The sequence below is a fragment of the Cupriavidus necator genome, assembly GCF_013141915.1.
Classification (GTDB): Bacteria; Pseudomonadota; Gammaproteobacteria; order Burkholderiales; family Burkholderiaceae; genus Cupriavidus; species Cupriavidus necator_B.
Window position 1 is genome coordinate 1 of the sequence record NZ_SROX01000014.1, and the last position, 56,130, is coordinate 56,130.

The window sequence follows — 56,130 nt, forward strand, 5'->3', positions numbered from 1 at the left end:
TGAGTCCCGTGCAATACAGGACTCAGCCCTTGCAAGCCTAGTCTTCTCGAACCGTCCAACTTCTGGGGTTCAGTTCAGCAAGCGCGGGCCTTTTGCTTTGCCGGACGACGTCTCCCTAGCGATCGCATACAGTACTCCTATCCCGGCCACGGCGTCGCCGTGCCACCATTTGCTCCCTTCATAACGGAGAACTACCGTGGGCAAACTGCAAGAGCGTCGCCGTTTTCTGGGAGCCGCGGTGGGCGGCCTGCTTGTCCCTGCGTTGCCGGCATGCGGCGGCGGCGACGACAAACCGCCCACGCCCACGCCGCCCGAGCCGGTTCCCCCGGCACAGATCACCCAGGCCATCGCCCAGCTCGACAAGCTGGCGGCGGACCTGATGGCAAGCTCCCGCGTGCCCGGCATGGCGGTCGCGGTGGTGCGCGGCAATCAGACGGTTTACGCCAAAGGCTTCGGGCGCCGGCTGGTGACCGACCCGGCGCCGGTCGATGCCGATACTGTGTTTCAACTGGCCTCGGTGTCGAAGTCCCTCGGCGCCACCGTGGTGGCCCGACAGGTCGGCCGCGGCGGCATCGGCTGGGATACGCCGGTGCGCACGCACCTGCCGTGGTTCGCTCTTGCCGATGCCGAGGCCTCAGCGGCGGTCACCATTGGCGATCTTTACTCCCACCGTTCCGGTCTGCCGGACCACGCCGGCGATCGCCTCGAGGACATGGGCTATGACCGCCAGCAAGTGCTGACGCGCTTGCGCTTTTTGCCGCTGCATCCGTTGCGTGCGGTTTACGCGTACACCAACTTCGGCATGACTGCCGCCGCCGAAGCCGTTGCCGCCGCGGCGGGCATCGACTGGGCCACGCTGTCGGAACAGGCGCTCTACCAGCCGCTGGGCATGACGCGCACCAGTTCGCGTTACGCCGACTTTGCCGCGCGCGACAACCGCGCGGTGGGCCATGTCCGGGTCAACGGCGACTGGGTGCAGGGAGCGAGCCGGATGCCGGATGCGCAATCGCCCGCGGGCGGCGTCAGTGCGTCGGTGAACGACATGGCGAAATGGCTGGCGATGGTGCTCGGCAAAGGCGAGTTCGCCGGACAAAGGGTGGTCGACGCCGCCGCGCTGGCGCCGGCGCTAAGCCCGCAGATGCAGAGCAATCCGCCCGCCGGGGGCCGCCCTGCCGGCTACTATGGCTATGGCTTCAACGTCGGCACGACCGAACTGGGCCTGACCTCGCTAAGCCACTCAGGCGCCTTCGCCGTGGGCACCGCCACCAGCTTCACGGCGGTGCCGGAAGTCAACCTGGCCATCGTGACGCTGACCAACGGCCAGCCGATCGGCGTGCCGGAAGCCCTGAACGCACAGTTCTTCGACCTGGTGCAGTACGGCGCCATCCGCCGCGACTGGGGCAAGCTTTACGGCGATGCGCTGGCGTCGCTGCTGGCGCCGGAAGGCCGGCTGGTGGGGCAACCGCGCCCGGCCAATCCCCTGCCGGCGCGCGCGCTGTCGGCCTACACCGGCATCTACCGCAACGATTACTACGGTCCGCTGCAGGTCGTCGACCAGGGCGGCACGCTGGTGATGACGCTGGGCGGCGCGCCGCTGGTGCTGCCGCTGAGCCACTGGGACGGCGATGTGTTCACCTTCACGCTCGACAATGAAAACGCCATGCCGGGCACGATCTCGCAGGCCGTGTTTGCCAGCGACCGCGTGTGGCTGGAGTTTTACGACCACGAAGGACTGGGCATCTTTGTCCGCTAGCGGTGCGGGCTGTGTTGCGTAGCGGGACACTCGCCGGAGCTGGCGCCGAAGAACCCGGCCACCGGAAGCTGGCGCGTGCATGCAAATTCCGCCGCCATAGAACGCCCCGTTCGGGGCAAAGTACACCGGGCCCCGCTGGCCGCGTGGCTAAGGCTTCCATCCCGGCAGCGCCGCGGCCTGCCTGATCCAGTGCGCCACCAGGGCCTCGTCGAAGGCCTCACCCTCGTGGATATGGGAATAGCGTGTGCCCTTGTCCCTGGACTCGACCGGCGGCACCGGGTCCAGCGACATGCCGCGGAAAAAACGCCACCTTGATGTTTCTTGTCATGCAATGGAAGCTGAGGAACCAGTCCTGCCCTGCCCGACCATAGAAGCGGCGGCGAGACCTCGCTCCGCGGCTATGCTAAGTTGGCCAGCCAGAACTTGAGGAACAAGCATCGATGAATCCGTCTGAACAGATCGACCAGCTGATCGCGGGATTGACCGACTGGCGCGGCCAGACCCTGGCCAGCGTGCGCAAGGCCATCCTCGCGGCCGACCGCGGCATCGTCGAGGAATGGAAATGGATGGGCAGCCCGGTATGGTCGCGCGATGGCATGATTGCCGTCGCCAACGCGCACAAGGCCAAGGTGAAGATCACCTTTACCAACGGGGCCAGCCTGCCCGATCCGGACCGCCTCTTCAACGCCGGCCTGGGCGGCAACAAATGGCGGGCGATCGACCTGGCCGAGGGCGACAAGATCGACGCAGGCGCGCTGAAGGCCCTGGTTCGCGCCGCCATCGCCTTCAACCAGGACAAGTCAAAGAAAAAAGCGCCGGCGCCGAAGCTGGCGAAAGCCGGCCAGCAAGACAACGCATGACGCGCAGGGGTTCACCCCTCGAGCTTGAACCCGATGTCCTTGATGAACTGCCCCCAGCGCGCGTGGTCGGCACGGATCTGCGTGGCGAACGCGTCGGGCGTGACCGCCTGCGGCGGCAGCACGCCCACGCTCGCCAGCCGCTTCTGGTAAGCAGGGTCGGCCAGCACCTTGCGCACCGCGGCGGAGACCGCCTCCACCGTCTCCCGGGGCATCGCCTTGGGACCAAACAGCGCGAAATAGCCGCTGAGCTGCTCCATCTCGGGGTAGCCCAGCTCGCGGAACGTGGGCGCACCGGGCGCGAGTTCGGAGCGCTCCGGAATGGTGGTGGCCAGCACCTTGGTCTTGCCGGCCTGGTATAGCGGCACGCCCGTGGTCAGGCCGTCGATCATCAGCGGCACCACGCCGCCCACCAGGTCCTGCGTGGCAGGTGCCGAACCCTTGTACAGGACCGGCTCCAGATGCGTGCCGGCGAGCCGGTTGAACAACAGCGGGCCGAAATGCGACGACGTGCCCGGACCATACGAGGCCGAGTGGATCGGCTTGCCCGGATTCGCCTTGGCGTAGGCGACCAGTTCCTTCAGCGAGTTGTACGGTGCGTCCTTGTTGGCCGCCAGCAGCACCGGCGCCCGGCCGAGTTCGGCCAGCGCGGTCAGGTCGGTCAACGGATCGTACGGCACGCGGTTGATATGCGCGCCCGAGGTGGCCGATGAGCCCAGCGTCACCAGCAGGGTCTGCCCGTCGTTCTTCGCGCGGATCACGTCCTGCGTGGCCGGAATGGTCGCGCCGCCGGGCTTGTTCTCCACCACCACGGGCTGCCCGGTCACGCGCGCGAGAGCGTCAGCGAACAGGCGCGCCACCACGTCGGTGCCGCCACCGGGCGGATAGGCCACCACCAGGCGGATGGCGCGTGCCGGCCACTGCTGCGCCATGGCCTGCGGCGTGACGCCGGCCGCCACCGCAAGTGCCGCGGTGCCCAGGAACTGTCGACGGTCCATAGATGAAGTCTCCGCGTTGTCGTTGTGCGCCGCACGGCGGCGGGTCTTTCATCTTAGTGAGTGTTCAGGCCGGGGACACGCCCGGGTTTCCACCATGCGCGGCACCGGGGCACACCCCCGGGGGGCTCAGGCGGCGGACCGCGGCGGCCCGAACCGTTCCGCATAGATCCCCGCCACCCAGTCGACAAACACCCGCACGCGCGGCGCCAGCTGCCGGTGGAACGGGTACAGCGCCGATACCGGCAGATCCGGGCAGGGCCAGGCATCCAGCACCGGCACCAGCCGCCCGGCGCGCAAATGGGCCTCGACGCGGAAGCGCGGCACCTGGATCAGGCCGCAGCCGGCCAGCGCCGCACTGGTATAGCACTCGGCATCGCTCACCGACATCCAGCCGCTGGCCTTGAACGCCCGCACCTCGCCATCGACGGTCAGCGTGAACGGATAGCGGTTGTCATGGTTGCGAGAAAAGAAGCCCACGCCGACATGATCGGCCAGCTCGGAGGGATGCCGCGGCGTGCCGTGCGCCGCCAGGTAGGCGGGGCTGGCGCACAGCACCTCAGGCATATCCGCCAGGCGCCTGGCCACCAGCGACGAATCGCGCGGCCGGCCGGCGCGCACCACGCAATCGATGCCCTCCCCGATCAGATCGACCAGGCGGTCGCCGCTGCTCACCACCAGGTCGATATGCGGGTAGCGCGCGCGGAACTCGCCGATGCGCGGCAGGATAATCAGTGTGGCATGCGTGCCGTGCAGGTCCAGCCGCAGCGTGCCGCGCGGGTCGGCCACCTGGGTGCTGAGCGAGGTTTCGGCGTCTTCCAGCGCTTGCAGCACGCGCTTGCCGCGCTCATAGAAGGCCTGCCCGTCCAGCGTCGGACGCACCTGCCGCGTGGTGCGCTCCAGCAGCCGGGCACCGACGCGCGCCTCGAGTTCCTTGATTGCATGGGTGGCCGTGGCGCGCGGCATATCCAGCGCGCTGGCGGCACGGGTGAAAGAGCCCAGTTCCACGATCCGGGTGAAGAGTTGCAGCGCGTCGAAGCGGTCCATGCGGGGGCGGCCTGTGATAGGAAAACGGTCACCCGGGATTGGAATCAGCTTCGTCCCCTGCGTCAAGCCACGGCGGCCTTGGGCGCGAGCAACATCGCCAGGCATTGATTTTGCTGGCCTATATTTCAATAGTCATTTTCCGCCGCGCCGTGTTCGCGATCGGGCCGGCGCGGCAATGTGACGATAATGAAATCTGCTCAGCACCCCGGAGGTGGATCATGAGCGCCGTGCCCGAGCAGGTGGCCGACAGCACTCCGCCCCCCGGCAAAGGGCCCGCCACGTCGACCCGGCACGTCTGGACCCGCTATTGGGTGATCGCCAAACCCTACTGGGTCTCGCAGGACCGGTGGAAGGCCGCCGGCCTGCTGCTGGTGCTGGTGCTGCTGCTGCTGGGCCAGACCCAGGCGGAGGTGCTGATCAACGAGCAGACCGGCGAATTCACCTCGGCGCTGGCGGCGCGCGACGCCGACCGTTTCTGGGCCTCGATCCGCAGTTGCCTGTATATCCTGATCGTCGCCATCCCCGTCTACGCGGTCTACTACTACATCCGCAACAAGCTGGGCCTGCTGTGGCGGCGCTGGATGACCCATCATTACCTGGATGGATATTTCAAGAACCGCATTTTCTACAAGCTCAATGCGGATCCTGCCATCGACAATCCGGACCAGCGCATCTCCGAGGATATCAACACGTTTACGCGGCAGTCGCTGTTCTTCCTGTCGATCGGCATCGGCGCGCTGCTGCAGCTGATTGCGTTCAGCGCGGTGCTGTGGCTGATCTCGAGGGAGCTGGTCTATTTCCTGGTGGTCTACGCCATCGCCGGCACCTTTGTCTCGATCGTGTTCTTCGGGCGCGTGCTGATCGGCCTGAACTTCTACCAGCTCAAGCGCGAGGCCGATTTCCGCTTCAGCCTGATCCGGGTGCGCGAGAACGCCGAATCGATTGCGTTCTATCGCGGCGAGCCGCAAGAGTCTTCCCATGTCCGTGGCCGCTTCAGCAAGGCATTCCAGAACTTCGACCGGCTCATCAAGTGGCAGCTGGGGCTGAACATGTTCCAGTATGGCTATGGCTTCCTGACCATCCTGCTGCCCAGCGCCATCGTGGCCGCGCGCGTGCTGGACGGCGAGCTCGAAGTCGGCAGCGCGATCCGCGCCGCGGGCGCCTTCGCCGCCGTGCTGAATGCGCTGACCGTGATCGTCGACAACTTTGAAGACCTGAGCCGGTTCGTGGCCGGGCTGGACCGGCTGGATACGTTCTCCAGCACGCTGACTGGAAAAAAGGCTGGCGCGCCGCGCGCGACAGACACCATAGAGTCCCGCCAGGAGGCGCGGCTAGCGCTGGAGCATGTCACGCTGCAGACCCCCAACCAGGAGCGCACGCTGGTCACGGACCTCAGCGTGTCGATCGACCCGGGCCAAGGCCTGCTGATCGTCGGCGCCAGCGGCGGCGGCAAGAGTTCGCTGATGCGCGCCATCGCGGGGCTATGGAACAGCGGCACGGGCCGCATCCTGCGGCCGGTTCCCCAGGACATGCTGTTTTTGCCGCAGCATCCGTACATGGTGGTCGGCAGCCTGCGCAGCCAGTTGCTCTACCCCAACCACATTGGCCGGCAGATCCCGGACGACGAGCTGCTGCGGTTGCTCGATACCGTCAACCTGCGCGACATCGCCGGCCGCTTCGGCGGGCTGGACACGGAAGTGGACTGGAGCAAGGTGCTGTCCCTGGGCGAGCAGCAGCGGCTGACCATCGCGCGCGTGCTGCTGGCCAGGCCGCGCTATGTGATGCTGGACGAGGCCACCAGCGCCCTCGACATCAGCAACGAAGAAGCTTTGTACCAGCTGCTGGCCGATTTGCAGGCCACGCTGGTCAGCGTCAGCCACCGGCCCACGCTGCTGAAGTATCACCACCAGGTGCTGGAACTGCCCGGCGACGGCACGTGGCGGCTGCATCCGGCAAGGGATTATCGGTTTGGCTGGTGATGGCCGGGATGCACGCGCCAGCACGCGCCAGCACGCGCCCGCAGGCGTTGCGCTATGCTGAACGGATTCCCATGCGACGCGCTTACCGGAGATCGACCATGCGCCATCACCTGTCCGTCTGGCTGGCCGCCACCGCGGCAGCCCTGCTGTGCGCCTGCGCCACGCTGCAGCCGGTGCAAACCGCGCAGAAGATGCTCGGCAGCCCGCAGAGCGCGGTGCGCGATACCTTCGGCGCGCCGTCCGAAACCTACCCGCTGGCAAATGGCGCCAGCCGCTGGATCTATTCCAAGCAGCCGCTGGGCTTCGAGGTCTACGCCGCGGACTTCGACGCCGGCGGCAAGCTGGCCAGCTTCCGCCAGATGCTCACCGAGAAGGAAATCTACGCCGCCCGTCCGGGCGTGTGGACCAAGCAGGACGTGGCCGAGCACTTCGGCAAGCCGCGCGAGCCGGTCGAGTACTACCCGTTGATGAAACGCGAGGCCTGGTCATACCGGCTCTACGCCGGCGCGTATCAGCCGGCGCACTTCAGCGCGTACTTTGACGAACGTGGCGTGCTCGACCGCACCATGATCATTGTCGATGCCATCGGCGGGGACGCGCGCGACGGCAGCAAATAGGCACTTGATGCCTGCCGTGGCGGGATAAAAGCCTTGCCTGCGCCGGCGCTGGTCAGCCCTTCCCTGCCTGCCCCGCTACCACCACACCGGGCTTGCGCAGCATTTTCTCGACCTCGCCCGCATGCAGCTCCTCCAGCTGGATACATTGCCGCGCATACTCTTCCAGCGCCACGGAGCGGCCCTCGACCAGGGTCAGCAGTTCGCGGTACAGCTCGAGCGCCTGCTGTTCCGTTGCCAGCGATTCACGCAGGATCGCGCCGATATCGGTGGTGTGGGCGTCCAGCAGTTCGCCGATGCCCAGCGAAGGATAGGCGCCGAGGGTGGTAATCCATTCCCCCGCCTGGTGCGCGTGCAGCAGCGACTCGCTGGCCTGCTCGCGCAGCCATGACACGATGGGAATGCGGCCGAAGCCGAAGATCAGGAACGAATAGTGCGTGTAGCGCACCACGCCGGCGAGCTCGGCCTCGAGTATCTGGTTGAGCACGCCGACGACCTTATCCTGTTCGATGTCCGTCATGGCAGTACCTCCGTGGGATGCAGTTCGACGCCGAGCCCGCACCGGGGCGGCAAGGGCTGCCCACCCGCGCCTTCAGCGGTAGACCAGTACGGGCACCCGGCAATGGGTGAGCACCTTCTGCGTTTCACTGCCGACCAGCAAGGCGTCCAGGCCCCTGCGGCCGTGCGATGCCATGAAGATCACATCACACCCGTGCCGCGCCGCGGCATCGATGATGCCCTTGTAGGGAACGGTTGCCGTCATGTCCGTGGCGCAGGACACGCCTGCTGCCTGGGCCGCGGCGACCACCTCCTCTAGCCGGGCCCTCGCCCGCTCGGCTTCTTGTTCCTCGAAAGCCTTGCGCCTGGGATGGCCGGCATCGCCCGACGCCACGTAGGGATACTCCTCCATGCACGTATAGGCGGTCAGCCTGGTGCCATCGGCTTTGACAAAGCCGATGGCCGCCTCCATCGCCATTCTTGAAAGTTCTGAGCCGTCGGTGGCCAGCAAGATGTGCTTGAACACGATTTCCCTCCGTCCGCGGTGGTCCTTGGCGGGGTAAGGCGGTCCGCCGGTCAAGCTTCAGTATGGACAAGAATCCGGCTTGCGGAAGCAACGCAACCATGAACAGCGGCTGGCACTTGCGCGGTACCGCCCCGGGAAACGGCTTTCCGGGAGCAGACAACCGCCGGTGCCGACCCGCTTACTGCATGTGCTGCCCGCCGTTGATGGCGATATTCGACCCGGTCACATAGGCAGCGTCCTCCGAGCACAGGTAGGCAATCAGCGCGGCCACCTCCTCCGGCTTGCCGACGCGGCCCACCGGGATCTGCGGCAGGATTTTGCTCTCCATGATGTCTTTGGGCACGGCATTGACCATCTTGGTAGCCAGGTAGCCAGGCGAAACCGTATTGACCGTCACGCCCTTGCGCGCCACTTCCAGCGCCAGCGATTTGGTGAAGCCGTGCATGCCGGCCTTGGCCGCGGCGTAGTTGGTCTGGCCGAACGCACCCTTGGAGCCGTTGACCGACGAAATATTGATGATGCGGCCCCAGCCGCGCTCGACCATGCCTTCGCAAAGCGGCTTGGTGAGGTTGAACACCGAATCGAGGTTGGTGCGCATCACTGCATCCCAGTTCGGCTTGTCCATCTTCTTGAAAGCCATGTCGCGCGTAATGCCGGCATTGTTCACCAGGATGTCGACGTGGCCGACGTCGGCCAGGATCTGCGCCGCGCAGGCCTGGCAGGCGTCATAGTCGGATACGTCGACCGCATAGGCGCGCATCTCGCGGCCGCCGGCGGCCATCGCGGCGAGCCAGGCTTGCGCGTTGGCATTGCCCGGCGTGTGGGTCACCACCACGGCATGGCCGGCGTCGTGCAGCCGGATGCTGATGGCTTCGCCCAGTCCACCCATGCCACCTGTTACCAGTGCGATTCTCTTTGTCATGCTGATTGCGTCGTTGTCGTAAGTTGAAAGACCCCTGCCATGCAGGAAAAAAGCATTCCCCCGGTAGTTCCGGGCAAGCTCCCGCCGCCGTGGCGCAGGCAAAGCGCGGCCATGCCGGGCCGGACCATGCCGGTCCCGGTGCGCAGTTTGGGCGGGAAGGTGGGTGTCGCGGTGCCGCAGGCCGGGAAACGCGGGGGTCCCGGCCTGCACGCCTGCGATCTGTGTTTAGCGCTGGCGGCGCTTGCGGAGCCAGCGTCGCGCCGTTACGCCTTGGCGGCGCGCGGCGAAGCGTTCGCAGCCGTGCCTGACGCGGCTGCGGCGCTCCTGGCAAAGTTGGCCTTGGCGACTTCAGCGGTCTGCTTGGCTGCGTCCTGGAGCGATTGATAGGTGGTGCTGGCCGCGGCGACGCCGGATTGCAGCAGCGCGGTCAGCGCTTCCGAACCGGCCGGCGCGTTCTGCACGAAGCTATCGACCAACACCTGCATATTGCGGTTGTGCTGTGCGTACTGGGCCTCGACGGCCTTGCTCAGCTCCGCCTGCGTATTCGAGGCGATTTCATAGACGTGGCGGGCATACGCTACCGCCTTCTCGGCGGCCGGCTGGGCCAGGGTGCCCTGGGCCGCGAACACTTCGCGCAAGTCCTTGCCGGCCAGCACTGCCTCGACGTTTTCCTGGCCTTCGGTCAGCGTGGTCCTGAAAGCCTGCAGGTTCAGCTCGGTCAGCTTCTGGAAACCTTCGAACGCGGTGTTCGTCAGCGCGAACAAATGGCTGAGGTTGGACTTCTGCGCCGCAGCAAACTGTTCAGGCGTAAAAGGTGACATGCAGATCTCCTGTGGATGGATCGGTCGGAATGGCGCGACACTGCTGGGAACGGACACCGAGCGAAGCAACTGGCCGGGCCGCGCGGGCCATCTTGCAGCGCACCATCGAGAGCGCATCCTAGAGGTTTTCTTCTAACCTGTGCGCTAGGGATAAACCCAAAAAGTATTAAAGAAAGGACAATGTAAGTGATTAAAACGGCTCAAAAGTTACAAGTACTTACCCTGTATTGCTGCACCGCATAACTGATGTAAGGCCGGCCTAACTTGGTCCTGTCGCCGCGAGAGCGAAAAAAAAAAACCGCAGCCGAAGCTGCGGTTTTTTTGCTCGCATCCGGCATGCCGGAGCCGCGATCAGACCTCTTCGTATAGCGGCAGCGTCAGGAATTCAGCAAAGTCCTCCGAGGTGGACATCTGCTCGAAAATCTCGGCGGCACGGTCATACGTGCTGGTATCGCCACCGACCAGTTGCTTGACCTTGGCAAGCTCTTCCGGAATCAGCTTGCGCACCAGTTCGGCGGTGACCTTGGTGCCGTCTTCCAGCTTGCCCTTGGGCGAGCGGATCCACTGCCACACCTGCGAGCGCGAGATCTCGGCGGTGGCGGCGTCTTCCATCAGGTTGTGGATCGGCACGCAGCCATTGCCGGCCAGCCAGGCGCCCAGGTAGTGGATGCCGACGTTGATGTTCATGCGCAGGCCGTGCTCGGTGATCGGCGTTTCCGGCTGGAAGTTCAGCAGGTCGGCGCCCTTCACTTGCACGTCCGGACGTTGCTTGCCGAACTGGTTCGGCTGGTCGCCCAGCACCGCCACAAATTCCTTCATGGCCGGCTCGACCAGGCCCGGGTGGGCCACCCAGCCGCCGTCATAGCCGTCGGTGGCGTCGCGGCGCTTGTCGCTGATGATGCCTTCCATGGCGATGGCGTTCTTCTCCGGATCGTTCTTGATCGGGATCAGTGCGCTCATGCCGCCGATGGCGGGCGCGCCGCGGTGGTGGCAGGTCTTGAGCAGCAGCAGCGCATACGAGCGCATGAACGGCGCGGTCATGGTGACCTTGGCGCGGTCGGCCAGGCAGAAGTCCTTGTCGTTCTTGAACTTCTTGATGCACGAGAAGATGTAGTCCCAGCGGCCGGCATTCAGGCCGGCGCTGTGCTCGCGCAGCTCATACAGGATTTCATCCATCTCGAACGCCGCCAGGATCGTTTCGATCAGCACGGTGGCCTTGATGGTGCCTTGCGGCAGGCCGATTTCGTTCTGCGCCATCACGAAGATGTCGTTCCACAGGCGCGCTTCCAGATGGCTTTCCATCTTCGGCAGGTAGAAGAACGGGCCGGCGCCGCGGGCGATCTGTTCCTTGGCGTTGTGGAACAGGAACAGCGCGAAATCAAAGATGCCGCCCGAGACGCGCTTGCCGTCGATGGTGACGTGCTTCTCGTCCAGGTGCCAGCCGCGCGGACGCACCTGCAGCGTGGCGATCTTGTCGTTCAGCTTGTATTGCTTGCCCTTGGATTCCAGGGTCAGCGTGCGGCGCACGGCGGCCTTCAGGTTGACCTGGCCCTGCAGCTGGTTGTGCCAGTTGGGGGTGTTGGAATCCTCGAAGTCGGTCATGTAGCTGTCAGCGCCCGAGTTGAAGGCGTTGATCACCATCTTGGCTTCGACCGGGCCGGTGATTTCCACGCGGCGGCATTCCAGGGCCTTGGGCACCGGGGCAACTTTCCAGTCGCCTTCGCGGATGCTCTTGGTTTCCGGCAGGAAGTCGGGCACCTCGCCGGCGTCCAGGCGCTTGGCGCGCTCGACGCGCGCGGCCAGCAGTTCCTGACGGCGCGGCTCGAAGGCGCGGTGCAGCTTGTCTACCAGGGCCAGGGCTTCCGGCGTGAGGATATCTTCGTAGGCCGGCAGGACTTCGCCGGTAATCTTCATGCCCGCGGGCAGCGTGATAGCCATCAGTGTTCTCCTGTTAAACGATAGCGATAGCGTTGGTTGTGGGGCGCCCTGCTATGCCGCCACGCCATGGGCGCGGACGAATTCGAGCAGGTCGTTCATGTCGTGCCCGGTGCCGGCGGGGGCGACATCGAGCCGCTCCGCCGGGTGGCCGGCACGGTTGATCCAGAAGGTGGTGTAGCCATACCAGGTGGCGCCGCAGGCGTCCCAGCCGTTGGATGAGACGAACAGCATTTCCTGCGCCTCCAGGCCAAAGGCCAGCGGCCCCAGCGCATAGGCGGCGGGCGCGGTCTTGTACTGGCGCACCGCGTCGACCGACAGCACGTGGTCGAACAGCCCCTGCATGCCGGCGCTCTTGACCGAGATGTCGAGCATCTCCGCGTTGCCGTTGGAGAGGATGCCAAGCGGCAACCCTGCCTTGCGCAAGCGCTTGAGCGCACCCAGGTTTTCCGGGAAGGCCGACAGGCAGGCGTATTCCTTCAGCAGCTGCGCTTCGCCGGACTCGTCCAGCGCTAGGCCAAGCCGCTCGGCGGCGTAGCGCAACGCGTCCACCGTAATGGCCCAGAACGGCTTATAGCGCGCGCCGTCGGGCGCGGCCATGGTGCGGATACGGGTGTAGTCGATCTGCCGGTCGCGCCACAGCAGCGCCAGCGCCTCGCCACGGCCCGGGAACAGCTGCTCCGCGCGCGCGGTCACGGAATACACGTCGAACAGCGTGCCATAGGCATCGAAGACGACGGCGCGGATCTTGTTCATAAGGGCCTGGGCAAGCTGCGACGGTACGGGCGACTGGATGGACAAGGGCCAGACCACAGCTGCGTGGCTCTGTACACCATTGAATGCATCAAATTGTAGGGAGACGCTGCAATGCGGCAAAGTGGCCGTCGGTCACTTGATCTTTTACTTTTACACAACTAATCTTGGCTCACTAAAACGAAACTCCGCACCAAATCCTCTTCTTTGGCGCGCGAAGGCCCGCCACGGCACCCGTTGCATGGCCGACGCGGCACATCGCGCCCTCCCGCGCATATCAGGCGAAACCTTTGTGGACCATTTCAAACAACTGGAGACCTTTGTATCCGTCGCCTCGCGTGGCAGCCTGTCCGCCGCCGCCGCGGCAGAGGGCGTGGCGCCCGCGATCATCGGCCGGCGCATCGATGCGCTCGAAGAGCGCCTGGGCGTCAAGCTGCTGGTACGGACCACGCGCAAGATCAGCCTGACTTTCGAAGGCTCGGCGTTCCTGGAAGATTGCCAGCGCATCCTCAACGACCTGCACAACGCCGAGGCCAGCGTCTCCGCCGGCGGCGTCAAGGCCAGCGGCCACCTGCGCGTGACCGCCCCAGCAGGCTATGGCCGCAAGCACGTGGCGCCGCTGGTGCCGCTGTTCATCGAGTCGCACCCTGACGTGTCGATCACGCTCGACCTGTCCGACCGCGTGGTCGACCTCGTCAACGAAGGCTTCGACTGCGCCATCCGTCTGGGCGACCTGCCCGATTCCAGCCTGGTGTCGATCCGGCTGGCCGAAACCCGCCGCGTGGTGGTGGCCGCGCCGGAATACCTGGCGCGCGCCGGGCGCCCGAAGACGCCGGAGGACCTGCAGCGCCATAACTGCCTCGCCTTCGGCGCCAGCGCCAATATGCAGCGCGGCTGGGTGTTCCAGGAAGAAGGCCGGGCCGTGACCGTGAAGGTGGGCGGCACCATGGAATGCAGCGACGGCGCGGTGCTGCACGAGTGGTGCCTGCAAGGTAACGGGCTGGCCTGGCGCTCCTGGTGGGAAGTCGGCAGCGAAATCGCCAGCGGACGGCTGGTCACTGTGCTGGACGAGTTCCAGGCGCCGCCGATCGGCATCCATGCGGTGTTTCCGCAGCGCAAGCACCTGCCGCTGCGGGTGCGGCTCTTTATCGACCACCTGAAGAACACGTACGGCAACCCGTCCTACTGGCGGCGCGCCGAGCAGGCCGCTGCGCTGCCCGTGGCCGAGGTGCTGGCGGACTGAACCGCGGGGCGCACACGGTGTCCGGGACACCTTGATCGCCATTGACATTACGCAATGACCTTCTCGGCACACTGACTACAATGGATTCGAGACAGGCGTTTCCCGGCGCCCCGGCGCTGCCGCCGATCAACGGGTCGCCGCCCTGCCCCCATCCCTAGTCAGCAAAGGAGCCCCGCATGTTCCAACATATCCTGCTTCCCACCGACGGCTCGGAACTCTCCAAGAAAGCCATCAACGGCGGACTGGAGCTGGCCAAGGCCATCGGCGCGCGCGTCACGGCCTATGTCTGCCTGGAGGAATACCCGTACACGCCGTTCAGCGAGATCGTGGTCGAGGCCCCGCAGGCGTTCAAGGACCGCATCGAGAACCAGGCCAAGCTGTATCTGAAGGAAGTCGAGAACCTCGCCATGGCGGCCGGCGTGACCTTCGACACCGACATGTCGACCTTTGCCGTTCCTTACCTGGGCATCATCGATGCCGCCGAGCGCCATGGCTGCGACGTGATCTTCATGGCCTCGCACGGCCGGCGCGGGCTGTCCGGCCTGCTGCTCGGCAGCGAGACGCAGAAGGTGCTCACGCATACCGACATTCCGGTGATCGTCTATCGCTGAACGCCGGCGCGCCGCGCGCCAAAAGCAAAACCGCCCGCACCGGCATGGCCGTGCGGGCGGTTTTTTTCTTGCGCAGGCCGCTTATGAAGCCTTGCTGATGCGCTGCTCGATATGCTTGGCGCGATCTTCCGAGCCCGGGTGCGACGAGAACATGCTGGACTTGCCGCCGTCGAGCTTGGCCAGCTTCTGGAAGGCCGTGACCAGGCCCTTGGTGTTGGCCTTGTTCTTGGTCAGCAGGTCGAACGAATAGTCATCGGCCGCGCTTTCCTGCGACTGCGAGAATTGCGCATTGATCAGCTTCTCGCCGAGCTCGCCCAGTTGCGACTGCGACAACGCCGCCACCGCGCCATTGCCGGCCGCCGCCGCCGCGCCGCGTGCCGCGGTGGCGGTGTAGGCCACCTGCATGGCCTTCTTGGTATGGCCCAGCGCCACGTGGCCCAGCTCGTGGCCCAGCACGCCGCGCACTTCGTCGTCGGTCATCATGTCCATCAGGCCGCTGTAGACGCGCACGCAGCCGTTGGCCATGGCCCAGGCGTTGACGTCCTTGGTCATGTAGACCTTGGCATTGACATTGGGCACATCGCTGTTCTTCAGCCCGCTCATGATCTTGACCAGGCGCTTGCTGTAGGTGGTATTGGTAGCGGCGATCTTGTTGGTCTTGTCCGATTCCGCGCAAGCCTGGTCCGACAGGCTCTTGACGTCGGCGTCAGACAACGTGGCAGCCTTGGCCAGCGAGGTGCCGGCACTGAGCATGCCGTCGACGTTGGTGGGCATGCCGCCGGAACAGCCGGCCAGCAGTGCCGCAGCGACGGCGCAGGAAGCGAGCGAGAGAGTTGCTTTCATGATGTTGTTCTGGGTGAAGTGGCTCGGAGTGCCGATAAAGGCCCCGGCACTTTAAGCCATCTCTCCGCGCGAGGGAATCACCCAAACGCCGCAAGCCGCCAAAAATGACAATTTGTTGCATTTGGACAATCTTCCAGATCTCAGCGCAAAAAAAATCGCGCCGTCCCTGAGAGAGAACGGCGCGTCGCCTAAAAGAGAGAGCGTGATGGTCACACGCACTCCCGATCCCGCCGGACCCACGAGCCGGCGGGAGTGACCAGGAGAGTCAGGCCACTTTCTTGTTTTCGAAGAACTGTTCGTCTTCGGTCGAACCCTTCAGCGCGGTCGTCGACGACTGGCCGCCTTCGATGGCCTGGGTCACGGCGTCGAAGTAGCCGGTGCCGACCTCGCGCTGGTGCTTGACCGCGGTGAAGCCCTTCTCGGCCGCCTTGAACTCGGCTTCCTGCAGTTCTACGAATGCGCTCATCTGATTACGGGCGTAGCCGTAGGCCAGGTTGAACATCGAGTAGTTCAGCGAGTGGAAGCCGGCCAGCGTGATGAACTGGAACTTGTAGCCCATCGCGCCCAGTTCCCGCTGGAACCGGGCGATGGTGGCGTCGTCCAGGTTCTTCTTCCAGTTGAACGACGGCGAGCAGTTGTAGGCCAGCATCTTGCCCGGGAACCTGGCGTGAACGGCTTCGGCAAACCGCTTGGCGAACTCCAGGTCCGGCTTGCCGGTTTCGCACCACACCAGGTCAGCCACTTCAGCGTAGGCCAGCGCGCGCGAGATCGACTGCTCCAGGCCGTTGCGGACGCGGTAGAAGCCTTCCACGGTGCGCTCGCCGGTGCAGAACGGCTTGTCGTTGTCGTCGATGTCCGAGGTCAGCAGGTCGGCGGCCTCGGCGTCGGTACGGGCAATCACCAGTGTCGGCACGCCCGACACGTCGGCGGCCAGGCGCGCCGCGGTCAGCTTGGCGACGGCTTCGCGGGTCGGCACCAGCACCTTGCCGCCCATGTGGCCGCACTTCTTGACTGAAGCGAGCTGGTCTTCGAAGTGAACGCCGGCGGCGCCTGCTTCGATCATGGACTTCATCAGTTCGAAGGCGTTCAGCACGCCGCCGAAGCCGGCTTCCGCGTCCGCTACGATCGGGGCGAAGAAGTCGGTGTCACCCGTGCCTTCGCTCCACTGGATCTGGTCCGCGCGCTGGAAGGTGTTGTTGATGCGCTTGACCACCTGCGGCACCGAGTTGGCCGGGTACAGCGACTGGTCCGGGTACATTTCGCCGGCCAGGTTGGCGTCGCCGGCGACTTGCCAGCCCGACAGGTAGATCGCCTTCAGGCCGGCTTTCACTTGCTGCAGGGCCTGGTTGCCGGTCAGCGCACCGAGCGAATTGACGAACGGCTCGGTATGCAGCAGCTTCCACAGCTTTTCTGCACCTCGGCGTGCCAGGGTGTGCTCGACCTGAACCGAACCACGCAGGCGCACCACGTCTTCGGCGGTGAAATTGCGCGTGATCCCCTTCCAGCGGGGATTGGTATCCCAGTCTTTTTGCAGCGCCTGGATTTGTTCTTGGCGGTTCATGGTCATGCTCCTGAAAGTGATTGGGATGGCTGAACAGTTTCCTCATCACTTGCTCCTGAACAGCGCTGCGGTGCCGTGGGGCCCAGTTTTGCGCGCTCAGGTCACGTGTCTTATATAAGAGTTTAGAGAGCCATACCGCGTTGCAACAACCCAGTTGGTGGCCTGGCGCATAGAATTTTTAATCTTGAAATTCAATAGGTTATGGATGCAATTTCACGATGCGGGACATAATATTCCATCATGAGAAATTGCGTTGTGCTCCGCAAAGCATGGATTTTTGGGGGCCAGAATGTCTTTCCACATCGTGAAAGAGCAAGGACGCGGCGAAGCTCCGGCATGCGGGCCAACATCGACGACATCCGGCGCCCGCCTCTCGGCCTATTTCCGCTGAAGCGACCGCGCCCGCGGCGGGCGCCGCATGGGCGGCTTGAACGCGCCCTGGTTTGGCATTAAGTTGGACGCACGTGTGCGGCACATCCGCGCGTCCGACCTGGGAGCTGACATGGCAAGTTCACTTGCCGTCGACAAGGCCGGGGTGTCCGGATCGTCTTCGCGAACCGCCGACTGCCCTGCCGTCCTGTTTGGCGCCTTTGACCGCCACAACTTCGGCGATCTGCTGCTTCCCCATGTCATCGCGCGCCTGCTCGCCGCGCCCGGCCTACCGGACCTCTATTACGGCGGCCTGGCCGAACGCAATCTGGTCCCGCTGGGCGGCCACCGTGTGCACGCGATGGCGCGGCTGGCTGCCAGCGTGGGCAACACCGCCGTCGACATCATCCATGTCGGCGGCGAGATCCTGGCCTGCACTGCCTGGGAAGCGGCCGTGATGCTGCAACCCGCCGAGCGCGCCCCCGCCATTGTGGCAAAACTCGATGCCCTGCCGCGGGAGCGGACCGCGTGGGCGCGCGAAGTGCTGGGGCTGCGGGACAACGCGCCGTATCTGCTGCCTGCCGGCCTGTTTGCCAACGTCAGGCGGGTGATTTACCACGGCGTCGGCGGCATCACGCTGGGACAGATCGCCCCGGACACGCGCCACGAAGTGATGACCAAGCTCGCAGCGGCCACCTGCGTGGGGGTCAGGGACCGGCAGACCCTGGCGATGCTGGACACCCACGGCATAGGCTGCCACCTGGAGCCCGACCCCGCCGTGATGGTGGCCGCATTGTTCAGCGATCGCATCCGGCACCGCGCCGGTCACGCCGAGCTTGCCAGGCTGGTCTCCCGCTTTGCGCGCGGGTACCTCGCGGTGCAGTGCAGCGCCGACTTCGGCGACGACGACACCCTGTCGCAGCTTGCCACGCAGCTTGAACAGGTGGCCCGGCCCCGAAAGCTCGGCCTGGCACTGTTCCGCGCCGGCGCGGCGCCGTGGCACGACGACCTGGCCTGCTACCGGCGCCTCGCGGCACGACTCGTGGGCACACCCGCGGTGCTGTTTGGCTCGCTGAACCTGTGGGATATCTGCGCCCTGATCGCACACAGCCGCGGCTTCGTCGGCAGCAGCCTGCATGGCAGCATTGTCGCGGGCGCCTTCGCACTGCCCCGCCTGGGCGTGCTACGGCCCGGGCAGGCGCTTGCGGCAAGCAAGCAGGCTGCCTTCGCCGCGACCTGGGGCGCGGCCGACGTGCCCGCGGTGGTGGCGGTGGACGAGCTGGCCGCCGGCATGGACCAGGCCATGGCAACCGCGTCAGCGCGGCGCGAAGACCTGGCTCGAGCCCTGGTGAACGCCTTCCGGGCCAGCTTCAAGGCGGTCCACCACGCATAGAGGGCACCCCGGTGAAGTGTCCTGGTGACAGCGCGGCAGCTGTCCTCAGCGTAAACCCCGAGGCGATATCCGTCACATTGACAGTCTGCTGACAGCCTTGCCTCCTAGAATCGGCCCCCCGGCTGGCTGTAACAGCCTCGCATGCCGGAACTCGGCGTCGGCCCTGCGCCAACGTGAGCAAACAGGGGCCCGCCGGCCCGTAACCGTGGTCGGATCGAAGCCCGCCACATGACAGGAAAGCAAATGGAAAACGGTGCACGCGAACAGATCCCGGCCACGCTGATTCCCGGCGATGGCATCGGCCCCGAAGTGGTGGACGCCACCGTCAGGGTGCTCGACGCGCTGGGCGCCCCGTTTGCCTGGGAGATCCGGCATGCGGGCATGGCCGGCGTCGACTACAGCGGCGACCCCATGCCAGAGGAGACGCTGGACAGCATCCGCCGCACCGGGCTGGCGCTGAAGGGCCCGCTCACCACGCCGGTCGGCGGCGGCTTCCGCTCGGTCAATGTGCGCCTGCGCGAGACCTTCAACCTTTACGCCAATGTGCGCCCGGTCCGCACGCTGGTGCCGGGCCGCTTCGACAACATCGACCTCGTGCTGGTGCGCGAGAACGTGGGCGGCTTCTACGTGGCGCACGACTATTACATCCCGGTCGGGGACGACCCGCACGCGGTGGCGGTGTCCACCGGCACCAACACGCGCGAGGCGTGCCGGCGCATTGCCCGTTTCGCGTTCGAGTACGCGCTCCGGAACGGCCGCAAGAAAATCACCGTGGTGCACAAGGCCAACATCCTGAAAGCGCTCACCGGCATCTTTCTTGACGCCGCGCGGGAAGTGGCCGGGGACTACGCCGGGCGCGTCGAGATGGACGACATCATTGTCGATGCCTGCGCCATGCAGCTGGTGCTCAATCCATGGCGCTTCGACATGCTGCTCTGTACCAACCTGTTCGGCGACATCCTGTCGGACCAGATCGCGGGCCTGGTGGGCGGGCTCGGCATGGCCCCGGGCGCCAACATCGGCGACCAGGCCGCCATCTTCGAGGCGGTGCACGGCTCGGCGCCCGATATCGCCGGCAAGGGCATTGCCAACCCGATCTCGCTGATGCTGGCCGCGGGCCTGATGCTGGACCACGTCGGCCGCCAGGACCTCGCCACGCGGCTGCGCGCCGCGATCGCGCTGACGCTCAACCAGGACCAGGTGAAGACCGGCGACCTCCACGGCACCGCCTCCACGCTGCAATTCGCCGACGCGGTAACGAAACGCATCGTTTCGGCCGCCTGATCCCCTCTGCAACCGCCGGTCATCGCCCTCGCGCGGCCTGGGCGGCAATCGTGATTTTAAAGAAGATGTTGACTTTGCTTGCTTACGCCATGGTGGTCGTGTTCATGGCACTGATCATGACCAAGCGGCTCTCCGCCATGGTGGCGCTGATCCTGGTTCCGATTGCCTTCGGCCTGATCGGCGGCTTTGGCCCGGAACTCGGGCCGATGATGCTGGACGGCGTCAAGAAGCTGGCGCCGACCGGCGTGATGCTGATGTTCGCGATCCTGTATTTCGGCCTGATGATCGATGCCGGCCTGTTCGACCCGGTGGTACGCGTCATCCTGAAGCTGGTCGGCGGCGATCCGGTCAAGATCATCGTCGGCACCTTCGTGCTGGCCGCGCTGGTGTCGCTCGACGGCGACGGCTCGACCACCTATATGATCACCTGCGCCGCCATGCTGCCGCTGTACAAGCGGCTGGGCCTCAGCCGGCTGGTGCTCGCCTGCGTGATCATGATGGCGGGCGGGCTGATGAACATCCTGCCATGGGGCGGCCCGACCGCGCGTGCCGCCAGCGCCCTCGGCGTCGAGGCGGGCTCGCTGTTCGTGCCGATGATCCTGCCGATGCTCGTCACCGGCATGTGGGGCATGTTCGTGGCCTTCCTGCTCGGCCGGCGCGAACGCAAGCGGCTGGGCCATCTCGCGCTGATGACTGCCGGGGCTGGAGCAACCGGTGCGGCCGCAACCTCCGGCCATGGCGCGGCGGCACTGGCCACGGGCGATGCGCAGATCGCCCGGCCCCGGCTGCTGTGGTTCAACCTGCTGCTGACCCTCGGGCTGATGGCCATGCTGATCCTCGGCATATTCCCGCTGCCCGCGCTGTTCATCGTGGCGAGCGCGATCGCGCTGATGGTCAACTACCCGAGCCTGGGCGAGCAGAAGGAACGGATCGGCGCCCATGCGGCCAACGTCGTGCCGGTGGTATCGCTGATCTTCGCGGCGGGCATCTTCGTCGGCATCCTGTCGGGCACCAGGATGGTCGACGCCATCGCCAACAGCGTCATCAGCGCCGTGCCGGCCTGGATGGGCCCCTACCTGGCACTTGTCACCGGTGTGCTGAGCGTCCCGTTCACATTCTTCATCTCGAATGACGCGTTCTACTTCGGCGTCCTGCCGATCCTGGCCAAGGCCGCAGCGATGTATGGGATCAGCGCCGCCGAGATCGGGCGCGCCTCGCTGATCGGCCAGCAGGTACATCTGCTGAGCCCGCTGGTGGCGTCGACATACCTGCTGGTCGGACTGGCCGAAGTGGAATTCGGCGATCACCAGCGCTATACGATGCTGTGGGCGCTGTCGGCAGCGCTGGTCATGATGCTGGCCACGGTGTGCTTCGGCGTGATTCCCATCGTTGGCCGGATCGCGTGACCGCAACCGCGCCCGCCCCTGCGCGGATGCAGGGGCAGGCGTAGTCAGGCGGCGGCGCGGTCGCGCGCGCGGCGATAGGTGACCCAGTCGCCGCTGTCGATGCGCGGCAGCGTTGCTACCGCGGCTTCGGCCACCGGGTACAGCAGGCAGGCGAGGGGCTGGCCGTGGTGCAGCACATCCCGCTGCTCGCGCACGAACAGCGTGGCCTGGCCCGGATAGACCTCCTCGATTTCGTCCAGCACCGGCAACAGCGCATCGGCAATCTCGTAGATATCGCCAAGCACCGGTCCGCCGCCGGCGTCCAGAACCAGGCCGGGATAGGTGCCGAAGTCATACAGCCTGCCGCTCACCGTACCCGTGCCCAGCAGCGTCGGCGCGGCAATGCCGTGGCGCCGGGCCGCGGCATTCAGGTCGTTGACCTCGCCGGCGCGCAGCGTGCCGTAGACAAAGACGTGCGGCATGCTCAGCGCTCCAGCGGTTCGTCCGAGACCAGGATCCCGTCGACATCGACATAGATCCAGTTGCCCGGCCGCACCACGGCGCCCGGCATCTGCACCGTGACCTCGCTCTCGCCCACGTTGCGCTTCTGGCTCTTCTGCGGATGCGCGGCCAGCGCGCGGATGCCGATGTCGCACACGTCCAGCTCAGCGGTATCGCGGATGCAGCCGTTGACGACGATGCCGACCCAGCCGTTCTTCTCGGCCAGCAGGCCCAGGTTGCCGCCCACCAGCGCGCAGCGCAGCGAGCCGCCGCCGTCGACCACCAGCACGCGCCCCCGCCCCGGCGATTCCAGCGTGCTGCGTACCAGCGAGTTGTCTTCAAACACCTTGAGTGTCGCAGCAGGACCGGCAAACGCCGGCTGCCTGCCGAAGGCGCGGAACACCGGCGCCATCACGCGCAAGGTCCCTTCGGCAAGCCGGTCTTCATGCGCGTCGCACAGGTCGGTGGTGACGGGCTTCATCTATGGTCTCCTGGTAAAGAATGCGGTCGGCGGTTTGATCTCACGGCTTCTGGCTGGACAGCGCCTGCGCCCGGATCGCGCTCAGCGTGGTGCGTGGCGTGATCACGTCGGGGTCCACCTGGATCTCGATCAGCGTCGACACCGGCGCGGCCAGCGCTTCGCGCAGTGCCGGCGCAAAGCCCTCGGTCGTGGTCACGGTAGCGCCGCGTGCACCATAGGCGCGCGCCAGCGCGGCAAAGTCAGGGTTGTGCAGCTCGGTGCCGGACACATGCGTCGGGTATTCGCGTTCCTGGTGCATGCGGATGGTGCCGTACATGCCGTTATTGACGACGATGAAAATCACCGGCGCCTGGTATTGCATCGATGTAGCAAGTTCCTGGCCATTCATCAGGAAACAGCCGTCGCCCGCCAGCGCCACCACGGTCCGCTGCGGGAAAGCGATCTTCGCCCCCACTGCCGCGGGCACGCCGTAGCCCATTGCGCCGCTGGTCGGCGCGAGCTGGCCACGCCCGCCGCCGGTGAACGGGCGATAGTGGAAATAGCGGTGCAGCCAGCCGGCATAGTTCCCCGCGCCGTTGGTCACGACCGCGTCGGCCGGCAGCATCTGGTCCAGCGTGCGGATGACTTCGGCCATGTCGACGCCATGCCCCGTGAACGGCGGCGGCTGCAGGTAGCGCTCGTAGTCGGCGTGCGCGGCTTCGGTCCAGGCTTGCCAGCGTGGCGCGGCCGGCGGCTGCAGCACGGCCAGCCGCGCGGCGATGGCCGGCATCGAGGCCTGGATCATCAGGTCGGCCTGGTACACGCTGCCCAGCTCTTCCGCGCCGGCGTGCACATGGACCAGCGTCTGCGCGGGCCGCGGCGCCGCGATCAGCGCATAGCCGCCGGTGGTCATCTCGCCCAGCCGCGGGCCGATCGCGAGCACCAGGTCAGCGTTGCGGATGCGTTCGGCCAGCGCGGGGTTGATGCCGATGCCGACATCGCCGGCGTAGTTGGGGTGGCGGTTGTCGAACAGGTCCTGGCCGCGGAAGGCACAGCCCACCGGCAGCGCGAAGCGCTCGGCAAAGGCCTGCAGGTCGGCGCAGGCCCGCGGCGTCCAGCCGCTGCCACCGGCCAGCACGAAGGGGCGCTCGGCGGCGTTCAGCATGTCGGCCAGCCGCGCCAGTTCACCCTCGCCGGGCCACGCCATGACGCGCTGGTAGGCCTGCAACTGCGGCACCGCGGCGCTTTGCGCGAGCATGTCTTCGGGCAGCGCCAGCACCACCGGGCCGGGACGGCCCGCGGTGGCGGTCTGGTAGGCGCGCGCGATGTATTCGGGGATGCGCTCGACCCGGTCGATCTGCGCCACCCACTTGGCCATCTGGCCGAACATGCGGCGGTAGTCGATTTCCTGGAAGGCCTCGCGGTCCATGAAATCGGTGCCGACCTGGCCGATGAACAGGATCATCGGGGTCGAGTCCTGGAACGCCGTATGCACGCCGATGCTGGCATTGGTGGCGCCCGGCCCGCGTGTGCAGAAGGCCAGACCGGGGCGGCCGGTCAGCTTGCCGTAGGCTTCCGCCATCACGGCGGCGCCGCCCTCCTGGCGGCAGACGATGAAGCGCAGCTGGTCGCGCCGGCGGTGGAAGCCGTCAAGCACCGCCAGGTAGCTTTCGCCCGGCACGCCGAAGGCCAGCTCGGCCCCGTGCGCCAGCAGCGCGTCGACCAGGATATGCCCGCCCGGCAGCGGCGTGCCGCGATCGGTATCTTCAGGCTGGGTGGCGTTGGCCGGCGTCGTTGGCATGGAAACGTTCCTCAGGCAATCGGATTGGGATAGCGGTTGGCTGGGACTGGCTGGCCGCGCTAGGCGGCCCCCGCCCGGGCGGCGGCGTGGCTGCGCGAGCGGTTGCCATTGCCCACGGTCACCGCGGTGAAGATCGACAGCAGCTGGAAGCCGCCGATCATGAAGAAGACCCAGGCCGGCAGGCTGGCGTCCATCAGCGCGCCAAAGAACAGCGGGCCGCAGGCCAGGCCGATATCCAGCCCCGAATAGACCACGCCATAGACACGACCGGTGGCGCCGGCGGGGGCGGCCGCACGCACCAGCAGGTCGCGCGAGGGTCCGGCGGTGCCGGCGCCAAAGCCGATCACGCCCATCAGCACCGGCACCAGCAGCGCCGGCACCAGGTTCAGCCCGACCAGCACCGCCATCAGCCCCGACACGGTGAAGCTCACCGCGATCAGCCGGTCATGGTTGCTGGTGCGGCTGGCGGCAAAGCCGCCGACGATCATGCCGCCGGCGCTGCACAGCATGTAAACGGTGTACGACGCGGTGGCCAGCGTGAACGGCATGCCGTACAGGTAGGTCAACGCGGTCGGGGCAAAGCTCTGGATGCCGGCGGCGGAAAACGTGGTCAGCAGGAAAAAGCCCCAGCACACCCACACCTGCGGCAGGCGCAGGAAACCCAGCACGCTGGCGCCCGCCGCGGCCTTGGCCGTGGGCCGGCCCACCGCGCCCTGCACTTCGCGCGGGTCCAGCACATGGCGCAGCACAGCCAGCACGGCCAGCACGATGAAGGCCACCGCCGACGCCGACGCCAGCGCCACGCGCCAGCTGGCCAGGTTGGCGATCGCGACCAGGAACAGCGGCGCCGCCGCCCAGCCCAGGTTGCCGGAAATGCCGTGCACCGAGAACGCGTGGCCCAGCCGCGGCTGCGACACATGCTTGTTCAGCAGCGTGAAGTCGGCCGGATGGAATACGCCGTTGCCCAGCCCCGCCACCGCGGCACCGAACAGCAGCCCGGCATAGCCGCCGCTGGCAGACAGCAGCAAGGCCGCGGCGCCCAGGCAGGCCAGCCCGCCGAACAGCACCGGCCGCGCGCCGAAGCGGTCGACCACAAAGCCGGACGCTGTCTGCACCACCGCCGAGACCGCGAAGAACACCGTCATCAGCAGGCCCAGCTCGGCGTAGCTCAGCCCGAACTCGGCCTTGATCCACGGGAACAGCGGCGCGAGCAACAGGTGATAGAAATGCGAGACCCCGTGCGCCAGCCCCACCAGCCCGATCACCTGGGCGTCGTGGCGAAGGGAGTTGCGCGTGGGTTCGAGGGCGGCGGTGGACATGGCGCTGGCGGTCAGAGGGACGATGCGGTGGGCTGGGCGGCAGGCAAAAAAAATACGGGCCGAAGCCCGCATCATAGAGGAAAACCCCTGCCCGCTGCCGCCAGGTGGCGGTCACGCCGCCCCAGTCCTGTCCCGTCCCTGGCCCGTCGACGCGCTCACATCTGCTTGAACAGGTGCGCGTACTGGCGCGCCACCGGCAGCAATTCCGGGCGGTCGCGCAGCCGCAGCGACAGCCGGCCCAGCGACTGGTTGACCGCGCTGGCCACGCAGGCGATGTTGACCACGGTGCCGCGATGCACCTGCCAGAAGCGCTCCGGATCCAGCTGCTGCGTCAGCTCGCGCAGGCTGGTGCGGATCAGCGCTTCGCCAGCGCCCGAGACCACGTTGACGTATTTGTCGGTGGCCTCCAGGTAGATCACTTCATCGACGGGAATGATGCGCACCTCCTGCCCCACCAGCGCCTTGATAAAGCGCAGGTACTGGCGTTGCGGCGCGCCGACGGCGCCCGGGGTAGCATGCTCCAGGGATTCCAGCCGTGCCAGCAACTGGCCAAGCCGGTCGGTCTCGGCCGTTGCGGCGTCATCGTCGCCGTCGTCCGCTTCAGCGGGACCGGACAGCCGCGCCTTAAGGCGCTGGACAGTCGCCTCCAGTCGTTCGCGCTGCACCGGCTTGAGCACGTAGTCCACCGCGGCGCGCTCGAAGGCCTCCAGCGCAAACTGGTCGTAGGCGGTGACGAAGACCACCAGCGGCGGCACGTCGAATTCGATCAGTTCGCGCGCCACGTCCATGCCGCTCATCCCCGGCATGCGGATATCCAGGAAGGCCACGCGCGGCTGGTGCTCGCGCGCGGCCGCCAGCGCGGCCACGCCATCGTGGACCACTGACACCACCCGGGCTTCCGGCCACAAGGACGTCAGTTCGGATTCCAGCACGCGGGCAAGCAGCACTTCGTCGTCGGCAATCAACAGGGTCGGGGTCATGGGGGCGTGGGGGGCGGTCGCGGGGGTAGTAGGCGGCACCCATACAGGCCGTGCCGCCGGTGGTGCTTGTTCTTGTCAGACGCACTGGCAGGCCGGTGGGTTCAGAGCCGTGGCATGGCGGCGGCGGATACCGGCATGCCCTCGGGCACGGCCGTGACGGTCTGGGTCACGGCGGGCGCCTCGGCCGGGCGCTCCAGCGGCAGCGTCAGCCGCACCACCACGCCGCGCGGCGTGTTCTCTTCCATCTGCATGGTCGCCGCCGCGCCGAAGATGCGCGCCAGCCGCTCGCGCACATGGGTGATGCCCAGCCCGGAGCCCTTGCCCGAGGCATGGCCGAAACCCACGCCGGTATCGGCGATCACCACCTGCACCGCCTTGTCGCTGGCGGCGCGCGCCGACAGCCGGATATGGCCGCCGATCATGCAGGGCTCGATGCCGTGCGTGACCGCGTTTTCCACCAGCGGCTGGATCAGCATGGGCGGAATCTCCACCTTGGCCAGTTCGCGCGGCAGGTCGATCTCGTACGAAAGCCGTTGGCCGAAGCGCATGGCCTGGATCTCGAGGTAGCTGCGCAGCAGCTCGAACTCTTGCCGCAGCGTGCATTGCTCGGCGCGGGTATGCGCCAGCGACATGCGCAGGAAGCCGATCAGCCGCTGCAGCAACTGCCGCGCCGCGGGCGGATCGGTGGCGATCAGCCCATCGAGGTTGGCCAGCGAGTTGAACAGGAAATGCGGCTCGATCTGCGCCTGCAGCGCCATCAGTTGCGCGCGCACCAGCTGCTTCTCGGCTTCCTCGCGCTGCAGCGCGTCAAGCGCGGCTTGGCGCTCCAGCGAAGCCAGCTTCTCGCGCGACCAGTAGAAATAGATCATCGAAGCGGCCGCCAGCATGCCAACCACCAGGCACATGCGCAGCATGCCGCCGGCCTCGTCCGCCGATTTGGGCGGCAGGTCAAGCACCACGCGGGTGGCCCAGCTGCCGAACACCACGCCGGCCGGCACGGCCGCGGCGGCGAGCAGCAGGAAGGGCCAGCGGCGCGGCCGGTCGTTCCACCAGATCACCACGCGCGGGATGTCGATCAACACCCAGATCGACAGCCCGATCAGCTGGCTGTAGACGAAGTTGTGCCAGAGCGAGCCGCCAGTCTGGAAGCCGTAGTTCAGGCTGATGGCAATCACCGAGTTCATGCACAGCACGAACAGCAGGTCGCGCCCGAGGATATTGAACCGGGACGGGATGGCGGTGCAGGCTTGGGAGAAGCAGCGGTCCATGGCGTTCATGTTAGCGCGGCTTTCGCCGCGCGCAATACAGCAGGTGACGGGACGGCGACATGGGGGCGTCAGCCATCCTGGCCGCTCGCATCGCCGGGGCGCGCCGGCGCAGGCACCGGCGCCGGGCTGCGGCCGGCCAGCGCGCGCCACCATTGCCCGGACAGCACATAGCGGGGAAAGGTGATCCACTGCTCGGCCAGGATGCGTCCTGCGATGTCAGCAGGCCCGGCAAACGGTTCCGGCGCATGGGTTTCAAGCCGATGGCCGCGGCCCTGAAGCGCCATCGACATGCCCATGCACACCAGCCCCAGCGCGATCGCCGGCAAGTTCAGGCGCAGCAGGCCATAGAGGCCCAGCACGGTGCCGGCCATGAACATCGGCACGGCCACGATATGCAGCAGCAGGTTGCGGGGATGCTGGTGGTTGCGGGCATAGCCGCGCCACTGCCAGCGCAGCAGCGGTTCGTCGTCGCGCATGATCGTCTCTCTCCCTTGTCCGGTCGTTGCAGGCCGGCGGCCGTGCGCAAGCTTTGTTGCGCTGCGGTACACGTGGCGACCCTGGCCGGAATGCCAGGCGGGCACGTGCAGGGAATGTACCGCGCGGAGCAGGCTGGCGAAAGCCTCTTGCGACGAACGGCGGGCACGGGGTGCGAACGGCACCGTGCGGGTGCCGACGGCGTGGCTGCCGGCGGCGCAGGTGCTGTCGCCGCCGCGTGCGGGTCAGGCGGCCAGGACCTGGCGATCGTGCTCGGACAGCGCGCTGCTCACGGTATCGCGCGACAGGTGTGGCGCGAACATGTTGATGAAGGCGTGCGCATAGCCGCGCAGGTAGGCGCCGCGGCGCACCGCCACGCTGGTGGTGTTGGGCGCGAACAGGTGGTCGGCCGAGATCCGCACCAGGCCGGAGTCCTTGCGTTCGTCGTAGGCCATCGAGGCGATGATGCCAACGCCCAGGTCCAGTTCGGCATAGGTCTTGATCACGTCCGCGTCCAGCGCCGTCAGCACGATCTCTGGCTGCAGCCCGGCCTCGGCAAAGGCGCTGTCGATCTTGCGGCGGCCGGTGAAACCGGCGTCGTAGGTTATCAGCTGGAAGCCCGCCACGTCTTCGAGCGTCGGCTCGGGCAGGCGCGTGAGCGGATGATCCGGCGACACCACCAGCACGTGCTGCCAGCTGTAGGCCTCGAACGAGGTCAGTCCGGCCTCCGTCGCCAGCGCCTCGGTGGCGATGCCGATATCGGCCTGCCCGGTCAGCAGCAGCTCGACGATATGCGTGGGCGACGCTTCCTGCAGGGCCAGCGTCACGTGCGGATATTCGCGGCGAAAGGCCTGCACCACGCGCGGCAAGGCATAGCGCGCCTGCGTGTGCGTGGTGGCAACGGTGAGCCGTCCGGTGTGGCGGCCGGCGTATTCGTCGCCGGCCTGACGCAGGTTCTCGGCTTCCAGCAGCAGGCGCTCGACGATGCGCACGATCTCGCGGCCGGGCTCGGTCAGCCCGGTCAGGCGCTTGCCGTAGCGCTCGAAGATCTCCACGCCCAGTTCTTCCTCCAGCTCGCGGATCTGGCGCGACACGCCGGGCTGCGAGGTATAGAGCGCGTTGGCGACCTCGGTCAGGTTGAACTGGCGGCGCACCGCCTCGCGGATCGATCGGAGTTGCTGGAAGTTCATCGCGCGGCCTCTTGTTTATGGGTCAGCGTGGTGCCGTTGGCCTGCGTAAAGACGCGCAGCTGCCGTGGGCGCACGGCGAGCAGTTCGCCCTCCCTGAAGCCCGCGTGGCGGAAGCGCTCGAGCGGCAGCGCCACTTCGATCACGTCCTGGTTGTCTTCCCGCTCGAGTTCGAGCTGGGCCACCGGGCCCAGCGTCAGCGCGCGGCGCAGCGTCACGGCAATGCCGTCGGCGCCGGGCGCGTACCGCTCCAGGTCCAGGTCGTGCGGGCGGACATAGGCCACCGCATCGCCCGCGGTTTCATGCCCGCCGCCGACCACCGGCAGCACCGCTTCGCCGGTATGCAGCAGGCCACCGCTCTCCCCCACTTCCAGCCGGCCATGGAACAGGTTGACGTTGCCGAGGAAGCCAAACACGAACGGCGTGGCCGGATGGTTGTAGACCGCCTCGGGCGAGCCGTGCTGCTCGACGCGGCCACGGTGCATCAGCACCACCTGGTCTGCCACTTCCAGCGCTTCTTCCTGGTCATGCGTGACGAACACACTGGTCACATGCAGTTCATCGTGCAGCCGGCGCAGCCAGCGGCGCAGCTCCTTGCGCACCTTGGCGTCGAGCGCGCCGAAGGGTTCGTCGAGCAGCAGCACGCGCGGCTCCACCGCCAGCGCGCGGGCCAGCGCAATGCGCTGGCGCTGGCCGCCGGACAGCTGCGACGGGTAGCGGTCGGCCAGCCAGTCGAGCTGCACCAGCTCGAGCAGTGCATGCACCTTCTCGCGGATCTGCGCTTCGCCCGGGCGTTCGGCGCGCGGCTTCACGCGCAGGCCGAAGGCCACGTTCTCGAACACGCTCATGTGCTTGAACAGCGCATAGTGCTGGAACACGAAGCCCACCTGGCGCTGGCGCACATGCTGGTCCGAGGCATCGCGCCCGGCCAGCACGATCTGGCCCGCGTCGGCCCGCTCCAGGCCGGCGATGATGCGCAGCAGCGTGGTCTTGCCGCAGCCGGACGGCCCCAGCAGCGCGGTCAGCTCGCCTTCGTCGAAATCGAGCGAGACATTGTCCAGCGCGACGAAATCGCCAAAGCGCTTCTCTACATTCTTGACCTGGATGCTCATGATGCTTGTCCTTGCACTGAAGCCGGCAGGCTTGACAGCGGCCGCTCCGGCGCGGCCGCTTCGGTTTCCTTGCGGGCGCGGAATTCCACCAGCGTCTTGATGCCCAGCGTGACCAGGGCCAGCAGCGTGAGCACCGACGCCACCGCGAAGGCCGCCGCGAAGTTGTACTCGTTGTAAAGGATCTCCACGTGCAGCGGCATGGTGTTGGTCAGCCCGCGGATATGGCCCGATACCACCGACACCGCGCCAAACTCGCCCATCGCCCGCGCGTTGCACAGGATCACGCCGTACAGCAGGCCCCAGCGAATATTGGGTAGCGTGATATGGCGGAAGGTCTGCCAGCCCGACGCCCCCAGCACGATCGCCGCCTCTTCCTCTTCGCTGCCCTGCGCCTGCATCAGCGGGATCAGCTCACGCGCCACGAAGGGAAAGGTCACGAAGATGGTGGCCAGCACGAGGCCCGGCACCGCGAACAGGATCTTGATGTCATGCGCTTCCAGCCACGGACCCAGCCAGCCCTGCGCGCCGAACAGCAGCACATAGACCAGCCCCGAAATCACCGGCGACACCGAGAACGGCAGGTCGATCAGCGTGATCAGCAGGTTCTTGCCGCGGAAATCGAACTTGGCGATGGCCCACGCCGCCGCCACGCCGAACACCACGTTCAGCGGCACCGCGATCGCGGCCACCGTCAGCGTAAGCTGGATCGCGGCCAGCGCGTCGGGCTCGACCAGCGCTTCCCAGTAGGTCTGCACGCCCTTGCGCAAGGCTTCATAGAACACCGACGCCAGCGGCACGAACAGGGACAGCGTGAGGAACAGCACCGCCACCGCGATCAGCGTATAGCGCACCCATGGCGCCTCGCCGGTGGCGTCGAAGCGGTGATGGGCCCTGGCGCTGCCGTGCCCGCCGAGGCGTCCCGCGATGGCGCCGGCCATCTCAGAACTCCTTGCCCGTCGCGGGCGCTTGCGGGGCCAGCGCGGCACGCGCACCGGACTGGTGGCGGCGCGTCCAGGCCTGCAGCAGGTTGATCAACAACAGCAGCCCGAACGAGATCCCCAGCATCACCACCGCCACCGCGGTGGCGCCGGCATAGTCGTATTGCTCCAGCTTGGAATAGATCATCAGCGGCGCGATTTCCGACACCATCGGCATATTGCCGGAGATGAACACCACCGAGCCGTACTCGCCGGTGGCGCGCGCGAAGCTCAGCGCGAAACCCGTCAGCAACGCCGGCAGGATCGCCGGCAGGATCACGCGGCGGAAGGTTTGCAGCCGGTTGGCGCCGAGGCTGGCGGCCGCTTCTTCCAGTTCCTGCTCGACGTCTTCCAGCACCGGCTGCACGGTGCGCACCACGAACGGCAGGCCGATAAACGTCAGCGCCACCACCACACCCAGCGGCGTGAACGCGACCTTGATGCCAAGCGGCTCCAGATAGCGGCCGATCCAGCCGTTGGCGGCGAACAGCGCGGTCAGCGCGATGCCCGCCACCGCGGTCGGCAGCGCGAACGGCAGGTCGACCAGCGCGTCGATCAGGCGCTTGCCGACAAAGCGGTAGCGCACCAGCACCCACGCAACGATCAGCCCGAACACCGTATTGACGACGGCCGCGATCAGCGACGCGCCGAAGCTCAGTTGCAGCGATGCCACCACGCGCGGCGCCGTGATCGAGGTCCAGAACGCGTCCCACGTCATCGTGAACGTCTTCAGGAACGTGGCCGACAGCGGCACCAGCACGATCAGCGTCAGGTAGAACAGCGTGAACCCGAGCGACAGCCCGAAGCCCGGCAGCACGGTAAAGCGCTGCCTGGACCGGTTGCGCGGCGCGCGCGCGGCGCCAGAATCGGGGGCGCCAGGCGCGGCTGGCGGCGGCGTGTCCGCCAGGGAGATGGAGGGAGGCATGTCGTCTCGTCTGTGGGCGCGCGTCGCAGGCCGGAGGCTGCTGGGATACGCCGTTTTATGACGCCGGCGCATATGGCGCCGGCCTACGAGACAGATTCTGCAGATTCGCCTTTATAAAAAGAACGAATCTTTCTGAATTTTCTTAGACGATTTAGATATAAGGGACGGCCGACGCGACTTCGACCTCGGCTTCCCAAGGGGTGTTCACGCCACTTGTGGCACCAGCGTCGGCCGCCTCGCCGATCCGTTGCACCAGCGTATCGAGCAGCGCGAGGCCTTCCGGCCACTCGCCCAGCCCCGAATCGGCATTGATGTGGCCAAGGTAGCCCACGTCGACCAGTTCGCTGCCCCACAGCGTGCCCCAGGAGAAAGCGGTGCGCTGCGGCATCCAGGGATCGTTGCGGCTGGCCGCGAGCAGGGTCGGGAACGGCAGCCGGTAGGTGGGCAGCAATGCCGCCACACCAAACTTGTCCGGATCGGCGGGTGCGACCAGCAACGCACCGGCAATGCCCACCGGGTCCAGCGCCGCCTGGCGCAGCGTGGCCAGGCAGCCGAAGCTGTGCGCCACCAGCACGGCGCCGCGCGCCGCCACGCGCCGGGCCCGCATCACGCCTTCCGAGACGCGCTCGGCCCACAGCGGCAGGCTCGGCCGCGACCAGTCATGCTGCTCAACCCGCTGCCAGTCCGGGAACTGCTGTTCCCAGCGGCTCTGCCAGTGCCCGGGGCCACTGCCGTGCAATCCGGGTACCGTCAGCACCTGGAGGTGGCGCGGAATTTCCGGCCGCGCGGCGCGGCCCGGTGCGGTCCTGTCCGATTGCGTCATACCGGCTCCTCGCTCAGTGCGCGTGGGGTCGCAGCGCGCGGATGCTCCACCGCGCGCAGCCCGGCCGCGCTTACCAGCCCGCCGGCAAAGGCGCCCTGCCCCAGGCCGATGCCGGCGGCCTGCAGGCGCTCGATGCTCTCGGCGTCTTGCAGGCGTCGCCCGATCAGCGTGACGCCGGCGCTGGCCGCGCTGGCGCGCAGGCCGGACAGCTGGCGGTCGGTCCAGGTGCGGCGCATGTCCAGCTTGAGCCAGTCTGGCAGCGCATGCGCCATCAGCGCACCCGCTTCCGCCGGATCCGAGGCCTGCAGGCTCACCGCAAAGCCATTGCGGCGGTAGTTGCCGACCACATGCAGCAGCAGCCCCAGATCATCGTTGGCGCTGGCCGGCACCTGGATCACGAAGCGTTCCAGCGGCAACCCCAGCGACTGCAGCGCGCGCCGGAAGGCCGCGCCGTGATCGTCGGCCACCGCGGCCAGCAGGCGGTTGTGCACGTTCAGCACCAGCTTGTGCGCGCCGTCCGCCGCAAAATAGTTGATGGCATGCAGCAGGCGCGACAACCGGTCCAGCGACACCAGCGTGTGATCGTCCGCCGCCATCGCGAACAGCTTCCATGCCGCCAGCCCGACGCCGTCCTCCGCGTAGGTATGGATCGCGCCTTCATGCGCCACCACCTGCCGGTCCGCCAGCGTGAGCAGCGGCTCGAACGCGCTGGTAAGCGAGCAGTTGAAGAACTGCCCCTGCACCTGCCCGCGCGCATCGCGCCACAGTTGCCGGTCCGCCAGCGGCTGGCGCGGCAGCGATTCGAGATAGCGTTGGAGCGCGGATGCTGCGCCCGTGGGTTCATGCGCGCCTGGCATGGCAATCCTTGGGTTGACCGGCCGCTCGGGCGGACGGTCTGATGGGGTGACGGGCAAGCCCGATAACAGCGGCCGCCTGCCTGCTCATGATAGGAGGCGGGCGGGCGCCGGCGTATGAAGATTAAGGACTGACGATATGCGCCGTGTCAGCGATATCGCGCATGCGGGGTCCGCAGGCAACGGCTCAGGCGGCCCAACTCACATTCAGCGGCGCGGGTGCTGCGGCCGCCGCCTGGGTTCCGGCCGGGCCGGCCGACGGCGAGGGCCGCATCACCCGCTGCAGCACCGCGGCTTCCAGTTGCGCAAAGCCCGCCGCGCCACGTTCACGCGGACGCGCCAGCGCCACGCGCGTATCCATGGCGATGCGGCCGTCCTCGATCAGCACGATGCGGTCGGCCAGCGCCACCGCTTCGGACACATCGTGCGTGACCAGCAACGCCGTGAAGCCCAGACGGCGCCACAGCGACTCGATCAGCGCCTGCATTTCGATCCGCGTCAGCGCATCCAGCGCGCCCAGCGGCTCGTCGAGCAGCAACAGCTGCGGCTGATGCACCAGCGCGCGTGCCAGCGCCACGCGCTGGCGCTGGCCGCCGGACAGCCGCGCCGGCCACGCCTGCGCACGATCGGCCAGGCCGACCTGCGCCAGCACCCTGGCGGCTTCGGCGCGCCGTGCGCGCGGCAAGCCCAGCGCCACGTTGTCCAGCACGCGCTTCCACGGCAGCAGCCGCGCGTCCTGGAACATCACGCGCACGTCGGCCGGCCGCGCGCGGCCCGTGGCGGCGGCCTCGCCATCGATGGTGATGCTGCCGCCATCGGCCGCTTCCAGCCCGGCCACCAGCCGCAGCAGCGTGCTCTTGCCGCAGCCGCTGCGCCCGACGATGGCCAGGAATTCGCCCGGCGCGGCGTCCAGCGCCACGTCATGCAGGACCGCGCGGCCGTCGTAGCGCTTGACCACCTGGCGCACGCGCAGCGCCACGCCGCCCGCCGCCTTGCCAGGCACCTCGGACGCCACGGTCGCCGCGGTCGTCTGCGTTGCTGCCTCGCGCCGCGCCAGGCCCGCTTCCAACTCGGCCAGAGCCGCCTGTTCCACCGGATACATCTGCATCTCGTTCTCCTTGCCTTGATTGGGTGCCGCGCCGTTCAGGCCACCGCGTAGCCCGGGTGCCAGCGCAGCCAGTAGCGCTCCAGCCCGCGCGACAGCCAGTCGGCCAGCTTGCCCAGCAGCGCATAGAGCAGGATGCCGACCAGCACCACGTCGGTTTGCAGGAACTCGCGCGCATTCATCGTCATGTAGCCGATGCCCGATTGCGCCGAGATGGTTTCCGCCACGATCAGCACCACCCACATCAGCCCCAGCGCAAAGCGCACGCCCACCAGGATGCCCGGCAGCGCGCCCGGCAGGATGACCTCGCGATACAGCTGCCAGCCGGACAAGCCGTAGCTGCGCGCCATCTCCACCAGCCCCGCATCGACCGAGCGGATGCCGTGGTAGGTGTTCAGGTAGACCGGGAAAAACACGCCCAGCGAGACCAGGAACAGCTTGGCGCTCTCGTCGATGCCGAACCACAGGATGACCAGCGGGATCAGCGCCAGCGCCGGGATGTTGCGCACCATCTGCAGCGTGCTGTCGAGCAGCGTGGCGGCGCTGCGAAAGGTGCCGGTCAGCAGCCCCAGCAGCAGGCCCAGCCCGCCGCCGATGGCAAAGCCCAGCAGCGCGCGCCAGGTGCTGACGCCGACGTGCCGCCACAGCTCGCCCGAGCGCGCCAGTTCCCACGCGGCCTGCACCACGGCCAGCGGGGCCGGCAGCACGCGGCTGGACAGCCAGCCGTACTGCGAGGCCAGTTGCCAGGCGACCAGCAGCAGCGCCGGCACGATCCACGGCGCGATCGCGCGCCACAGTGCCTTCGGCGCCAGCCGCAGCGACGGTAACAGCGGAGCAGTCATGGTTGGCCCCCTCAGCTTTGCGCGGCGCGCGGCACGATGCCGGTCGCCATGACTTCACCAAACGGGCCCGACAGCACCTTGCCCGGCACGGTGTCCAGCTTCGCCTGCACCGCGCGCGGCAGCAGCGGGAACACCAGCTCGGCAAAACGGTAGGCTTCTTCCAGGTGCGGATAGCCGGACAGCACGAAGGTGTCGATGCCCAGCCCGGCGTATTCGCGCAGGCGCTCGGCCACGGTATGCGGGTCGCCCACCAGCGCGGTGCCGGCGCCGCCGCGCACCAGGCCGACGCCGGCCCACAGGTTGGGGCTGATCTCCAGCGCCGCGCGCGTGCGGCGCGTGCCGCCCGCATGCAGCGCGGCCATGCGGCGCTGGCCTTCGGAATCCATGTTGGCGAACACCGCCTGCGCGCGCGCCACGGTGTCGTCGTCGAGCCGGCTGATCAGGTCTTCGGCCGCGGCCCATGCGGCGGCATCGGTCTCGCGCACGATCACATGCAGCCGGATGCCGAACTTCACCGTGCGGCCGTGGCGCGCGGCGTGGCGGCGCACGTCGTCCAGCTTTTGGGCCACGGCCGCCGGCGGCTCGCCCCAGGTCAGGTAGGTATCGACCTGCTCGCCGGCCAGCGCGTGCGCCGGCGCCGACGAGCCGCCGAAGTACACCGGCGGGTGCGGCCGCTGCAGCGGCGGGTAGAGCACGGTGGCGCCCTTCACGCCCAGGTGCTTGCCTTCATAGTCGACCTTGCCGCCGTCATGGCTGGCGGCCAGCACCTGGCGCCAGATGCGCAGGAATTCCGCCGAAGCCTCGTAACGCGCGGCGTGGTCGAGGAACAGGCCGTCGCCTTCCAGTTCGGCGCGATCGCCGCCGGTGACGAGATTGATCAGCAAGCGGCCATTGGCGATGCGGTCGAAGGTCGCCGCCATGCGCGCAGCCAGCGTCGGCGCCATCAGGCCCGGGCGTATTGCAACCAGGAATTTCAGCCGCTGCGTGACCGCGGCCAGCGCCGATGCCACCACCCACGAGTCTTCGCACGAGCGTCCCGTCGGGATCAGCACGCCTTCATAGCCAAGCGTGTCGGCGGCCACGGCAACCTGTTTCAAATAGTCGAAGCTGACCACGCGCGCGCCTTCCGAGGTGCCGAGGTAGCGGCTGTCGCCGTGGGTGGGGATGAACCAGAAAACTTGCATGTCATGCTCCTTATGTGCCTGCCAGCGCTAGCGCTTCGCCTGCCGCGGCGATTCGTCCCAGCGTGCCTCGGCGACCTTGACCGGCTTGGGGATCAGCCTGAGCGAGTGAAACGTGTCTGCAATGCGTTGCTGTTGTGCCAGCACCGCGCCACTGGCGGGGCGTGCGCCATAGGAGAAGCGCGAGACCGCAAGTGCAAGCACATCGGCCGGCAGCCCGGTTTCGCCAGCCAGCACCGTAGTGGCCTCCTTCGGGTTCTGTTGCGCCCAGGTGCCCAGCGTGGCCAGTTCATCCAGGATCAGGCTGACGATCTCCGGCCTGGCCTGCGCATAGGGGCGCGAGGCCAGGTAGAACTGGTGGTTGCTGACCACGTTGCTGCCATCCGCGCCGCGGCCATCGGCCAGCACGCGCGCCCCGAGCTGTTTCTCGGCGGCGGCCAGGAACGGGTCCCAGATCACCCACGCATCCACCGCGCCGCGCTCGAAGGCGGCGCGCGCGTCCGCCGGCGGCAGGTAGACCGGCTGGATCGCGTTGTAGGGGATGCCGGCCTGCTCCAGCTGGCGCACCAGCAGGTAATGCACGTTGGAGCCCTTGTTCAGCGCCACGCGCTTGCCGCGCAGGTCGGCAACCGAGCGCAGCGCCGAACCCCTGGGCACGACGATGGCCTCGGCCGCCGGTGCCGGGGGTTCGTTGCCGACATAGACCAGTTGCGCGCCGGCGGCCTGGGCAAAGATCGGCGGCGCCTCGCCGACGGTGCCAAAGTCGATGGCGCCGACATTGAGCCCCTCGAGCAATTGCGGTCCCGCCGGGAACTCGGTCCACCGGACACTGATGCCTTGCGGCGCCAGGCGCTTCTCCAGCGTGCCGCGTGCCTTCAGCAGCGTCAGCGTGCCGTATTTCTGGTAGCCGATGCGCAGCACCTTGGGATCGATGTGGTTCGACTGCGCTTCGGCGCGGCCCGGCAGCAGCCCGTAGGCCAGGCCAGCGGCAAGCACCAGCGCGGCGCTGATCAGGCGGCGGCGCAGGATGGCCTGCCGCGGCGGATTGATCCTGGTCATGCGATGTCCTCCATGGCCCGTGGCAACGCCCGGCGGGCCAGATTGATGTTCAAGGGGGTTATGGCGGCAAGCGCCCCTGCCGACCCCGAATGACGGGTGGCATGGCATTGCTGCGGTGGCGCCGGGCCGGCCGGCGCCGCGACAGGCAATCCCTCAGTTCAGGCGGAACATCGCTCGGCCACCGCGATCGCGGCGGCGCGGCGGACATAGGCGCCGGGCACCACGTCGAGCGGCACCTCGATGCGGGCATGCGCCAGGGCATCGCGCACACGCAGCACGCCTTCGTCCAGCCGCGCTGCCAGCGCGGCGTCGAAGCGCGTTTGGCGCGCGCCGGCGGCATCGGCCGGTTCGATCTGCTGGTCGACGGCGAAGATGCCAGGCAGGATCTGGCGCGAACCGAGCGCGGCCAGCACCGGCCGCAGCGCATAGTCGATCGCCAGCGCATGCGCCAGGCTGCCGCCGGTGGCGATCGGCAGCACGATCTTGTCGCGCAGCCCGGTTTGCGGCAGCAGGTCCAGGAAGACCTTGAGCAGGCCGCTGTAGGCCGCCTTGTAGACCGGCGTGGCCAATACCACCACCTGAGCCTCGGACACGGCCCGCGTGGCGGCGCCGATGGCGGGGTCGTCCGCGCGGGCGGCGAGCAGCGGGCCGGCGGGAAGTTCGCGCAGCTCGAGATGGCGGGTGCGTTCGCCGGCAGTCTCGAGCGCCGCGCGCAGGTGCGCCAGCACAAGGCCGGAGCGGGACTGGGCCGACGGGCTGCCGGAGAGCGTCAGGATGGACATCGGGCTTCCTTGTTCTGTTGGACCGGTCGGCGCGCGGCCGCCCCACGCGACCCGTTGCGACGGTCGCGGGGTTTTACTTCTGGCCGGGCTGGTAGATCTGGTCGAACGAGCCGCCATCGGCGAAGTGGGTCTTCTGCGCCTTCTGCCAGCCGCCGAACACCTCGTCGATGGTGAACAGCTTCACCTTGGGGAAGCTGGCAGCGTACTTGGCCGCCACCTTCTGCGAGATCGGGCGGTAGTAGTTCTTCGCCGCGATCTCCTGGCCTTCATCGGTGTACAGGAACTGCAGGTAGGCCTCGGCCGCCTTGCGCGTGCCCTTCTTGTCGACCACCTTGTCGACCACGGCCACCGGCGGCTCCGCCAGGATCGACACCGACGGCACGACGATATCGAACTTGTCCGGGCCCAGCTCCTTGATCGCCAGGATGGCTTCGTTCTCCCACGCGATCAGCACATCGCCCAGGCCGCGCTCGACAAAGGTGGTGGTGGCACCGCGCGCGCCGGAGTCCAGCACCGGCACATGCTTGAGCAGCTCGCCGACGAACGCGCGCGCCTTGCCGTCGTTGCCGCCCGGCTGCCGCAACGCATAGCCCCACGCTGCCAGGTAGTTCCAGCGCGCGCCGCCCGAGGTCTTGGGATTGGGCGTGATGACCTGCACGCCGGGCTTGACCAGGTCACCCCAGTCCTTGATGCCCTTGGGGTTGCCCTTGCGCACCAGGAACACGATGGTCGAGGTGTAGGGCGAGGCGTTGTGCGGCAGGCGCTTCTGCCAGTCCGGCCGGATCAGGCCTTTCTCGGCGATGGCATCGATGTCGTAGCCCAGCGCCAGCGTGACCACGTCGGCGTCGAGGCCGTCGATCACCGAGCGTGCCTGCTTGCCCGAGCCGCCATGCGACTGGCGCACGCTCACGGCGTCGCCACCCTGGGCCTTCCAGGCCTTGGCAAAGGCGGCGTTGACATCGACATACAGCTCGCGCGTGGGGTCGTAGGATACGTTCAGCAGGTTGGCAGCGCTCGCGGTCTGCGCCGCGCTCAGTGCTGCCAGGACAGCCAGGCCGATGGCCAGTTTGCGGATCATCTGGTATTGCTCCCGTCAGTGTCGTGAATGGCGTCATGCGCCTGTTTGCGTGACCCGCCGTGGCGGGCGGGCTGGTGTAGGAGCAAGACTACCGACCGGGTGATGGGAACGGAACGAAGGGTTTCGCCGATCCATTGCTGTTTTCTGCATAAGATCCGGCGGAAATATGGGCATGCCCGCGAAGGGCACCCGCGGACGCGGATTGCGCCACCGAAGTGGTCAGAACGGCACGCACAAAAGAAAACGCCCGCGCCGGCAAACCGGCGCGGGCGAAGTTTCCATTCTGGAAACGGGTAGACAAGTCATGAAGAGCGCCCCCGCATCTCCATGACAGGACAAAGCTTATCGGGCCGGCCGCCGCGGCGGCTTGACCCATATCAAGTGCGCGGCAATCGCCTCAGCCACCGGCCTGCCGGCTCAGCAGGTCGGCCATCTCGTCGGCATGCTCTTCTTCCACCGCCAGGATCGATTCCATCAGCCGGCGCGAGGTCGGGTCGCGCTCGCCCAGGAACTGGATGATCTCGCGGTAGCTGTCGATGGCGATGCGTTCGGCGACCAGGTCTTCCTTGATCATTTCGGTCAGGGAAGTGCCGGCCACATACTCGGCATGCGAGCGGCTGGTCAGGCCGTCCGGGGCAAAGTCGGGTTCGCCGCCCAGCTGGACGATGCGTTCGGCAATCTGGTCGGCGTGGCCTTGCTCTTCGTTGGAATGCGCCAGGAACTCATCGGCCACGCTCTTCGAGTTCGGCCCCTTGGCCATGAAGTAATGCCGGCGGTAGCGCAGCACGCAGACCAGCTCGGTGGCCAGCGCGTCGTTAAGCAGCTTCAGCACGGTGTCGCGGTCGGCGGCGTAGCCCGCGGTCACCGCCCCGTCGTCGATGTGCTGGCGGGCACGCTCGCGCAGGGTCTTGACGTCTGTGAGGAAAGGCTTGTCGTTCATAAAGGGCTCCTGGGGGATCGGGCTGCGTCGGCGCAGCGCCTTGTACGGAAACTCAACCCTTTTGCAACGCGAAAAGTGTGCCACTTCGGGCCCGCTTGCAATCCCTTGGCGGTCGCGGCCCCCAATACCCTGCCCCGTGCAATATTTGCACGCGTGCAGACTCCATTACACAGCGTCGATGAAGAAAAAAATCCCTGCGCTCTCGCGCAGGGATGATTCGGCAACGCTTGCGCCCCTGTTCGTGGATGCGCAACCGGACTCAATCCAGCATCCGCCCGAACGTGAACTCGCCATCGGCATAATCCACCGGCACCACATCCTTGGCAGCGAACTTGCCTTCCAGGATGGCCCGTGCCACCGGGTTTTCGATCTGCTGCTGGATCGCACGCTTGAGCGGCCGCGCGCCGAACACCGGGTCGTAGCCCGCGCTGGCGATCTTCTCCAGCGCCGTGTCGGTGACCTCCAGCGTCATGTCCATGCGGGCCAGGCGGGCCTGCAGGCGCTGCAGCTGGATGCGCGCGATCGACTCGATATGCTTCTGGTCGAGCGCGTGGAACACCACCACCTCATCGATCCGGTTGAGGAACTCCGGCCGGAAATGCGTGCGCACTTCCTGCCAGACCGCACCCTTGATCGCTTCCTGCGGCTCGCCGGTCATCGACTGGATGATCTGCGAGCCGAGGTTGGAGGTCATCACGATCACCGTGTTCTTGAAGTCCACGGTGCGGCCCTGGCCATCGGTCAGGCGGCCGTCGTCGAGCACCTGCAGCAACACGTTGAAGACGTCCGGGTGGGCCTTCTCGACTTCGTCCAGCAGCACCACGCTGTACGGCTTGCGGCGCACGGCTTCGGTCAGGTAGCCGCCTTCTTCATAGCCCACGTATCCCGGCGGCGCCCCGATCAGGCGGCTGACGCTGTGCTTCTCCATGAATTCGCTCATGTCGATGCGGATCAGGTGCTCTTCCGAATCAAACATGAACTCGGCCAGGGCCTTGCACAGCTCGGTCTTGCCGACGCCGGTCGGGCCCAGGAACAGGAACGAGCCATAGGGCCGGTTCTCGTCCGCGAGGCCGGCGCGCGAACGGCGGATAGCATCGGATACCAGCCGCACGGCCTCGTCCTGGCCCACCACGCGCGCATGCAGGCGGTCTTCCATCTTCAGCAGCTTCTCGCGCTCGCCCTGCATCATCTTCGACACCGGGATGCCGGTGGCGCGGCTGACCACTTCGGCGATTTCCTCGGCGCCCACCTGCGTGCGCAGCAGCTTGTTGGGCTGCTTCTGTTCGCTGGCCTCGGCATCGGTCGCGGCCTTGAGCTTGCCTTCCAGGCCCGGCAGCTTGCCGTATTGCAGTTCGGCCACCTTGTCCAGCTTGCCTTCGCGCTGCAGCTTGGCGATCTCCAGCTTGACCTTCTCGATCTCTTCCTTGAGCGCGGCCGTGCCCTGTGCGGCGCCCTTCTCGGCCTTCCAGATCTCGTCGAGGTCGGCGTATTCCTTTTCCAGGCGCGCGATCTCCTGCTCGATCAGTTCCAGGCGCTTCAGCGAGGCTTCATCGGTCTCCTTCTTGACCGCTTCGCGCTCGATCTTCAGTTGGATGGTGCGGCGCTCGAGCTTGTCCATCGACTCCGGCTTGGAATCGATTTCCATCTTGATGCGCGCGGCGGCCTCGTCAATCAGGTCGATGGCCTTGTCGGGCAGGAAGCGGTCGGTGATATAGCGGTGCGACAGCTCGGCCGCGGCGACGATGGCCGGGTCGGTGATCTCCACGCCGTGGTGCAGCTCATACTTTTCCTGCAGCCCGCGCAGGATGGCAATGGTCGCCTCCACGCTAGGCTCGTCGACCAGCACCTTCTGGAAGCGGCGCTCGAGCGCGGCATCCTTCTCGATGTACTTGCGGTATTCGTCGAGCGTGGTCGCGCCGATGCAGTGCAGCTCGCCGCGCGCCAGCGCCGGCTTGAGCATGTTGCCCGCATCGATCGCGCCCTCGGCCTTGCCGGCGCCGACCATGGTGTGGATCTCGTCGATAAAGACGATGGTCTGGCCCTCGTCCTTGGCCACGTCATTGAGCACCGCCTTGAGCCGTTCCTCGAACTCGCCGCGGTATTTGGCGCCGGCCAGCAGGCCGGCCATGTCGAGCACCAGCACGCGCTTGTGCTTCAGGCTTTCCGGCACCTCGCCGTTGACGATGCGCTGCGCCAGGCCTTCGACGATGGCGGTCTTGCCGACGCCGGGCTCGCCGATCAGCACCGGGTTGTTCTTGGTGCGGCGCTGCAGGATCTGGATTGCGCGGCGGATCTCGTCGTCGCGGCCGATCACCGGATCGAGCTTGCCGATGCGGGCGCGCTCGGTGAGGTCGATGGTGTACTTCTTCAGGGCTTCGCGCTGGCCTTCGGCCTCGGCGCTGTTGACCGAATCGCCGCCGCGCACGGCCTGGATGGCCGACTCCAGCGACTTGCGGCTCAGGCCGTGCTCGCGCGCAATGCGGCCGGCCTCGCCCTTGTCGTCGGCAACGGCCAGCAGGAACAGCTCGCTGGCGATGAACTGGTCGCCGCGCTTGATCGCTTCCTTCTCGGTAGCATTGAGCAGGTTCACCAGGTCGCGGCCGATCTGGACCTCATTGGTGCCCTGCACTTGCGGCAGGCGCTTGAGGGCGGCGTCCAGCGCCGTCTGCAGGCCCTGCACGTTGACGCCGGCGCGCGCCAGCAGCGCCTTGGCGGCGCCGTCGTCCTGCGCCAGCAGTGCGCGCAGCACGTGCTGCGGGTCGATATATTGATTGTCGTTGGCCAGCGCCAGGCTTTGCGCTTCAGCCAGCGCTTCCTGGAACCGGGTGGTCAGCTTGTCAAGACGCATAGGATTCCCTCTCTCGGATAGGTCGTGTCCTGTGCGTGGGCGTTGGCCGCAGCGATGCCGCCGCAGCGTCCGTATGCCCTGCCGGACACTCGATGTCATACCGAAAGATAAGGCTTTGCCGTGACATTTCAAGGCCGCATTTCCGGCGTATTCGCAGCAGGGATGGGGCCGTGCGACACCGTGGTGCGGCACCATGTGATGCCCGCGGTACGCACGGCAGCTACGCGGCGCGGTCCGCGCCCTTGTCGGCCAGGTTGCGCACCAGCACCAGCGATTCGCCCCGCACGACCACCCGGCCATCCCCGCCGGTGACCTCGCTGGCGAGGTTGACGAGGTCCTTGTCCGCGCGCAGCCGCACGATCCGCACGCGCGCCGTCAGCGGCTCATCCAGCCGCGCCGGCGCGGCCAGCCGCAGCGACTGCTTCATCCAGCCCGTGCCGCGGCCGGGCAGCCGGGTGCCAAGCAGGTCCGAAAACATCCCGGCCAGCATTGGCAGCGGCACCACCGGCCCGGCGAAGCCCCGCGCGCGGGCGAAGCCCGCATCAGCGTGGAACGGGTTGGCATCGCCGGTGAGCGCGATGTACTCGTCCAGGTCCGCCGCGGTGAAGGCCCGCGCCGCGGCCGCCTGGTGGCCCGGACGCAGCCCGTACAGGGCGGTGTCGCCGTCGTGCACGGCAGGCTCCGGTCCGGCCGGCCGGCTGCCCAGTGCGGCAGGACTCGCATCCACCAGCCAGCGCGCCTCGCCAATGGCCGTCGCGCGCGGCCCCTGGCCCGGCCCGGCTGCACTGCTCACCGTGGTGGCAAAGGCAGCCAGCCCTGCAGGCGCTGGCTGCGCAGACAGGGCAAACTGCACCGCATCGCCAACGAAGGCCGGCGCCGGGAACATCAGCGTCTGCACGACAGGCAATGCCGGCCCAGGCAGCTGCCGCCAGGTATGCGCGCACAGCAGCGAGAACAGGAACATGCCGTGCGCCACCGTGGCACCAAAATGCGTGCCACGGGCAAAGGCCGGATCGCAGTGGATCGGGTTATCGTCGCGCGACAGCGCGGCGAAGCGGTCGAAATCGCGCTGCGACAGCACGCGCGGCGAGTCACCGTGCATCAGTCGGGCACCTGTACGGTATTGGCGTTCACGGTGATGGCGTTGCCGGGCGCCGGCGCGGGGGCGAACGGCGGCACGTTGGACGGCAGCAGCGCCGGCGCCGGCGTGTTGAGGGTGCCCCCCCGCGGCGTGGTCCGCACCACTTGCGACGGCGGCAGCGCCTTGCCGGTACTGAGGTTGTCGTAGACCGCGTCCAGGGCCCGGTTCAGGTACACGTGCAGCGGCACATAACGATTGCTGTAGCCCGGCACGAGGCCGATGAAGGCATCGAAATGCTGGGCATTCTCGACCTCCACGTATGAGAGCTTGCTGGTCACCCCTTCCTGCTGGCGGTTCAGTCCCAGATACGGGCGCGAGGTATGGTTGACCGGCAGCAGCCCGTCGCTGCGCCCGTGCACGATCACCGCGGGCTTGCCGCGCAGGTTGCCGTTGCGCAGCGTCAGCGCCTGGCCCGCCTGCAACGCGCGCGCGACCGCGTCCGAGCCGCTGAGCAGGCTGCGCAGGCAGTTGGCGCCGTCGTAGTTGAGGTCGGCGCGCAGGGTCGAGGCCGATACCGACGGCAGGTTCAGGTACGGTCCATGCTGCGGATCGCGGTCATTGATCAGTTGCACTGGCGCCTGTGGCGGAATGCCGTTGCCGGTCGCATACATCGACGCCAGCGCGGCGGGGGCGATCGGCGCGGGCTTCAGGTCGGTCAGCGTGGCGGCAAAGCTGTAGCCGCACAGCCGGTCGGTGACGCTGGCCTGGGCATAGGCGTTGGCATAGGTGACCGCGATTGCCGCGGCCACGTCGAATGCGGCCAGCGACGGGTGCAGGTCGTCCGATTCCGCTTCCCAGCCTGCCGCATGCAGCGCCTGCAGCGCGCTGGCGCTCTGCTCGTCGGTCGTCGCGCCGCTGACCAGGCCTTTTTCGGCCAGCGTCTGGCAACGCGCGGCAAAGAACGGCGCCATGGTGGGGTTGGTGTAGAACGGCGCCTGGGTCAGCGCGGTGGCGCGTCCGGCGCAGTGCTGCAGCAGGTTGGCGGTGGTGGTGTAGTCGTACAGCGTATGGCCCGAGGCGGCTACTTGCGCGCCGCCGCGCCGCACCACGATGCCGGTATTGGGCGGCATGTTCAGGTTGGGCTCGGCCACCGCCACGCCGTCGATCAGCCCGCCGGCATCCTGCTCGGCCGCCGCCACGGCGGCGCCGCCGCCGTTGGACACGCTGGAGGCAATCACCAGCACCTTGTCCTGGTCCAGCGTGCGCTGGCGCGTGCCGTTGGCCGATACGGCGCCGAAGCGGTCATTGATGGCCCACAGCGCAAATTCCACCGCCTGCAGCGTGAACTTGCCCCAATCCTTCTCCGGGTTGCGCTGCGAATGCGCGTGCTTGAACGCCAGTCGGTGCGGATTGGCGGCAGTGAAATCCGCCAGCGACGTGGCGCCGGCCGGCGCTGCAAAGTGCGCGTTCTTGCCGGCGGCGGCGCGCGTGGTGCGGGTGCCGTCGATCAGCGGCACCGTGTCGGTATCGAGGTCATGCGGCGCGGCGCCGGTGCCCTTGTCGGTATAGGCCACCGCGCAGCCCCGCTTCAGGCCCCACTCGCCGGTGCCGATGGCGCCATAGACCCCGCGCGAGCCGGAGGATGTCGCAGTGATCAGGCACGGTTTGGCGGTATTGAAGGTGGTCGGTATCTGCACCAGCATGGTCACGTTCTGCTGGCCGGAGCCGTCGTCCGAATACGCCACGTACTCCACGCCCGCGACCTTGCCCTCGGACGCCGTGACATTGCCCTGCGCATCGACGTTGGGCCCATAGAGCGAGCCATAGCCGCCGCCGGCGCTGGTGTCGACAATGGCGCGGTAGTTGGTATAGATCGCATAGCGCCGTAGTTCGGCCGCGGTCGGCGCGGTGGGGTTGAGCGGCAGCGGCACCGTGCTGCTGGCCAGCCCGTCCTTGCCGAGCCCGGCGGTCAGCAGGTCATCGGTGGCGCCGTCGTAGCTGTTGATGGCGACCGTGCCGATATAGGCCGGCTTGGTATTGGGGTTGGTGCCGTTGCCGTTGTGGTCGTCGCTCGATCCGCATGCGGCCAGCAGCGATGCGGCCGCCGCCAGTGCCGTGAGCCTGAGGCCGCGGTGCCACCGCGGCGAATGCTGCGTGGATTGCATGTCAACCTCCTTCTGTCGCCCCGTGCCGGGGCTGTCGAGACATACGTCAATGGAAGACTGCGGAGACTGCGGAAACTGCCACTGCCAACATCGGGAACCCCGGCAAAACGTCCTGACCGCCGCGCGCCTCAGCCACCATTGCCGGTGAAGCCGGCACGCAGCTTGTGCTTTTCCACCTTGCCGGACGGCGTGCGCGGCAGCGCTTCGAGAAAGCGCACCTGGCGCGGCACCTTGTAGCCGGCAAGGTGCGCCTTGCAGTGAGCGACCACGGCATCGGCGCCCAGCACGGCACCCGGCCGCAACACCACCAGCGCCATGCCGACCTCGCCCCAGCGCGCGTCGGGCGTGCCGATCACCGCGGCCTCGGCCACGCCGGGCAGCTGGAACAGCACGTTCTCGACCTCGGCCGGATAAACGTTCTCGCCGCCCGAGATAAACATGTCCTTGGCGCGGTCGACGATGTAGTAGTCGCCGTCTTCGTCGCAATAGGCGATGTCGCCGGAATGCAGCCAGCCGTCGCGCAGCGCCTGCGCGGTGGCCTCGGGCAGGTTCCAGTAGCCCGGCGTCACGCCCGGCCCCTTGATCAGCAGCTCGCCGCGCTCGCCGGGGCCCACGTCGGCACCCAGCGGATCGACGATGCGGGTCAGCATCGAGCCCACCGGCTTGCCGATGCTGCCGATCTTGCGGCGCGCCGTGTCCTCGTCGCAAAGGAAGACCGTGGGACCGGTCTCGGTCATGCCGAAGCCGAAGCGGATGGTCACGCCCTTGTCCAGGTAGGCTTGCAGCAATGGCCGGGGCACCGGCGAGCCGCCCGCCCCCATCGTGCGCACGCCGGACAAGTCCGCCTGTGCAAAGCGCGGGTGCTGGCTCAGGAACAGGTACACCGCCGGCACCGCGAAGAACATGGTGATGCCCTCGCCGCTGCTGCGATCAAGCCGGGCCAGCACGGCCAGCGGCTCGAACTGCCGCATGATGTGCACCGTGCCGCCGGCGTGCAGCACCGGGTTGGCGTACAGGTTCAGGCCGCCGGTATGGAAGAACGGCAGCACGTTGAGGAACACGTCGTCGCGCGTGATCTGGTTGGCCAGCATCGCATTGACGGCGTTGAAGAACACCATGCCATAGGTCTGGATCACGCCCTTGGGCTTGCCGGTGGTGCCGGAGGTGTACAGCAGGTGCCAGATTTCGCTCTCGTCGCGGCACGGCATCTCGATGATGCGCCCCGATGCGGCATCGAGCACGGCCTCGTATTCGGTCCAGCCGCCGGGCACGTCGGCGGCTTCGTCATCGGCCAGGTGCAGCACCGCGCGCAACGGCATGGCACGGGCCAGTTCCGCCGCCACGCCCAGGAAGCCGTCGCCGGCCACCAGCACTTCAGGCGTGCAGTCCTGCAGGATCGGCAGCAGTTCGGCCGCGGGCAGGCGCCAGTTCAGGCACACCATCACCATGCCGGCCTTGGCGCAGCCGTACAGCATCTCGAAATAGTCCGAGCTGTTGTGCGCCAGCACCGCCACGCGCGTGCCCGGCGCCAGGCGCAGGTGGTCGCGCAGGTATTCGGCAAAGCGGCTGGCACGTTCGTCGACATGGCGATAGGTCACGTGGCGGCCGCTCTCCACGTCGACCAGCGCGACCTTGTCGGGGAAGTGCTGCGCGTTCCTGTGCAGCCAGTCGATGACGTACATGGGCCCGCCTCCGCTCAGCTCGCGATATCCTGCACGGGCCCGGTGCCGCGCAGCCGTCCCACCACGCCCTGTGGGAAATAATAGACGCTCAGGACAAAAAGCAGGCCCAGCCACAGCAGCCACCGGTCCGGGTGCAGCAGCGACGACAGCAGGGGCAGCGCGGCGGTGCCGTCGCTGGCCAGCTTCATCACGTCCTGGAGGTAAGTCTGCGCCACCAGGAACAGCACGGTGCCGATCACGGCGCCGTAGAGCGTGCCCATGCCGCCGATCACCACGATCAGCAGGATGTCGACCATGATCTCGAACGACAGCGAGGTGTCGGGGCCGTTGTAGCGCAGCCAGACCGCCATCAGCACGCCTGCCAGCGTGGCGAACATCGCCGACAGCACCGTCGACACCGTGCGGTACACCACGGTGCGGTAGCCGATGGCCTCGGCGCGGAAGTCGTTCTCGCGGATCGCCTGCAGCACCCGGCCGAACGGCGAGTTGACGATGCGCAGCAACGCCAGGAACAGCCCCAGCGCGCCGGCGAACACCAGGTAGTAGCTGAGCAGCTTGCCGCTCAGCGGCACGCCCAGCCATTCGGTGTCGCCCAGCGTGAAGCCGGGACGCAGCACCTCGGGCACCTTGAAGGTCAGGCCGTCCTCGCCGCCGGTCCATTCCGACAGCTGCGACACCAGCGTGGCAAAGGCGGTGGCCACCGCGAGCGTGATCATGGCAAAGAAGATCGCCCGTACCCGCAGCGAGAACAGCCCGATCAGTAAGGCCAGCAGCGCCGACACCGCCAGCGCGCCGGCCGTGCCGGCCAACAACGCGCCCCATCCCGGCTCCATGCGCGACATGGCGATGGCGACGCCATAGCCGCCGATGCCGAAGAACATGGTGTGGGCAAACGAGACGATGCCGGTATAGCCCAGCAGCAGGTCATAGCTGGCCACCAGCACGACGAAGATGCAGATCTTGGCCGCCATGTTCAGCGCGCGCGCGCCGGGGAACGCAAACGGCGCGCACGCCAGCGCCACCAGGATCAGCAGCAAGAGCGCCGCCAGCACGCGGCTGCGCGGCAGGTCGCCGGAGAGAAGTCGGATCATGGTCGTTGCCCTCAGCGCCGCGCCACCGGGAACAGCCCTTGCGGGCGCCACAGCAGGATCAGCATCATCAGCAGGATGTTGGAGAACAGCGCCACCTTGGGGAACAGGAAGCCGGTGTAGTTGGCCATCAGTCCCACCAGCAGCGCGCCGACGAAACAGCCCGTGGTCGAACCCAGCCCGCCAATGATGATCACGATGAAGATCAGCACATTGAGCTGCGCGCCGATCGCCGCCGTGATGTTCTGCTGGTACAGACCCCACAGCACGCCGCCCAGCCCGGCCAGCGCCGCGCCCGCGACGAACACCCCGATAAACAGGCGGCGCACGCGGTATCCCAGCGCCTCGACCATCTCGCGGTTTTCCACGCCGGCGCGGATCAGCAGGCCGATGCGGGTGCGGTTGAGCAGCAGCAGCATGGCGATAAAGATCACCAGGCCCAGCGCCATCGCGATCAGCCGGTATTTTTCGATCGCCGCGTCGCCGAGCAGGACCGCGCCGCGGAAGGTGGTAGGCACCTGCAGCGCGATGGTTTCCGGGCCCCAGATCGCCTTGATCAACTGCTCGGCCACGATCATGCCGCCCATCGTGATCAGGATCTGCTTCAGGTGCTGGCCGTAGACCGGACGCACCACCACGCGCTCGAAGAACAGCCCCACTGCGCCCGCCGCGACCATTGCTGCGGCAATCGCCAGGGCAAAGACGGACAGGTTCAGCGCCAGGCTGTCGGCCTCGACCCAGCCGGCCAGCGGCAGCAGCACCGAGGCCGCGACATAGGCGCCCAGCGCGATGAACGCGCCATGCCCGAAGTTGAGCACGTCCATCAGGCCGAACACCAGCGTCAGTCCGGACGACACCACGAAGATGATCATGCCCATCGCCAGGCCGGCAATGGTCAGCGTCAGCCAGGTGGAGGGGCTGCCGATCAGGGGGAAGGCAAGCAGCATCAGCAAAGGCGCGAGCGCCAGTGGGGTCCAGTCGAGGCGGACGCTGGGCGGTGCAGCCGGGCTTGCGGCCTGCAAGGTGGTTGATGAAGTCGTCATGTGTCTCGTCCTGCCGCGCAATTTTTTTCGCGCGTTGTGTGCTCCCTCTCCCGCTTGCGGGAGAGGGTTGGGGAGAGGGCCGGCGCTGCGACGAAGTGCTGCCGCACTGTGCTTGGCAAACGCCTGCCCTCTCCCCCGGCCCCTCTCCCGCAAGCGGGAGAGGGGAGCCAACAACCGGTCTCGCTCACCGCCCTCGTTACTGGTGCGCCGCCAGCGACAACCCCAGCAGCCGCTGCTGCAGCCCCTCATCCTGCGCCAGTGCCGCCATCGCGCCGGTATGCACGGTGCGCCCGTCGTCCATCACCGCCACCGTGTCCCCCACTGACTTCGCCATATGGAAGTTCTGCTCCACCAGCAGGATCGACACCTCGGTCTGCTTCAGCTCGCGGAACACCTGGATCATGTTCTGGATGATCGCCGGCGCCAGGCCCTTGGTGGGTTCATCGACGATCAGCAGCTGGCGCGGCTCGATGATGGCGCGCGCCACCGACAGCATCTGCTTCTGCCCGCCCGACAAGACGCCGGCGCGCTGGTGCCAGAAGGTCTTGAGTGCCGGAAACATGCGGAACACCCAGTCCAGCCGGCGTTCGTCGATGGCGCCGGTGCGCGCGGCGAGGCGCATGTTCTCGGCCACGGTCAGGTCGGAGAACACACTCATGTTTTCTGGCACGTAGGCAATGCCGGCCTGCGCGATCGCCGGCGTGCTCTGGCGCGTGATATCGGCGCCGTTGAAGCTGACGGTGCCGGCGCTGGCCTGCCACAGGCCCATGATGGTGCGCAGCGTGGTGGTCTTGCCGGCACCGTTGCGCCCCAGCAGCATGGTCACGCCGCCGCGCGGCACCGCGAAGCTCACGCCATGCAGGATATGGTACGGGCCGATATGGGTCTGCACGCCCTGCAGGCGCAGGATCGGCTCCGCCGCGGTCATGTCAGCCATGGCGGCCCTCCTCTTCGGGCAGGCCCAGGTAAGCCTGCTGCACCACCGGCGACGCGATCACCTCGGCCGGGTCGCCGTCGGCCACCAGCGTGCCGTTGTGCAGCACGATGATGCGGTCGGCCAGCGAACGCACCACGTCCATCTTGTGTTCCACCAGCAGCACGGTCTTGCTGCGGTCCTGGCGAATCTCGCGGATCAGGTCCAGAATCACCGGCACTTCGTCGACGCTCATGCCCGCGGTCGGCTCATCGAACATGAACACGCGCGGCTGCAGCGCGAGCAGGATGCCGACCTCCAGCTTGCGCTGGTCGCCATGCGGCAGCGACGCCACCGTCAGTTGCCGCTTGCCGGCCAGCGCCACGCGCTCGAGGATGGCCATGGCCTGCGCCTGCAGGTCGCGGTGGCCCGACCACATCGAGAACAGGTCGATGCCGCGCTGTTGCCGCGCCTGCACGGCCAGACGCACGTTCTCCAGCACCGACAGCTGCGGGAACAGGCTGGTCAGCTGGAACGCGCGGCCGATGCCGCGCCGGGTCTTCTGCGACACCGGCAGCCGCGTCACGTCCTCGCCATCGAGCAGGATCTGCCCGGCCGTGGGCGGCAGCTGCCCCGAGATCAGGTTGAAATACGTGGTCTTGCCGGCGCCGTTGGGCCCGACGATGCAGGTCAGCTCGCCGGGGCGGAACGCGCACGACACCGCATTGACGGCCACGTGGCCGCCAAAGCGGATGGTGAGCCCGCGCGTTTCCAGCAGCGGCCGCGCGGCGCTGGCGGCCGCGCCCGCGGGCTGGCCCAGCGGCTGCGCTGGCGCCGGCGCGGCCCTGGCAAAGGAGGCGGGCGTGTCCATCAGCGGTGGTTGCGCACGGGCACGTTCATTTCCTCGGGCTTGATCTCGCGCACCAGCTCGGGCACGCCCCAGGCGAAGGCGGGATCCACCTTGATCTTGAAGTGGTACATCGACTGCATCGCCTGATGGTCTTCCTTGCGGAAGGTCATCTTGCCCTTGGGCGTGTCGAACGACATGCCTTCCATCGCCGCGATCAACTTGTCGGTGCCGGTTTCGCCATGGGTCTTCTTCAGGGCCTCTACCAGCGCGATGCCCGCGCTCATGCCGCCGGCGGTGAAGAAGTCGGGGGGCGCCTTGAACTTGCTGTAGTGGTTGGACACCAGCCACTCGTTGGCCTTGTTCTTGGGGATGCCGAAGTAGTAGTACGTGGCCCCTTCCATGCCGGGGAAGTTCTTGTAGCTGGCCATCGCGGGCAGGATGTTGCCGCCGGTGGCAATCTCGATGCCGTAGCGCTTGGGATCGAGATCGGCAATCTTGAACGGGTTGCCGGCACCCGCCCAGATGATGAAGATGACCTTGCGGCCCGGCTTGTCCTTGAGCGCATCGAACAGCCGCTGCGCCCCGGCGGTGAAGTCCGTGGTGCTGGTCGGCAGGTATTCCTCATGCACGATCTTCGCGTGCTTCAGCGCGCCCTTGAACGCCTTCACGCCGTCGCGGCCGAAGGCGTAGTCCTGCGCCAGGGTGGCGATGGTCACGCCCGGCTTGTCCAGCGCCACCGCGTTGGAGATCGCATCCTGCGACGAGTTGCGCCCGGTGCGGAAGATATAGCGGTTCCACTTGTCGCCGGTGATCGAGTCGGCCACGGCGGGCTCGACCAGCAGCACCTTCTTGTATTCCTCGGCCACCGGCAGCATCGCCAGCGCCGTGCCGGACGAGGTCGGGCCCACGGCAATGTCGGCGCGGTCGTCGCTGTAGGCCGCGGCGAGCTGGGCCTTGGCCACGTCCGGCTTGCCCTGGGTGTCTTTTTCGATCACCACCAGCTTGTTGCCGTTGACGGTCATGGTGCCGTTGGTTGCGTATTCCAGGCCCATCATCAGGCCGGTCTGGGTCTGCTTGGCATAGGCCTCGAGCGCGCCGGTCTTGTCATAGACGTGTGCGATGCGGATGTCCTTGGCCAGCGCGGCGCCGGCGCCGAGCAGCGCGGCGGCCATGACCAGCGCGCGTACGGCGTGGGGATTGCGATGCATTGCGGTCTCCTGTGTTCGGTTTCGTTTGTGTTTGTAAGGGTGAAACCTGCTGCAACGGCGTGGCATGCCGGTTGCCGGCGCATGCGGGCCGGTACTGCGGCGCGCGTCTAGCGGGGCTGCAGGCCGTGCGCGATCAGGTCGAAGGCGGTGTCGACCACCTTCTCCATCGACGGCGGGCGCTTCCAGCGCGCATAGCGCATGCCCAGGAAATTGCTGATGCCGATCAGGCACCACGCGCGCACCTCGGCATCGCCGGGCACGATTTCGCCCTGCTCTTCGGCGCGGGTCAGGCGCCGGCTGTAGAGCTCGGCGAACACCTGGAAATAGCTGCTGTAGATGGTTTCGTCCACCGAGTACGAATCCAGCACGATCCGGTACAGGTTCTTGTGGCGCGAAACGAAAGAGAGAAACGCCTTCAGGCCCAGGCGCTCGGCCTCCAGCTGGGTTTCCGCGGCGCCCACGTGCTTGCGCAGGTGCGCGCGCACCAGATCGAGCATATGCGCGACCAGCGCGCGGAAGATGTCTTCCTTGTCCTTGAAGTACAGGTAGAAGGTGCCCATCGCCACCTTGGCTTCCTGCGTGATCTCGGAGATCGACGCGGCGTAGTAGCCCTTTTCGCCGAACACCTTCTCGGCGGCGCGCAGCAGGGCCTCGCGTGTCTTCTGCCCGCGCGCGGTCTTGGGCGAACCCATGCCGCCGGCCGGGCCGGTGGCGTCGTCGGCTACGCCGGTGTCGCCAGTCTGGGTGGTGGACATCTTGTCTCCGGTGGCGCTGGGCGCCTTGTCATGGAAATGCCGACCGCTCTGCCGCTACCCCGGGCGGACAGCACGCCCCCGCCGCGGCGCTGCGCCCCCGGCCTGGCAATCAGGCAAAACCTGATATCTGATTCATGTTTCATCGTATAAATTGAGTCCGGTGGATGTCAATAGAGGGGCACCCTCACCCGGGCGCGTCCCAGGCATTTTTTTCTCTACCCTTTGCCAGCCGAGACCCGCCGTTGGACGCTTCCGATCCGGTACTTGCCAGCCCCGCCGCGCCCCCCTTTGCGGTCCATGCGGCGCGCGGCGCCCTGCCGGGATGGCGCGAAACCGGCCAGGGGCGGCCCTTGCTGTTGCTCCATGGCTGGTCGGTCACCGGCGACGCCTTTGACGGACAGCGCGTGCTGGCGGCAGCCGGGTTCCGCGTGATCGCGCCCGATCATGCCGGCCACGGGCTGTCGCGGCGGCGCGCGGGCGCTACCGTCGCGGCGCTCGCGCAAGACGTGGCCGCGCTGGTCGGGTACCTCGGGTTGGCTGACGTGGTGGTGGCGGGCTGGTCGATGGGCGCGTTGGTGGCCTGGGCGCTGCTGCGCGACGCCCCGCAGCTGCCGCTGGCGGCGGTGGGGAGCATCGACATGACGCCCCGGCTGGCCACTGGCCCGGGCTGGCCGCATGGGCTGCACGGCCATTACGACATGGCCCAAGCCCGGCAGATGGCAGACCGCGTCCGTGCGGACTGGCCCCGGCTGGCGCCCTCGGTGGCATCAGGTTTGTGGGCCGCGGGACGGTGCCCGCAGGCCGCGGCGACACAGCGCATTGCGCACATGGCGCAGCAGTGCGATGCCGCAACGCTCGCCAGCCTGTGGGTAGACATGGCGGGGCAGGATTTCCGCGAGACGCTGCGCGCGGCGCGGCTGCCGCTGTTCCACCTGTACGGCGAGGCCAGCCGGCTGTATGCGCCGTCGGTGGGCGTCGCCACGCGGGCATTGCACCCCGCCGCGGGATTCAGCGTGGTGTCCGGCGCCGGCCACAGCCCGCATATGGAGCGGACAGCAGCATTCAATGCCGCGCTGCTCGCGCTGATCCGGCAGGCGGATCAGGCCAGCATGCGATAGGTCCAGAGGCCCAGCGCGGTCAGCAGCAATGAGCCGCCGAGATGCAGCAGCAGGTGCATCGCCGCCCAGCCATAGTCACCCGCGATCAGGTTGGCCACGGTTTCGCTCGAGAACGTCGAAAAGGTGGTCAGCCCGCCCAGGAAACCGGTGATGGCCAGCAGCCGCCACTCCGGCGGCAGGCCGGCGTGGGTATCGAAGAAGCCGACCGCCAGCCCGATCAGATAGCCGCCCAGCAGGTTGGCGGCAAGCGTGCCATAGGGTAGCGCGGGATTGACGGCATTCCACAGCACGGCGAAACCCCAGCGCAGCCATGCCCCCGCCG

The 56,130-nt window shown here is 67.4% G+C and carries 52 protein-coding genes (1 of these 52 only partly in view); 10 read left to right on the forward strand and 42 right to left on the reverse strand.

From position 1 onward, the window contains the following. The first annotated feature begins 196 nt into the window (after nucleotides 1–196). Nucleotides 197–1,753 carry a serine hydrolase gene (locus tag E5S69_RS22510; RefSeq protein ID WP_171516819.1) on the forward strand — a complete coding sequence of 519 codons (1,557 nt, stop codon included), beginning with the start codon at nucleotides 197–199 and terminating at the stop codon, nucleotides 1,751–1,753. 147 nt (nucleotides 1,754–1,900) lie between these two features. On the opposite strand, the gene E5S69_RS32990 is transcribed toward E5S69_RS22510, so the two are convergent. Next, nucleotides 1,901–2,044, reverse strand: coding sequence for a hypothetical protein (locus tag E5S69_RS32990; RefSeq protein WP_423766662.1), 144 nt, complete (start codon nucleotides 2,042–2,044; stop codon nucleotides 1,901–1,903). Nucleotides 2,045–2,193: 149 nt separating this feature from the next. Here E5S69_RS32990 and E5S69_RS22520 point away from each other — a divergent pair, with 149 nt between their 5' ends. Beyond that, nucleotides 2,194–2,613: a DUF1801 domain-containing protein gene (locus E5S69_RS22520; RefSeq protein WP_171516820.1), complete on the forward strand. Its 420-nt coding sequence runs from the start codon at nucleotides 2,194–2,196 to the stop codon at nucleotides 2,611–2,613. Nucleotides 2,614–2,624: 11 nt separating this feature from the next. On the opposite strand, the gene E5S69_RS22525 is transcribed toward E5S69_RS22520, so the two are convergent. Together E5S69_RS22525 and E5S69_RS22530 are read right to left on the reverse strand one after the other, a co-directional pair. Continuing rightward, entirely contained in the window at nucleotides 2,625–3,608 is a 984-nt protein-coding gene (locus E5S69_RS22525) for a Bug family tripartite tricarboxylate transporter substrate binding protein (RefSeq protein ID WP_171516821.1), read from the reverse strand. 126 nt (nucleotides 3,609–3,734) lie between these two features. Next, on the reverse strand, nucleotides 3,735–4,652 hold the full coding sequence (locus tag E5S69_RS22530; protein ID WP_171516822.1) for a LysR family transcriptional regulator: 918 nt from the start codon (nucleotides 4,650–4,652) through the stop codon (nucleotides 3,735–3,737). 218 nt (nucleotides 4,653–4,870) lie between these two features. Between E5S69_RS22530 and E5S69_RS22535 the strand changes: the two genes are divergently transcribed. Together E5S69_RS22535 and E5S69_RS22540 are read left to right on the forward strand one after the other, a co-directional pair. After that, on the forward strand, nucleotides 4,871–6,631 hold the full coding sequence (locus E5S69_RS22535) for an ABC transporter ATP-binding protein/permease (protein ID WP_171516823.1): 1,761 nt from the start codon (nucleotides 4,871–4,873) through the stop codon (nucleotides 6,629–6,631). Nucleotides 6,632–6,729: 98 nt separating this feature from the next. Then, nucleotides 6,730–7,248, forward strand: coding sequence for a hypothetical protein (locus E5S69_RS22540; RefSeq protein WP_171516824.1), 519 nt, complete (start codon nucleotides 6,730–6,732; stop codon nucleotides 7,246–7,248). 52 nt (nucleotides 7,249–7,300) lie between these two features. Here E5S69_RS22540 and E5S69_RS22545 read toward each other — a convergent pair whose 3' ends face one another. The 6 genes from E5S69_RS22545 to E5S69_RS22570 form a co-directional block, all read right to left on the reverse strand. Continuing rightward, a complete protein-coding gene (locus tag E5S69_RS22545) occupies nucleotides 7,301–7,765 on the reverse strand; it encodes a ferritin-like domain-containing protein (RefSeq protein ID WP_171516825.1) in 465 nt (154 codons plus the stop codon). Nucleotides 7,766–7,837: 72 nt separating this feature from the next. Next, nucleotides 7,838–8,269, reverse strand: coding sequence for a universal stress protein (locus E5S69_RS22550; RefSeq protein WP_171516826.1), 432 nt, complete (start codon nucleotides 8,267–8,269; stop codon nucleotides 7,838–7,840). Between the two features lie 178 nt (nucleotides 8,270–8,447). Next, nucleotides 8,448–9,191 (reverse strand): acetoacetyl-CoA reductase, encoded by a 744-nt coding sequence (gene phbB / locus E5S69_RS22555; RefSeq protein WP_171516827.1) that lies wholly within the window; start codon nucleotides 9,189–9,191, stop codon nucleotides 8,448–8,450. 263 nt (nucleotides 9,192–9,454) lie between these two features. Further along, nucleotides 9,455–10,012, reverse strand: coding sequence for a TIGR01841 family phasin PhaP3 (gene phaP3 / locus E5S69_RS22560; protein WP_171516828.1), 558 nt, complete (start codon nucleotides 10,010–10,012; stop codon nucleotides 9,455–9,457). Between the two features lie 351 nt (nucleotides 10,013–10,363). Further along, nucleotides 10,364–11,950, reverse strand: coding sequence for a malate synthase A (gene aceB, locus E5S69_RS22565; protein ID WP_171516829.1), 1,587 nt, complete (start codon nucleotides 11,948–11,950; stop codon nucleotides 10,364–10,366). Between the two features lie 51 nt (nucleotides 11,951–12,001). Continuing rightward, nucleotides 12,002–12,703, reverse strand: a complete 702-nt coding sequence (locus tag E5S69_RS22570) for a haloacid dehalogenase type II (protein WP_171516830.1) — start codon at nucleotides 12,701–12,703, stop codon at nucleotides 12,002–12,004. Nucleotides 12,704–12,992: 289 nt separating this feature from the next. Here E5S69_RS22570 and E5S69_RS22575 point away from each other — a divergent pair, with 289 nt between their 5' ends. Together E5S69_RS22575 and E5S69_RS22580 are read left to right on the forward strand one after the other, a co-directional pair. Beyond that, the gene (locus E5S69_RS22575) at nucleotides 12,993–13,943 is read left to right on the forward strand and encodes a LysR substrate-binding domain-containing protein (RefSeq protein ID WP_171516831.1); all 951 of its coding nucleotides are present in this window, start codon (nucleotides 12,993–12,995) and stop codon (nucleotides 13,941–13,943) included. Between the two features lie 176 nt (nucleotides 13,944–14,119). After that, nucleotides 14,120–14,554, forward strand: coding sequence for a universal stress protein (locus E5S69_RS22580; RefSeq protein ID WP_171516832.1), 435 nt, complete (start codon nucleotides 14,120–14,122; stop codon nucleotides 14,552–14,554). 81 nt (nucleotides 14,555–14,635) lie between these two features. Here E5S69_RS22580 and E5S69_RS22585 read toward each other — a convergent pair whose 3' ends face one another. Then, entirely contained in the window at nucleotides 14,636–15,397 is a 762-nt protein-coding gene (locus E5S69_RS22585) for a M48 family metalloprotease (protein ID WP_171516833.1), read from the reverse strand. A 265-nt stretch (nucleotides 15,398–15,662) separates the two neighbouring features. Continuing rightward, nucleotides 15,663–16,958, reverse strand: coding sequence for an isocitrate lyase (aceA, locus tag E5S69_RS22590; protein ID WP_171516834.1), 1,296 nt, complete (start codon nucleotides 16,956–16,958; stop codon nucleotides 15,663–15,665). Between the two features lie 502 nt (nucleotides 16,959–17,460). Here aceA and E5S69_RS22595 point away from each other — a divergent pair. The 3 genes from E5S69_RS22595 to E5S69_RS22605 all read left to right on the forward strand — a co-directional run bounded on the left by E5S69_RS22595 (nucleotide 17,461) and on the right by E5S69_RS22605 (nucleotide 21,410). After that, a complete protein-coding gene (locus E5S69_RS22595) occupies nucleotides 17,461–18,720 on the forward strand; it encodes a polysaccharide pyruvyl transferase family protein (RefSeq protein ID WP_171516835.1) in 1,260 nt (419 codons plus the stop codon). 243 nt (nucleotides 18,721–18,963) lie between these two features. Beyond that, nucleotides 18,964–20,004, forward strand: a complete 1,041-nt coding sequence (locus E5S69_RS22600; protein WP_171516836.1) for an isocitrate/isopropylmalate dehydrogenase family protein — start codon at nucleotides 18,964–18,966, stop codon at nucleotides 20,002–20,004. A 65-nt stretch (nucleotides 20,005–20,069) separates the two neighbouring features. Beyond that, on the forward strand, nucleotides 20,070–21,410 hold the full coding sequence (locus tag E5S69_RS22605) for a CitMHS family transporter (RefSeq protein ID WP_171516837.1): 1,341 nt from the start codon (nucleotides 20,070–20,072) through the stop codon (nucleotides 21,408–21,410). Between the two features lie 44 nt (nucleotides 21,411–21,454). On the opposite strand, the gene E5S69_RS22610 is transcribed toward E5S69_RS22605, so the two are convergent. The 30 genes from E5S69_RS22610 to E5S69_RS22755 form a co-directional block, all read right to left on the reverse strand. Beyond that, nucleotides 21,455–21,871, reverse strand: a complete 417-nt coding sequence (locus E5S69_RS22610; RefSeq protein ID WP_171516838.1) for a gamma-glutamylcyclotransferase family protein — start codon at nucleotides 21,869–21,871, stop codon at nucleotides 21,455–21,457. A gap of 2 nt (nucleotides 21,872–21,873) precedes the next feature. Next, nucleotides 21,874–22,371 (reverse strand): ribonuclease E activity regulator RraA, encoded by a 498-nt coding sequence (rraA, locus tag E5S69_RS22615; RefSeq protein ID WP_171516839.1) that lies wholly within the window; start codon nucleotides 22,369–22,371, stop codon nucleotides 21,874–21,876. A gap of 40 nt (nucleotides 22,372–22,411) precedes the next feature. Continuing rightward, nucleotides 22,412–24,151: a thiamine pyrophosphate-binding protein gene (locus tag E5S69_RS22620; RefSeq protein WP_171516840.1), complete on the reverse strand. Its 1,740-nt coding sequence runs from the start codon at nucleotides 24,149–24,151 to the stop codon at nucleotides 22,412–22,414. A gap of 59 nt (nucleotides 24,152–24,210) precedes the next feature. Continuing rightward, the gene (locus E5S69_RS22625) at nucleotides 24,211–25,470 is read right to left on the reverse strand and encodes an MFS transporter (protein WP_171516841.1); all 1,260 of its coding nucleotides are present in this window, start codon (nucleotides 25,468–25,470) and stop codon (nucleotides 24,211–24,213) included. A 155-nt stretch (nucleotides 25,471–25,625) separates the two neighbouring features. Further along, complete coding sequence (locus E5S69_RS22630) at nucleotides 25,626–26,450, reverse strand: LytR/AlgR family response regulator transcription factor (RefSeq protein WP_171516842.1); 825 nt, start codon at nucleotides 26,448–26,450, stop codon at nucleotides 25,626–25,628. Nucleotides 26,451–26,551: 101 nt separating this feature from the next. After that, nucleotides 26,552–27,727, reverse strand: a complete 1,176-nt coding sequence (locus tag E5S69_RS22635; RefSeq protein WP_171516843.1) for a sensor histidine kinase — start codon at nucleotides 27,725–27,727, stop codon at nucleotides 26,552–26,554. 59 nt (nucleotides 27,728–27,786) lie between these two features. Beyond that, the gene (locus E5S69_RS22640; protein WP_171516844.1) at nucleotides 27,787–28,194 is read right to left on the reverse strand and encodes a terminase; all 408 of its coding nucleotides are present in this window, start codon (nucleotides 28,192–28,194) and stop codon (nucleotides 27,787–27,789) included. Between the two features lie 243 nt (nucleotides 28,195–28,437). Then, nucleotides 28,438–29,382: a CysB family HTH-type transcriptional regulator gene (locus E5S69_RS22645; RefSeq protein WP_171516845.1), complete on the reverse strand. Its 945-nt coding sequence runs from the start codon at nucleotides 29,380–29,382 to the stop codon at nucleotides 28,438–28,440. After that, nucleotides 29,379–30,491: a sulfate/molybdate ABC transporter ATP-binding protein gene (locus tag E5S69_RS22650; RefSeq protein WP_171516846.1), complete on the reverse strand. Its 1,113-nt coding sequence runs from the start codon at nucleotides 30,489–30,491 to the stop codon at nucleotides 29,379–29,381. Before E5S69_RS22650 ends, E5S69_RS22645 begins: the two co-directional genes overlap by 4 nt. Beyond that, on the reverse strand, nucleotides 30,488–31,429 hold the full coding sequence (cysW, locus tag E5S69_RS22655) for a sulfate ABC transporter permease subunit CysW (RefSeq protein WP_171516847.1): 942 nt from the start codon (nucleotides 31,427–31,429) through the stop codon (nucleotides 30,488–30,490). Before cysW ends, E5S69_RS22650 begins: the two co-directional genes overlap by 4 nt. Nucleotide 31,430: 1 nt before the next feature. After that, a complete protein-coding gene (gene cysT, locus E5S69_RS22660) occupies nucleotides 31,431–32,393 on the reverse strand; it encodes a sulfate ABC transporter permease subunit CysT (protein WP_171516848.1) in 963 nt (320 codons plus the stop codon). A gap of 151 nt (nucleotides 32,394–32,544) precedes the next feature. Then, complete coding sequence (locus E5S69_RS22665; RefSeq protein WP_171516849.1) at nucleotides 32,545–33,216, reverse strand: RBBP9/YdeN family alpha/beta hydrolase; 672 nt, start codon at nucleotides 33,214–33,216, stop codon at nucleotides 32,545–32,547. Further along, nucleotides 33,213–34,073 carry an EAL domain-containing protein gene (locus tag E5S69_RS22670; protein ID WP_171516850.1) on the reverse strand — a complete coding sequence of 287 codons (861 nt, stop codon included), beginning with the start codon at nucleotides 34,071–34,073 and terminating at the stop codon, nucleotides 33,213–33,215. The genes E5S69_RS22665 and E5S69_RS22670 overlap by 4 nt, the downstream gene beginning before the upstream one ends. Before the next feature lie 184 nt (nucleotides 34,074–34,257). Further along, entirely contained in the window at nucleotides 34,258–35,178 is a 921-nt protein-coding gene (locus E5S69_RS22675) for an ATP-binding cassette domain-containing protein (RefSeq protein ID WP_171516851.1), read from the reverse strand. A 35-nt stretch (nucleotides 35,179–35,213) separates the two neighbouring features. After that, entirely contained in the window at nucleotides 35,214–36,017 is an 804-nt protein-coding gene (ssuC, locus tag E5S69_RS22680) for an aliphatic sulfonate ABC transporter permease SsuC (RefSeq protein WP_171516852.1), read from the reverse strand. A gap of 11 nt (nucleotides 36,018–36,028) precedes the next feature. Further along, nucleotides 36,029–37,201 carry an FMNH2-dependent alkanesulfonate monooxygenase gene (gene ssuD, locus E5S69_RS22685; RefSeq protein ID WP_171516853.1) on the reverse strand — a complete coding sequence of 391 codons (1,173 nt, stop codon included), beginning with the start codon at nucleotides 37,199–37,201 and terminating at the stop codon, nucleotides 36,029–36,031. A 27-nt stretch (nucleotides 37,202–37,228) separates the two neighbouring features. After that, entirely contained in the window at nucleotides 37,229–38,257 is a 1,029-nt protein-coding gene (locus E5S69_RS22690; protein WP_171516854.1) for a sulfonate ABC transporter substrate-binding protein, read from the reverse strand. Nucleotides 38,258–38,415: 158 nt separating this feature from the next. After that, nucleotides 38,416–39,039: an NADPH-dependent FMN reductase gene (ssuE, locus tag E5S69_RS22695; protein ID WP_171516855.1), complete on the reverse strand. Its 624-nt coding sequence runs from the start codon at nucleotides 39,037–39,039 to the stop codon at nucleotides 38,416–38,418. 73 nt (nucleotides 39,040–39,112) lie between these two features. Next, complete coding sequence (locus E5S69_RS22700; protein ID WP_171516856.1) at nucleotides 39,113–40,117, reverse strand: sulfate ABC transporter substrate-binding protein; 1,005 nt, start codon at nucleotides 40,115–40,117, stop codon at nucleotides 39,113–39,115. Nucleotides 40,118–40,514: 397 nt separating this feature from the next. Next, nucleotides 40,515–41,057, reverse strand: coding sequence for a ferritin-like domain-containing protein (locus E5S69_RS22705; protein WP_171516857.1), 543 nt, complete (start codon nucleotides 41,055–41,057; stop codon nucleotides 40,515–40,517). Between the two features lie 259 nt (nucleotides 41,058–41,316). Then, entirely contained in the window at nucleotides 41,317–43,905 is a 2,589-nt protein-coding gene (gene clpB, locus E5S69_RS22710) for an ATP-dependent chaperone ClpB (protein WP_171516858.1), read from the reverse strand. Nucleotides 43,906–44,125: 220 nt separating this feature from the next. After that, nucleotides 44,126–45,007: a MaoC/PaaZ C-terminal domain-containing protein gene (locus tag E5S69_RS22715; RefSeq protein ID WP_171516859.1), complete on the reverse strand. Its 882-nt coding sequence runs from the start codon at nucleotides 45,005–45,007 to the stop codon at nucleotides 44,126–44,128. Continuing rightward, nucleotides 45,007–47,151, reverse strand: a complete 2,145-nt coding sequence (locus E5S69_RS22720) for a D-(-)-3-hydroxybutyrate oligomer hydrolase (protein WP_171516860.1) — start codon at nucleotides 47,149–47,151, stop codon at nucleotides 45,007–45,009. Before E5S69_RS22720 ends, E5S69_RS22715 begins: the two co-directional genes overlap by 1 nt. Before the next feature lie 128 nt (nucleotides 47,152–47,279). After that, complete coding sequence (locus E5S69_RS22725) at nucleotides 47,280–48,833, reverse strand: acyl-CoA synthetase (RefSeq protein ID WP_171516861.1); 1,554 nt, start codon at nucleotides 48,831–48,833, stop codon at nucleotides 47,280–47,282. A 14-nt stretch (nucleotides 48,834–48,847) separates the two neighbouring features. Further along, nucleotides 48,848–49,924 carry a branched-chain amino acid ABC transporter permease gene (locus E5S69_RS22730; RefSeq protein ID WP_171516862.1) on the reverse strand — a complete coding sequence of 359 codons (1,077 nt, stop codon included), beginning with the start codon at nucleotides 49,922–49,924 and terminating at the stop codon, nucleotides 48,848–48,850. An 11-nt stretch (nucleotides 49,925–49,935) separates the two neighbouring features. Further along, nucleotides 49,936–50,964 carry a branched-chain amino acid ABC transporter permease gene (locus E5S69_RS22735; RefSeq protein ID WP_171516863.1) on the reverse strand — a complete coding sequence of 343 codons (1,029 nt, stop codon included), beginning with the start codon at nucleotides 50,962–50,964 and terminating at the stop codon, nucleotides 49,936–49,938. Nucleotides 50,965–51,160: 196 nt separating this feature from the next. Then, nucleotides 51,161–51,901 carry an ABC transporter ATP-binding protein gene (locus tag E5S69_RS22740; RefSeq protein ID WP_171516864.1) on the reverse strand — a complete coding sequence of 247 codons (741 nt, stop codon included), beginning with the start codon at nucleotides 51,899–51,901 and terminating at the stop codon, nucleotides 51,161–51,163. Next, nucleotides 51,894–52,655: an ABC transporter ATP-binding protein gene (locus E5S69_RS22745; protein ID WP_171516963.1), complete on the reverse strand. Its 762-nt coding sequence runs from the start codon at nucleotides 52,653–52,655 to the stop codon at nucleotides 51,894–51,896. Before E5S69_RS22745 ends, E5S69_RS22740 begins: the two co-directional genes overlap by 8 nt. 92 nt (nucleotides 52,656–52,747) lie before the next feature. Further along, nucleotides 52,748–53,935: a substrate-binding domain-containing protein gene (locus tag E5S69_RS22750; protein WP_171516865.1), complete on the reverse strand. Its 1,188-nt coding sequence runs from the start codon at nucleotides 53,933–53,935 to the stop codon at nucleotides 52,748–52,750. 107 nt (nucleotides 53,936–54,042) lie between these two features. Further along, on the reverse strand, nucleotides 54,043–54,690 hold the full coding sequence (locus E5S69_RS22755; protein WP_171516866.1) for a TetR/AcrR family transcriptional regulator: 648 nt from the start codon (nucleotides 54,688–54,690) through the stop codon (nucleotides 54,043–54,045). A 242-nt stretch (nucleotides 54,691–54,932) separates the two neighbouring features. Between E5S69_RS22755 and E5S69_RS22760 the strand changes: the two genes are divergently transcribed. Further along, nucleotides 54,933–55,808 (forward strand): alpha/beta fold hydrolase, encoded by an 876-nt coding sequence (locus E5S69_RS22760; protein WP_171516867.1) that lies wholly within the window; start codon nucleotides 54,933–54,935, stop codon nucleotides 55,806–55,808. Here the strand turns inward: E5S69_RS22760 and crcB are convergent. Then, a protein-coding gene (crcB, locus tag E5S69_RS22765; RefSeq protein ID WP_171516868.1) for a fluoride efflux transporter CrcB crosses the window boundary here: on the reverse strand, nucleotides 55,790–56,130 show its 3' portion. 40 nt of this gene lie beyond the right edge of the window; the window shows 341 of its 381 coding nt (coding positions 41–381); its start codon lies off the right edge, out of view; its stop codon occupies nucleotides 55,790–55,792. The genes E5S69_RS22760 and crcB overlap by 19 nt on opposite strands.

Bases quoted from the DNA above. Each gene is read 5' to 3' on its own strand.
- E5S69_RS32990 (WP_423766662.1), bottom strand. From the start codon at position 2,044: ATGTCGCTGGACCCGGTGCCGCCGGTCGAGTCCAGGGACAAGGGCACA.
- E5S69_RS22520 (WP_171516820.1), top strand. From the start codon at position 2,194: ATGAATCCGTCTGAACAGATCGACCAGCTGATCGCGGGATTGACCGAC.
- E5S69_RS22525 (WP_171516821.1), bottom strand. From the start codon at position 3,608: ATGGACCGTCGACAGTTCCTGGGCACCGCGGCACTTGCGGTGGCGGCC.
- E5S69_RS22530 (WP_171516822.1), bottom strand. From the start codon at position 4,652: ATGGACCGCTTCGACGCGCTGCAACTCTTCACCCGGATCGTGGAACTG.
- E5S69_RS22535 (WP_171516823.1), top strand. From the start codon at position 4,871: ATGAGCGCCGTGCCCGAGCAGGTGGCCGACAGCACTCCGCCCCCCGGC.
- E5S69_RS22540 (WP_171516824.1), top strand. From the start codon at position 6,730: ATGCGCCATCACCTGTCCGTCTGGCTGGCCGCCACCGCGGCAGCCCTG.
- E5S69_RS22545 (WP_171516825.1), bottom strand. From the start codon at position 7,765: ATGACGGACATCGAACAGGATAAGGTCGTCGGCGTGCTCAACCAGATA.
- phbB (WP_171516827.1), bottom strand. From the start codon at position 9,191: ATGACAAAGAGAATCGCACTGGTAACAGGTGGCATGGGTGGACTGGGC.
- phaP3 (WP_171516828.1), bottom strand. From the start codon at position 10,012: ATGTCACCTTTTACGCCTGAACAGTTTGCTGCGGCGCAGAAGTCCAAC.
- aceB (WP_171516829.1), bottom strand. From the start codon at position 11,950: ATGGCTATCACGCTGCCCGCGGGCATGAAGATTACCGGCGAAGTCCTG.
- E5S69_RS22570 (WP_171516830.1), bottom strand. From the start codon at position 12,703: ATGAACAAGATCCGCGCCGTCGTCTTCGATGCCTATGGCACGCTGTTC.
- E5S69_RS22580 (WP_171516832.1), top strand. From the start codon at position 14,120: ATGTTCCAACATATCCTGCTTCCCACCGACGGCTCGGAACTCTCCAAG.
- E5S69_RS22585 (WP_171516833.1), bottom strand. From the start codon at position 15,397: ATGAAAGCAACTCTCTCGCTCGCTTCCTGCGCCGTCGCTGCGGCACTG.
- aceA (WP_171516834.1), bottom strand. From the start codon at position 16,958: ATGAACCGCCAAGAACAAATCCAGGCGCTGCAAAAAGACTGGGATACC.
- E5S69_RS22595 (WP_171516835.1), top strand. From the start codon at position 17,461: ATGGCAAGTTCACTTGCCGTCGACAAGGCCGGGGTGTCCGGATCGTCT.
- E5S69_RS22600 (WP_171516836.1), top strand. From the start codon at position 18,964: ATGGAAAACGGTGCACGCGAACAGATCCCGGCCACGCTGATTCCCGGC.
- E5S69_RS22605 (WP_171516837.1), top strand. From the start codon at position 20,070: ATGTTGACTTTGCTTGCTTACGCCATGGTGGTCGTGTTCATGGCACTG.
- E5S69_RS22610 (WP_171516838.1), bottom strand. From the start codon at position 21,871: ATGCCGCACGTCTTTGTCTACGGCACGCTGCGCGCCGGCGAGGTCAAC.
- rraA (WP_171516839.1), bottom strand. From the start codon at position 22,371: ATGAAGCCCGTCACCACCGACCTGTGCGACGCGCATGAAGACCGGCTT.
- E5S69_RS22620 (WP_171516840.1), bottom strand. From the start codon at position 24,151: ATGCCAACGACGCCGGCCAACGCCACCCAGCCTGAAGATACCGATCGC.
- E5S69_RS22625 (WP_171516841.1), bottom strand. From the start codon at position 25,470: ATGTCCACCGCCGCCCTCGAACCCACGCGCAACTCCCTTCGCCACGAC.
- E5S69_RS22630 (WP_171516842.1), bottom strand. From the start codon at position 26,450: ATGACCCCGACCCTGTTGATTGCCGACGACGAAGTGCTGCTTGCCCGC.
- E5S69_RS22635 (WP_171516843.1), bottom strand. From the start codon at position 27,727: ATGAACGCCATGGACCGCTGCTTCTCCCAAGCCTGCACCGCCATCCCG.
- E5S69_RS22640 (WP_171516844.1), bottom strand. From the start codon at position 28,194: ATGCGCGACGACGAACCGCTGCTGCGCTGGCAGTGGCGCGGCTATGCC.
- E5S69_RS22645 (WP_171516845.1), bottom strand. From the start codon at position 29,382: ATGAACTTCCAGCAACTCCGATCGATCCGCGAGGCGGTGCGCCGCCAG.
- E5S69_RS22650 (WP_171516846.1), bottom strand. From the start codon at position 30,491: ATGAGCATCCAGGTCAAGAATGTAGAGAAGCGCTTTGGCGATTTCGTC.
- cysW (WP_171516847.1), bottom strand. From the start codon at position 31,429: ATGGCCGGCGCCATCGCGGGACGCCTCGGCGGGCACGGCAGCGCCAGG.
- cysT (WP_171516848.1), bottom strand. From the start codon at position 32,393: ATGCCTCCCTCCATCTCCCTGGCGGACACGCCGCCGCCAGCCGCGCCT.
- E5S69_RS22665 (WP_171516849.1), bottom strand. From the start codon at position 33,216: ATGACGCAATCGGACAGGACCGCACCGGGCCGCGCCGCGCGGCCGGAA.
- E5S69_RS22670 (WP_171516850.1), bottom strand. From the start codon at position 34,073: ATGCCAGGCGCGCATGAACCCACGGGCGCAGCATCCGCGCTCCAACGC.
- E5S69_RS22675 (WP_171516851.1), bottom strand. From the start codon at position 35,178: ATGCAGATGTATCCGGTGGAACAGGCGGCTCTGGCCGAGTTGGAAGCG.
- ssuC (WP_171516852.1), bottom strand. From the start codon at position 36,017: ATGACTGCTCCGCTGTTACCGTCGCTGCGGCTGGCGCCGAAGGCACTG.
- ssuD (WP_171516853.1), bottom strand. From the start codon at position 37,201: ATGCAAGTTTTCTGGTTCATCCCCACCCACGGCGACAGCCGCTACCTC.
- E5S69_RS22690 (WP_171516854.1), bottom strand. From the start codon at position 38,257: ATGACCAGGATCAATCCGCCGCGGCAGGCCATCCTGCGCCGCCGCCTG.
- ssuE (WP_171516855.1), bottom strand. From the start codon at position 39,039: ATGTCCATCCTGACGCTCTCCGGCAGCCCGTCGGCCCAGTCCCGCTCC.
- E5S69_RS22700 (WP_171516856.1), bottom strand. From the start codon at position 40,117: ATGATCCGCAAACTGGCCATCGGCCTGGCTGTCCTGGCAGCACTGAGC.
- E5S69_RS22705 (WP_171516857.1), bottom strand. From the start codon at position 41,057: ATGAACGACAAGCCTTTCCTCACAGACGTCAAGACCCTGCGCGAGCGT.
- clpB (WP_171516858.1), bottom strand. From the start codon at position 43,905: ATGCGTCTTGACAAGCTGACCACCCGGTTCCAGGAAGCGCTGGCTGAA.
- E5S69_RS22715 (WP_171516859.1), bottom strand. From the start codon at position 45,007: ATGCACGGTGACTCGCCGCGCGTGCTGTCGCAGCGCGATTTCGACCGC.
- E5S69_RS22720 (WP_171516860.1), bottom strand. From the start codon at position 47,151: ATGCAATCCACGCAGCATTCGCCGCGGTGGCACCGCGGCCTCAGGCTC.
- E5S69_RS22725 (WP_171516861.1), bottom strand. From the start codon at position 48,833: ATGTACGTCATCGACTGGCTGCACAGGAACGCGCAGCACTTCCCCGAC.
- E5S69_RS22730 (WP_171516862.1), bottom strand. From the start codon at position 49,924: ATGATCCGACTTCTCTCCGGCGACCTGCCGCGCAGCCGCGTGCTGGCG.
- E5S69_RS22735 (WP_171516863.1), bottom strand. From the start codon at position 50,964: ATGACGACTTCATCAACCACCTTGCAGGCCGCAAGCCCGGCTGCACCG.
- E5S69_RS22740 (WP_171516864.1), bottom strand. From the start codon at position 51,901: ATGGCTGACATGACCGCGGCGGAGCCGATCCTGCGCCTGCAGGGCGTG.
- E5S69_RS22750 (WP_171516865.1), bottom strand. From the start codon at position 53,935: ATGCATCGCAATCCCCACGCCGTACGCGCGCTGGTCATGGCCGCCGCG.
- E5S69_RS22755 (WP_171516866.1), bottom strand. From the start codon at position 54,690: ATGTCCACCACCCAGACTGGCGACACCGGCGTAGCCGACGACGCCACC.